This window comes from Streptomyces sp. NPDC018947, from assembly GCF_044390505.1.
Classification (GTDB): domain Bacteria; phylum Actinomycetota; class Actinomycetes; order Streptomycetales; family Streptomycetaceae; genus Streptomyces.
Genome location: NZ_JBIRZD010000017.1, coordinates 110133 through 166374, shown reverse-complemented (window position 1 = coordinate 166374; position 56242 = coordinate 110133). Strand labels below are relative to the sequence as shown.

Sequence of the window (56242 nt, the reverse complement as noted above, 5' to 3'; positions counted from 1 at the left end):
CCTGCTCACCGGCGGCCGGGCCAAGATCGGCATGTACATCGCGCTCAGGCTGCTGCGCGACGGCGCCCACACGACGATCACGACCCGCTTCCCCAAGGACGCCATCCGCCGCTTCAAGGCGATGGACGACTCCGCCGACTGGATCCACCGCCTGGAGGTCGTCGGCATCGACCTGCGCGACCCGGCCCAGGCCGTCGCCCTGGCGGAGCAGGTCACCGAGCGGGGCCCGCTCGACATCCTGATCAACAACGCCACCCAGACCGTACGCCGCCTGCCCTCCGCCTACGCCGCGCTCGTCGAGGGCGAGAGCGCCCCGCTGCCGGCCGGTGAGCTGCCCGCCCACCACGTCATCGGCGCCTTCAACTCCGGTGCGGTGGACGGCCTGGCCGCGCTGCCCGTCGGTGCCTCGGGGCTCGACGCGCAGCAGGTGGCCGACCTCGCCCTGGTCGCCGGCAACGCCAGCGTCGTCCGGCACCGGGAGGGCACCGCCATCGACGCGGGCGGCCTGGTCCCCGACGTCGTCGACACCAACACCTGGGTCCAGACCATCGAGCAGATCTCCCCGGTGGAACTGCTGGAGACCCAACTCTGCAACTACACCTCGCCGTTCATCCTCATCAGCAAGCTGCGGCCGGCGATGGCCGAGGCCGCGCGCAGGGCGTCCACGGGGCGGGCCTACGTCGTCAACGTCTCCGCGATGGAGGGCGTGTTCGCCCGCGGTTACAAGGGCGCGGGCCACCCCAACACCAACGCCGCCAAGGCCGCGATGAACATGGTGACGCGGACCAGCGCCCAGGAGATGTTCGACACCGACGGCATCCTGATGACCTCGGTCGACACCGGCTGGATCACCGACGAGCGTCCGCACTTCGACAAGCTGCGCCTGGCCGAGGCCGGTTTCCACGCCCCGCTCGACCTGGTCGACGGCGCCGCCCGCGTCTACGACCCGATCGTGCGCGGCGAGGCGGGCGAGGACCTGTACGGCGTCTTCCTGAAGGACTACGCGCCCGGCAAGTGGTGAGTGCCCGGGCGGGCCGACGGCGTCAAATCCGCTGGCCCGTCCGGAGGGTGCCGCCCTATCGTGGGGTGTGCGCCGGCGTGCCCGGTGCGCCGGTTGCGCGTTCTTCGTGGTTCGACCCCATGCAGGCCCGCCCCTGGGCCTGTCGCCCCGTCGGGGGGCACCGCGCGGCCCCTTCCGATCTCGGGCACGCCTCGCGCGCCCGCGGCGGGTGCGGTCAGTCGACCGCGCCGAGCCGCGAGTTGCGCGCCGCCACCAGCTCGAGCACCGTGCGCCAGTCCTCCAGGACTCCGGCGTCGAAGTCCGCGGTGCGGGCCTCCTCGTGCGCCTGGCGCAGGCTGAGCAGATCGTCGTCGCCCGCCCCGGCGTCCGGGCGGACGTGCCCCGCCAGCAGGTGCGCGACACGCGGGCCGAGCAGGGGCCGTACCGCGTCCGCCGTCCGTCCGGCCGGTCCGCCCGGCCACAGCAGCCGGCCCACCGGCGACACCAGCCCGGTCACCTGCAGCTCCTTGTCCGCGGGGCGCCGCCGGCGCAGCAGCGCGGCCGTCCTGAGCGCGTGCCCGTGCGGGTCCGCGGGCCCGCCGCCGCGACCGGCGTACGGCCGTGCGCCCCGACAGGCGTACAGCAGGTCCATCAGCTCCTCGACACTGCGCAGTTCCATGCCCCGGTCCTCCCCGCGAGACAGCCGTTGCCCGGCCGACAGACCACCATGGCGAGCTTGCGGCGCGGCCAACGGCGACTGAACTGCGCGACGCCTCGGCGCCGCGATGCGAAGGCACGGTCGATGACATAGGCCGAACGGGTGAGCCGTACGGCCGGGCAAATATGAACGTACCGGGGCGAGCCGGACCAACTGTGCGCGGAGCGGCGGGCAATGGTTACCCCAAGTCGTGGGGCCCCATAGAGCGCACCCCCGCTCATTTGGTTAGTCTGGAGCGGATGGACAGCAGTAACCGGGGTCCAACCCATACCCACCGGTCCGTCATGGGACAAGCCGGTCCACAACGGCCTGCTCCCGCACGAGTTGCCGGCGCCACCGCGTCCGAACTGCATTCGACCGAGACCCGAGCGGGCGCCAAGTGCCGGACGTAAGACTGGCGGGGCCCGAGGGTGACCCGACACATAAGGAGTGCGCGGTGACACCGGAGACCACGACGAACCCCGAGCAACGCCCCAGGGAACGCGCCGAGCGCGCGGGCCGCCGGCCAGGAGAGATCGGCAGCCTCGACGTGTGGGCGCGGTCCGCCCCCATCCGCCTCGCCGGGTACGAGGAAGACCTCGCCGAGCCCCACATCCTGCCCAGCGTGGACTGAGGCGCCGCCGAACGCGTGGGCGTGCGAGACTCACGCCCATGCTGATCAGGGAAGCCACCGCCGACGACTGGCCGCGCATCTGGCCCTTCTGGCACCGCATCGTCGCGGCGGGTGAGACCTACGCCTGGGACCCGGACACCCCCGAGGACGTGGCCCGGGCCCTGTGGATGAACCCCGCCAAGCGGGTCTTCGTCGTCGAGGACGACACGGGCACCGTCGTGGCCTCCGCCTACGTCACCCCCAACTACGGCGGTCCCGCCGCCCGCATCGCCAACGCGGGCTTCATGGTCGACCCGGACCGGGCGGGCCGGGGCGCCGGACGCGCCCTCGCCGAGCACGTCCTGGCCGCCGCCAGGGCCGACGGGTACCGGGGCATGGTCTTCAACGCCGTCGTCGAGACCAATCCCGCCGTCAGGCTCTGGACCTCCCTCGGCTTCACGGTCCTCGGTACCGTGCCGGAGGCCTTCGACCACCCGCGGCACGGCCCGGTCGGCCTGCACATCATGTACCGCGCGCTGTAGGGCCGTTCAGTCCAGGGGAGCCGTCCGCCGCCAGGGGCGCAGCGCCTCGATCCGCCCGGCCAGCTCCAGCAGCACCGCCTCCGACCCCGGGCGCCCCACCAACTGCACGGCGGCGGGGGCGCCCGAGGGCAGCGTGCCGAAGGGCACCGACATGGCGGGCCAGCCGGTCAGGTTCCACGGCGGCGTGAACGGCGAGTACGCGGAGTCGGCCGCCACGTTCCGCAGCCAGCCCCGCTCGTGCCAGGGCGCCGCCTTGGGGGAGCGGCGGGCCAGCGCCGGGGTGAGCAGCACGTCGTACGCGTCGAAGAACGGCGTCAGGCGCTCGCGCAGCCGCTCCCGGGCCGCGCCCGTGGACACCGCGCGGACGAAGCGCCGCCCGATGCCCGCGTGCACCCGGGTGCGCCGGGCCAGCAGCCGCGGGTCCAGGCCCCGCGCGTCCACCGAGGTGCCCGCCGTCCAGTGGGTCAGGGCGGTGACGCCCAGCGACGGCGGGTAGGGCGGGTCGTCCCGGCGCACCTGGTGCCCCGCCCTCATCAGCACCCCGGCCGCCTCCCGGACGGCGTCCGCGCAGGGGCGGGAGACGGTGACGCCGGCGAGCGGGCTGCGCAGGGAGGCGGCGATCCGGAGGCTGCCGAGGTCCGGGCGGCGAAACGCCGGGCCGTCGGCGGGGACGTCCGCGAGCACCGACAGCATCAGGCGGGCGTCCTCCACCGTCGTGGCCAGCGGCCCGTTCTCCGACATGCCGAACCAGTCGCCGTCGCCGATGCCGGCCGGGACGGTGCCGTGGCCCGGCTTCAGCGTGACCAGGCCGCAGTTGGCCGCCGGAATGCGCAGTGAGCCCATGCCGTCGTTGCCCAGCGCGAGCGGCACCAGCCCGGCGGCCACCGCGGCGGCGCTGCCTCCCGACGAACCGCCCGCCGTGCGCGCCGGGTCCCACGGGTTGCGGGTGGTGCCGTACACGCCCTCGGTGGTGCCGAAGACGCACAGCTCGGGCACGTTCGTCAGCCCCACGACCACCGCGCCCGCCGCCCGCAGCCGGGCCACGGTGACGTGGTCGGCCCCGGCGGGGCGGTCCGGCGTCGCGGCGGACCCCACGCGGACGGACTCGCCGCGCACCGCGAGGTTGTCCTTGACGGCCACCGGCACGCCCGCCAGCGGCAGTTCGGCCAGATCCCCCCGGGCCGCGACCTCTTCCGCCTCGGCGAGCGCCGCCTCGGAGCGCACCGCGCGGAAGGCGCCGACGCGGCCGTCGAGCCGCTCGATCCGTTCGAGATGCGAGGCCACCACCTCCCGCGGCGCGGCCCGCTTCTCGCGTACGGCGGCGGCGATCTCGGCGGCGGTCCTGCCGGGCCAGTCGGTCACGGAGGCTCCTCGGGGATGCGATCGGTCTTACCGGCGAGTACGTAGGAGCACTCTGCCCGCCGCGGGCCGTCCGCGTCGAGAGCCGGACCGGGGACCGCGCCGGCCCGGCGGTCGCACGGTCCGGCGTCGCGGGCGCCCCGGCCGCCGGGGTCCGGTCACGCACGGTCACGCGGGCCGTGCCGGTCCCGTGCTGTCCCGTTCGATGAGCCGGGGCACCGGCACCCGTACCGTGCGCGCCGGGCCGCCGTCCAGGAGGGCGGTCAGTTCCGTCGCCGCCGTGCGGCCGAACTCCACGCTGTCCCGCGACAGCGCGGACAGCCAGGGCCTGACCATGCGGCACAGGGCGGAGTCCTCCCAGGCCACCACGGACACGTCCGCCGGTACCGAGAACCCGAGTCCGGCCGCGGCGGCGACCCCGGCGACGGCCATCACGTCGTTGTCGTAGATGAGCGCGGTCGGGGGATCGGGTGCCTCCAGCACCCGGCGGGTGACGGCGGCGCCCTCGGCGTCGGAGTAGTCGGTGGTCACCGACCGCACCTCGCCGAGGCCCCGGCGTTCGGCCTCGGCGCGCAGGGCCCGGATGCGGCGCTCGGTGTGGGCGAGCTCCGGCAGCCCGGCGATGTGCGCGATCCGCCGGTGTCCGAGCGCGTGCAGCCCGTCCACCAGCGCGGCCATCGCCCCGGCGTCGTCCGCCCACACCGTCGACAGCCCCGGGTGCCGTTCGTCCGGCGCCCCGCCGATCACCACGGCGGGCAGGCCGAGTTCGTCGAGCAGGTCCGGGCGCGGGTCGTCGGTGCGCGGGTCGACCACCAGTACGCCGTCCACGCGGTGTTCGGCCCACCAGCGCCGGTAGACCGCGCACTCCTCCTCGACGTCCCGCGCGACCTGGAAGAGCAGGCCGAGGTGACGCCGGGCCAGCACCTCCTGGATGCCGGAGACCAGTTGCAGGAAGAAGGAGTCCACGCCGAGGGTGTGCGCGGGCCGGGCCAGCACGAAGCCGACCGTCGCCGAGCCCTCGCCGGACAGGGCGCGGGCCGCCGTGCTGGGCCGCCAGCCCAACTGCTCGGCGACCCGGCGCACCCGGTCGCGGGTGACCTCGGAGACCCCGGGCCGGTCGTTCAGCGCGAAGGAGACCGCGCTCTCGGACACCCCGGCCCGGCGCGCGATGTCCTTCATCGTCGGCCGACGCGCGGCGGGCCGCTTGGCGGGCATGTGCGCTCCCTTCTTAGGTGCGTTCGCTAAAGCGCTTGAGTGGAAAGATCCTAAAGCGCATTAGTCCACTGCGGCAACTGTCCCTCAATGCCCGCCTGACCTGGACTAATGCCGTCCGTATTTCTTTAGTTGGCGCGAATGCATTGACTTCCCGGACCGTCGCCGTGCATGGTCGCTGGCATCCCACCGCCCGACGTCCTCAGGGAGACGTGCCACCGTGCCCACCTCGCGCAGAACCTTCGCCGTCGCCGCCGTAGCCGCCCTCGTCCTGCCGCTCAGCGCCTGCGGCTCCGGGGGCGGCGGCGGAGGCTCGTCCGACGCCTCGGGCAAGGTCGAGGGCGACATCACCTTCCAGACCTGGAACCTGCGGGCCAACTTCAAGCCCTACTTCGAGGACCTGATCGCCGAGTTCGAGAAGAAGCACCCCGGCACCCACGTCAAGTGGGTCGACCAGCCCGCGGAGGGCTACGCCGACAAGATCAGCGCCGACGCCGCCGGCGGCACCCTGCCCGACGTCGTCAACGTCTCCCCGGACCTCGTCGCCCCGCTCGCCAAGGCCGGCCTCGCACTCGACCTGGACAAGGCCGCCGGCCAGTACGAGAAGGAGTACCTGGCGGGCGCCTGGGCCGGTCACCGGATACCGGGCATGGAGGGCACGTACGCCTTCCCCTGGTACCTCAACACCGGCCCGCTGTTCTACAACAAGAGCCTGTTCCGCAAGGCCGGGCTCGACGCCGAGCGGCCGCCGAAGACGTACGACGAACTCTTCGACGCCGGCCTGAGGATCGCGGAGAAGACCGGCGGCGAGGTCGCCACCCTCGCCAACGTGCCCGCCATCGAGGACTTCGGCCGCTACGGCGTACCGCTGATGAACGAGGAGGGCACCGCCTTCGCGTTCAACGACGCCAAGGGTGTCGAACTGCTCACCCGCTACAAGGAGCTGTACGACGCCAAGGCGCTGGACCGGCAGGCGCTGACCGCCACGCCCGAGTCCGCCGGGAAGAAGTTCCTCACCGGGGCCGTCGCCATGAACCCCGGCAGCGCCCTGGACCTCGCCAACTTCAAGAAGCAGGCGCCGTCCCTGTACCGCGACATCGGCATCACCGACCAGATCACCAGCACCGGCCACGTCAACATGTACGTGATGGGCGTGATGGTGAACGCGCAGAGCCCGCGCAAGCCCGCCGCGGTGGCCTTCGCGCACTTCGTCACCGACGCGGCGCACCAGATGTCGTTCGCCAAGCAGGTCGCCGTCTTCCCGAGCACCGCCGGTTCGCTGGACGACCCGTACTTCACCGAGGAGGACGGGACCGACGAGACCCGGGTGCGCGTCGCCGCCGCCAAGTCGCTGAAGACCGCCGTCAATTACACGCCGGTGCTGTTCAGCGAGCAGATGAAGACCGAGCTGCGCAACGAGGTGGCCAAGGCGCTCCAGGGCAAGCAGAGCCCGAAGGAAGCCCTCGACAACGCTGTCAAGGCGTGCGACCGGCTCCTTCGGCAGCAGGGCTGAGGCGTCATGGCGAGTCCCGCCCTCACCGGCCCCCGGCCCTCCCCCGAGAAAGCGGCCCGGCGCGTGCGACGCCAACTGCCCACCAGTCCCTGGCTGTTCGCCGCGCCCGGCCTGCTGATCACCGGCGCGTTCATCCTGTACCCGTTCGTCTCCACGCTCGTCAACGCCTTCACCGACCGCCGCACCCTGGTCCCGGGCGAGTTCGTGGGCCTCGCCAACTTCCGTGAGCTGCTCCAGGACGACATGTTCTGGATCGGCCTGCGCAACAGCACCCTGTACGTCCTCGGGGTCGTCCCCGCGCTCGTCCTGCTGCCGCTGCTGCTCGCCCTGCTGGTGCGGAAGAACATCCCCGGCATCACGTTCTTCCGCTCCGCCTTCTACACCCCGGTCGTGGCCTCGATCGTCGTCGTCGGTCTCATCTGGGTCTGGCTGCTGGACGAGCGCGGCCTGGTCAACTCCCTGCTCGAGACGGTCGGCGTCGGCCGGATCGGCTTCCTGAGCGACCAGTGGCTCATCCTGCTCAGCGCGATGGCGGTCACGGTCTGGAAGGGCCTCGGCTACTACATGATCATCTACTTGGCCGCGCTCGCCAACGTGCCGCGCGAACTGCACGAGGCCGCCGCCGTGGACGGCGCGGGCGCGATCCGCCGCTTCTTCAGCGTCACCGTGCCCGCCGTCCGCTCCACCATGGTCCTGGTCGGCGCGCTCTCCTCGGTCGCCGCCTTCAAGGTGTTCTCCGAGGTGTACCTGATGGCGGGCCCCACCGGCGGTCCGGCCGGAGAGGACACCACCCTGGTGATGCTCGTCCAGCGCACCGGCACCGGCCTGACCGGCCGGGTCGGCTACGCCTCCGCCCTCTCCGTCGTCGTCTTCGCCGTCACCGTCGCCCTGATGCTGCTCGTCCTGCGCGCCGACCGGAAGGAGGAGGCGTGAGCGTCGTGGAGAGGACCCGGCCCGCCGGAGAGCCCCCCGCCACCGGCCGGGGGAAGAAACCCCGCGTCACCGACGAGCACGGCCGCCGCGTCCGGGTCTGGGAACTGGCCCTGCGCTACCTGCTCCTGCTCGGCGTCCTCGCCCTGACCGTCGGCCCCTTCCTGTGGCAGCTCTCGACCTCGCTCAAGGGCCCCACCGAGGACATCTTCAGCTCCCCGCCGACGTTCCTGCCCGCGGACCCCACCCTGCACAACTACGAGCGGGTCGCCGAGACCATCCCCGTGTGGGACTACGCCCTGAACTCGCTGAAGGTCGCCGCCGCCAACGTCGTCACCAACTGCGTCGGCGCGGCCCTCGCCGGGTACGCCCTGGCCCGGCTGCGCTACCGCGGCCGGCGCGCCGCCGCCCTCGTCTTCATCCTGGCGATGCTCGTGCCGGTGGAGGGCATCATCATCGCCCAGTTCACCACCATGCGGGAGCTGGGACTCAACAACACCCTGGTCGGGGTCGTGCTCCCCGGCTGCGTCAGCGCCCTGAACGTCCTGCTGATGCGCAACGCCTTCCTCAACCTGCCCTACGAGATCGAGGAAGCGGCCTACGTCGACGGCGCCAACGTGTGGCAGAGGTTCTGGCGCATCGCGCTGCCGTCGGTCAGGGGCACCCTCGCCGTCGTCGCGATCTTCGCCTTCATGGGCGCCTGGGACGACTTCCTGTGGCCGCTGATCGTGCTGAGCGACCCGTCGAAGTTCACCCTGACCATCGGCCTCAACTACCTGCACGGCACCTTCGCCAACGACGAGCGCCTCGTCGCCGCCGGCACGATCATCGCCGTGGTGCCGCTGATCGCCCTCTTCGCCTGCCTCCAGCGGTACTTCTTCCGCGGCGTCGGCGAGGGCGCCGTCAAGGGCTGACCGCCGTCGGCGACGTCCGCCGTCACAGGCCGACCCCCGTACTTCCCGCGTAGCAAGGACACCCATGCCTCCTGCCGTGCGCTTCGGCGTCAACTACACCCCGAGCGAGGGGTGGTTCCACCACTGGCTCGACTTCGACCTCGACTCCGTACGCGCCGATCTCGACTCCGTCGCCGCGCTGGACGTGGACCACATCCGCGTCTTCCCGCTGTGGCCCTACTTCCAGCCCAACCGCACCCTGATCCGAGCGCGCGCGGTCGAGGACCTGGTGGCCCTCGTCGACGCGGCGGGCGAACGCGGCCTCGACGTCAACGTGGACGGGCTGCAAGGGCACTTGAGCAGTTTCGACTTCCTGCCCGCCTGGACCCGTACCTGGCACCGGCGCAACCTCTTCACCGACCCCGAGGTCGTGGACGGCCAGGCCGCCTATCTGCGTACCCTCGCCCAGGCCCTGGCCGGGCGGCCCAACTTCCTCGGCATGACCCTCGGCAACGAGATCAACCAGTTCTCGGCCGGACCCCACCCCGACCCGGACCGGGCCACCGGCGACCAGATCGACGCCTGGCTGGAGCGGATGCTCGCCGCCTGCGAGGAGGGCGCGCCCGGCCGGATGCACCTGCACGCCGAGTACGACGCGACCTGGTACCAGGACGACCAGCCCTTCACCCCGGCCCAGGCCGCCCGGCGGGGCGCGGTGACGGCCGTGCACTCCTGGGTCTTCAACGGCACCGCCCAGCGCCACGGCCGCGCCTCCGTACCCAGCGAGCACCACGCGGCCTATCTGATCGAGCTGAGCAAGGCGTGGGCCGGCGCACCGCACCGGCCCGTGTGGCTCCAGGAGGTCGGCGCCCCCGCGCCCTTCGTCCCCGCCGAGCACGCCGCCGAGTTCACCGAGGCGACCGTCGCCAACGCCCTGGACTGCCCGGACCTGTGGGGCATCACCTGGTGGTGCTCCCACGACGTGTCCCGGGCGCTGGCCGACTTCCCCGAGCTGGAGTACGGGCTGGGCCTGCTGACCAACGACCGCCGGCCCAAGCACACGGCCCGCGCCCTGGCCCGCGCGGCCCGCTCGGTGCGCGAGGGGAGCCGTCCCGCCCCGGCCCCGCGCACCACCGCGCTGACCGTCCCGGCCGACCCCGCCCGGCGCTCGGCCTGCGCGCCCGGGGGCGCGGTCTTCGAGGCGTTCTTCCGGCTGGTCGCCGACGGCGCCCGCCCGGCCACCGTGCTCGACACCCGCGCCGCCGACCCGGGGCACCTCGCGGCCCGCGGCATCACCGAGGTCGTCACCCCCGGCGACGTGCTCGCCGCCCCGCACGGTTCGGACGGCACGCGGCGGGGGAGCTGTACTCCAGGCCGTCCCCCGGCACCCTGACCCGGGCCGCGCCGGACCAAGGCCGCGGCCCGCCCGAAACGCCCACCCCGCCGACCACCCGCCCCCAACCACGGAGCATCCCGCATGCATGACGACCGCGACCTGGTCGAAGCCCGCCTCAAGCGCGTCCTCGACGAACGCGTCCGCCCCGCCGTGTACCCCGAGTCCGTGCCGCTGGACGTGGCCGTGTGGCACGCGCCCGGTGAACCCGTCCCGGTCGCCGAGGGGCTCGCGGCACAGCCCGCACCCATCGAGGTGGGCGCCCGCTGGGGCGCCCCCTGGGGCACGAGCTGGTTCCGTGTCACGGGCACCGTCCCCGAGCGGTGGGCGGGCCGGACCGTCGAGGCGGTCCTCGACCTCGGCTTCGACGAGAACATGCCCGGCTTCCAGTGCGAGGGGCTGGTCTACCGGCCCGACGGCACGCCCGTGAAGGGCCTCAACCCCCGCAACCAGTGGGTGCGGATCGGCGCCCCCGTCGAGGGCGGAGAGGAGGTGCGCCTGCACATCGAGGCCGCCTCCAACCCCGTCATCCTCGACTACCACCCCTTCGTGCCCACCCGGCTGGGCGACAAGGACACCGCGGGCAGCGAGCCGCAGTACACCCTCGCCCGCATGGACCTCGCCGTCCTGGACGAGACGGTGTGGAACCTCGTGCTCGACCTGGAGGTCCTCGGGGAGCTGATGGCCGAGCTGCCCGTCGACTCGCCGCGCCGCTCGGAGATCCTGCGCGCGGTCGGCCGGGCCCTGGACGCCATCGACCTCCAGGACGTCAACGGCACGGCCGCGGAAGCGCGTTCGCGCCTCACCGGGGTGCTGTCCGCGCCCGCCGTCCCCTCCGCGCACCGCATCAGCGCGGTGGGCCACGCGCACATCGACTCGGCGTGGCTGTGGCCGCTGCGCGAGACCGTGCGCAAGGTCGCCCGCACCACCTCCAACATGACCGCCCTGCTGGAGGACGAGCCGGACTTCGTGTTCGCCATGTCGCAGGCCCAGCAGTGGGCGTGGGTGCGCGACCACCGGCCCGAGGTGTGGGCGCGGGTGAAGAAGGCCGTGGCGGACGGGCGGTTCGTGCCGGCCGGCGGCATGTGGGTGGAGTCCGACACCAACATGCCCGGGTCGGAGGCCATGGCCCGGCAGTTCGTGCACGGCAAGCGGTTCTTCCTCGACGAGTTCGGCGTGGAGAACGACGAGGCGTGGCTGCCCGACACCTTCGGCTTCGCGGCCGGACTGCCCCAGATCATCAAGGCGGCCGGCGCCAAGTACCTGCTGACGCAGAAGATCTCCTGGTCGCAGACGAACACGTTCCCGCACCACACCTTCCGCTGGGAGGGCATCGACGGCACCCGGATCTTCACGCACTTCCCGCCCGTCGACACCTACAACTGCTCGATGAAGGGCGCCGAGATCGCGCACGCCGCCCGCAACTTCAAGGACAAGGGCGTCGCCCGGCACTCCCTCGCCCCGACCGGCTGGGGCGACGGTGGCGGCGGCACCACCCGCGAGATGGTCGCCAAGGCGGCCCGCCTGCGCGACCTCGAAGGCTCCGCGACGGTCACCTGGGAGACCCCGAAGGCCTTCTTCGAGAAGGCCGAGGCGGAGAACCCGCGGCCGCCCGTGTGGGTCGGTGAGCTCTACCTCGAACTGCACCGCGCCACCCTCACCAGCCAGGCCAAGACCAAGCAGGGCAACCGGCGCAGCGAGCACCTCCTGCGGGAGGCCGAGCTGTGGGCGGCCACGGCCGCCGTGCGCACCGGGTTCCCCTACCCGTACGAGGACCTCGACCGCATCTGGAAGACGGTCCTGCTGCACCAGTTCCACGACATCCTGCCCGGCTCCTCCATCGCCTGGGTGCACCGGGAGGCGCGCGCCACCTACGACCGGGTCGCCGCCGAGCTGAACGGGATCATCGGCGCCGCCCAGCGCGCCCTGGCCGGCGAGGGCGACACCCCGCTCGTCTTCAACGCCGCCCCGCACGCCCGCGCCGGCGTCCCGGCCGGCGCCGCGGCCGCCCCCGCCACCGAGGGCCGCACCGACCTCACCCCCCGGCCCGGCGGCGGCCACGTCCTGGACAACGGCCTGCTGCGGGTCGAGATCGACGGCCGCGGACTGGTGGTGTCGGCGTACGACATCGCCGCCGACCGGGAGACGGTCGCGCCGGGCACGGCGGGCAACCTGCTCCAGCTCCACCCCGACTTCCCGAACATGTGGGACGCCTGGGACGTCGACGCCTTCTACCGCAACACGGTCACCGACCTCACCGACGCGGACGAGGTCGCCCCCGGCGACGACGGCGCCTCGGTGCGGATCGTCCGCTCCTTCGGCTCCTCCCGCGTCACCCAGGTGCTCACCCTCGAACCGGGGGAGCGGCGCCTGGACGTGGACACCGAGGTCGACTGGCACGAGACGGAGAAGTTCCTCAAGCTCGCCTTCCCCCTCGACGTGCACGCCGAGCGGTACGCGTCGGAGACCCAGTTCGGGCACTTCCACCGGCCCACCCACACCAACACGAGCTGGGAGGCCGCCAAGTTCGAGGCCTGCAACCACCGCTTCGTCCACCTGGAGGAGCCCGGCTGGGGCGTGGCCGTCGTCAACGACTCCACGTACGGCCACGACGTGACCCGTACCGTCCGCGCCGACGACGGCACGACCACCACCGTGCGCGTCTCCCTGCTGCGCGCCCCGCGCTTCCCCGACCCCGAGACCGACCAGGGCGTGCACCGCTTCCGGCACGCGCTGGTGCCCGGCGCGGGCATCGGCGACGCCGTGCGCGAGGGCTGGCGGATCAACCTGCCCGAGCGGCGCGCCACCGGCGCCGGCGAGGTCGCGCCGCTGGTGACGGCCGACCGGGACGCGGTCGTGATCACCGCCGTCAAGCTGGCCGACGACGGCAGCGGCGACGTGGTCGTCCGCTTCCACGAGGCCCACGGCGGCCGGGTCCGGGCCACGCTCACCACCGGTTTCGCGGCCACGGACGTGCAGGTGACGGACCTGCTGGAACGCCCGCTCGCGGACGCGGAGGCACCCCGGCCGGACGGCGACCGGATCGCCGTACGGCTGCGCCCCTTCCAGTTGATGACCCTCCGCTTCCGGCGCGCCTGACCCGCGGGCCCGGTCCACCCCGAGGGCCGGGCCCGCGTCCGTCCCGCACTGGCCGCCCGCGCCTACGACCTCTGCCGCGCCGCACCCACCAGCCGTGTCGGCGGCAGGTACTCGCGCACATACGTCCGCTCCCAGCACGCTCCGGTCGCGCGCAGCTCGCGCCAGGTCGTGTACCGGTAGCGGAACAGCCGGGCGCGGACGAAGCGCGGGGGCGCGTCGGGCGGGAACGGGGAGCGGCGCAGCAGCTTCAGCGTGGCCGGGTCGTTCTCCAGCAGTCGCTCCACCAGCACGCCGAACCACGACCCCGCGTACGACGGGGACAGCGCGGCGAACCACATCAGCCAGTCCAGCCGCAGGTGGTACGGGGCGAACTGGCGGGGCCAGTGCCGCGGATCCCCGGGCTTGCCCCTGAACTCGTACTCCCGCCAGTCCCCGTCCCCCCGGGCCACCTCGTCGGCGGTGCCCTCGATCACCACTTCGTAGCGGACCCGGCTGACGCTGCCGAAGGCGCCGTAGGTGTTGACCAGGTGCAGCGGGTCGAAGGAGCGGTTCATCACCTGGCGGCGCGAGACCATGTTGAGCACCGGCCGGTGGCTGAGGAAGACCAGCAGCGCGGCCACCGCGAGGACCACGACGACGTACCACAGCGGCGCGTCGGGCACGGACGGCGCGCCGCCCGGGAAGCGGACGGCCGACAGGGCCAGCACGATGGTGATCCAGTTCAGCCAGGAGAAGTTGCCCGACAGCACCAGCCACAACTGGGTGGCGATCATCAGCGCCGCGGCGGCGGTGGCGACGGGCTGGGGCGTGAACAGCAGGAACGGCACCAGGAGCTGCGTGACGTGGTTCGCGGCCACCTCCACACGGTGCAGCGGCCGGGGCAGGTGGTGGAAGAACCAGCTCAGCGGGCCGGGCATCGGCTGGGTCTCGTGGTGGTGGTCGAGACAGGTCAGCCTGCGCCAGCACTCGTCGCCCCGCATCTTGATCAGACCCGCCCCGAACTCCACGCGGAACAGCAGCCAGCGCAGCAGGAACAGCACGACGACGGGCGGCGCCACCTCGTCGTTGCCGAGGAAGACCGCGAGGAACCCGGTCTCCAGCAGCAGGGACTCCCAGCCGAACGCGTACCAGGTCTGCCCGACGTTGACCACCGACAGGTACAGCGCCCACGGCACGAGCCACAGCAGCATCGCCCCCCACAGAGGCAGCAGCGAGTCCAGCCCCGCCACCAGTGCCGCCGACACCGCGCAGCCCGCCCAGGCGCAGCCCGCGAAGAAGCGGTCCGAGTAGCGGAGGTGGAACAGGCTCGGCGCCCGCTTGAACGGCACCCGCTCCACGAACCGGGGCACCGGCAGCATCCCGCGCTCACCGATCAGCGCCCGGAACTGGAGGAGGGCCGTCAGGAAGGCGACCAGGTACACGACGGCCAGGGCCCGCTGGAAGACCAGCCGGCTCAGCCAGTAGCCGGGGTCGGTGAACCACTCCACGGCTCGCACTCCTCTCCTGGCCCGCCGCCCCCGGGTACCCCGGCGGTCCGGCGTCCCTCACGGTCTCCGGGCGGCCCATCCGAAGTCGAATAATCGGGCAGATCCTGGCAAGGTGGGGCGCATGGTTGATCGGGGAGCGAGCGCCCTGTCACCCCCGGACGACTGGCCCGCCCACCCGGACCCGGTCCTGGCGCTCAACCGCATGGGGAGCTTCGACTGGGACCTGGACTCCGGAACGCTCCACATGGACGCCCAGGCGCACGAGGTGTTCGACGTGCGCCCGGAGGACTTCGACGGCCGCCCCGAGTCCCTGTCGGTCCGCGTCCCCTCGGCCGACGGCCACCGTCTCGACACCCTGGTCGCCCGGGCGATCAAGGACGGCAGCGAGAACTACGGCACCTACTTCCGCGTGCGCCGCCGGGACGGCACCCTGCGCTGGACCCACACCCAGGGCTACATCCGCCGCGACGGGACCGGCCGAGCCCGCCGCGTCATCGGCATCGTCCGCGACGCCACCCAGGAACTCGGCGACATCGAGGCCCGCCGCGAGCGGGCCTTCCAGGACGAGGCCCTGCGCCGGCAGACGGACATCGTGCAGCTCACCACGGCGGCCCTCGCCCACGCGCGCACCGTGGACGACGTCGTGGACGTGCTCCAGGACGCCCAGGGGCTGCCGCACCTGGGCGCGGATGGCTTCGTCATGAGCCTGGTGGAGGGCAACCGCGTCCTGATGGTCGCCGAGCGGCCCGAGGGCAGCTTCGTCCACGGCACCCGTGTCAGCGGGGTCGACGACGACTACCCGATGAGCGAGGTCGTCCGCACGCTCAGCCCCTGCTTCATCGAGTCGCCGCAGGACTTCGCCGAGCGCTATCCCTCCCTGTGGCAGCGCCTCGGCGACCTGACCGTCAAGGCCGCCGCCTATCTGCCGCTGATCGCCCAGGGCCGGCCGATCGGCGCCATCGGACTGTTCTACAGCGACCGGCACGGATTCTCGCCCGACGCCCGCAACGTCCTCCTCGCCCTCGGCAGCAGCCTCGCCCAGAGCCTCCAGCGGGCCATGCTCTACGAGCAGGAGATGGACCTCGCCGAGAGCCTGCAGCAGGCCATGCTGCCGCGCACCATCCCCAGCGTCCCCGGCTGCGACGTCGCCGTCCGCTACCGCGCCGCGCCGCTGGGCGGCTCCCTCGGCCGGGACATCGGCGGCGACTGGTACGACCTGATCCCGCTGCCCGGCGGACGCGTCGGAGCCGTCATCGGCGACGTCCAGGGCCATGACACGCACGCCGCCGCCGTCATGGGCCAGTTGCGCATCGTGCTGCGCGCCTACGCCGCCGAGGGGCACCCCCCGGCCACGGTGATGGCCCGCGCCTCGGTCTTCCTCCACGAACTCGACACCGACCGCTTCGCGACCTGCCTGTACGCGGAGGCCGACGTGACCACGGGAGTGGTCCAGGTGGTCCGCGCCGGGCACCTCGACCCGCTGCTGCGGCTCGGCGACGGCACCTGCCGCCACGTCCCGGTGGAGGGCGGGCTGCCGCTCGGCCTGTCCGCCGAGTTCGGGAGCCTCGCCTACCCGGTCGGCACCCTCGAACTGGACCCCGGCAGCATGCTGGTGCTGTGCACCGACGGCCTGGTCGAGGAGCCCGGCGCCGACCTCGACGACGGGATGCGCGCCCTCGCCGACCTGGTCGCCTCCGGCCCGCGGGACGTACGGGACCTCGCCGACCGGCTGATCGAGGTGGCCGACGAGCGCCGCGGCGACGACGACGTTGCCCTGCTCGTCCTGAGCCGCCGCGCCCTGGACACGCCCCGGGTCGGGGGCCGCGTCCGCCGGCACGTCGCACCGGGCGACTCGCGGGCCCTCGCCGAGACCCGGCGCATGATCCGCGCCGCGGTCCGCGCCTGGGGCGACGAGGACCACGCCGACGCCGTCGAACTGGTCGCCGACGAGCTGGTGACCAACGCCCTCATGCACACCGAGGGCTCCGCCGTCGTCACCCTGCGGTTCCTCAGCGGCACCGACCGCCGGCTGCGCGTGGAGGCCGAGGACACCTCCAGCGCCCTGCCGCGCCGCCGCGACGCGGGGGACTCCGGGGTTTCCGGGCGGGGCCTGTGCCTGGTCGACACGCTCGCCGACGCGTGGGGCGTCGAGGCGCGCGGCGGCGGCAAGTGCGTGTGGGCGGAGTTCGTGATGCCGCACGACTAGGACGACTCCCCGGCTGGGCGCGCACGGTGCCGCCTCTCCCGGGTGGCACTCTGGACACATGCCAGAACTGCCCGAGGTCGAGGCGCTCAGGGACTTCCTGACCGAGCACCTCGACGGCCGCGAGATCGTCCGTGTGCTGCCCGTGGCGATCAGCGTCCTGAAGACGTACGACCCTCCGCTCTCCGCCCTGGAGGGCCGCACGGTGTCGGCCGTGCACCGGTACGGCAAGTTCCTCGACGTGGAGACCGCCGGCGGCCCGCATCTGGTGACCCATCTGGCCCGCGCGGGCTGGCTGCACTGGAGGGACGGCCTCCCCGACGGGATGCCGCGCCCCGGCAAGGGGCCGCTCGCCCTGCGCGTGGCCCTGGACACCGGCGCGGGCTTCGACCTGACCGAGGCCGGCACGCAGAAGCGCCTCGCGGTGTACGTGGTGTCCGACCCGGCCGAGGTGCCTGGCGTGGCCCGGCTCGGCCCGGACCCGCTCGCCGACGACTTCGACGAGGCGCGCTTCGCGGCACTCCTCGACGGTGAGCGGCGACAGCTCAAGGGCGCCCTGCGCGACCAGAGCCTGATCGCGGGCGTGGGCAACGCGTACAGCGACGAGATCCTGCACGCCGCGAAGATGTCCCCGTTCAAACTGGCCGCGTCCCTCACCGGGGACGAGACCGCGCGGCTGTACGCGGCCCTGCGCACCACGCTGACCGAGGCGGTCGAACGCTCCCGGGGGCTGGCGGCCGGCCGGCTGAAGGCGGAGAAGAAGAGCGGGCTGCGCGTCCACGGGCGGACCGGTGAGCCCTGCCCGGTGTGCGGCGACACCATCCGCGAGGTCTCCTTCAGCGACTCGTCGCTCCAGTACTGCCCCACCTGCCAGACCGGTGGCAAGCCCCTGGCCGACCGCAGGATGTCCCGGCTGCTGAGGTAGCCGCCCGGCGGTGAGCGCCCGGGCGCCCCCACGGCGTGCGCGCCCGTCCGACGGGGAGCGTCACGAGGCGCTCCCCGCCCGCGGTCCGCACCTCGTGGCGGACGGTCCGGCCGGGGCGGGGTTCCGCCCGGGACGGCGACCGGAGGCGGGCTAGAAGAGGTGGATGGCGAGGTGCCCGAGCGGCAGCCCCAGTTGCCAGGCCGGGGTCCACACCTTCGGCCCCTCGTCCTCCCCGGCGCCCGGGACGCCGCCGGGGACCGCGTTCAGGTCCGGCGCGAGCAGTTCGGTCTCCCGCAGCCAGCGCCAGGCCGCGTGGGCCAGCTCCAGGTCGGGGGAGTGCCGGCCGGCGGCGGCCGTCTCGGCGGTGACCTCGTCCAGGCGCTCGCGCACCCACTCGTGCCACGGCTGGTCGTAGGCCGTCAGGGACAGCCACGTCTCCAGGTGGGTGACGACCCGGACGCCGCCCAGCTCGCCGTCGGTGTCGGACAGGAAGACGGTCAGCGCCAGCGCGTCCCGTCCCGCGCGGAACTCGAAGGACGACGGCGGCATCAGATCACCGGTCCGCAGCAGCTCGTCGGCGATGTACTCGGCGTACAACCACGCCATGGGGACGGTCAGTTCGCCTCCGCCGGTGCCGTCCGTGCTCTCTTGACCTCTGTGCAGCATCCCTTCCTGCCTTCCTCCGGTGCGTGCGCGTCGCCCGACCCGGGTCGTGGGCCCCCGTCCGGAACACGGATGAGGACAGCCGATTACCCGACGGGGCCCCACGGCAAGGCGCTTTACGGAGGCTTGACCATACGGCCGGTTTCACCGCAGGTCGGCGGAGTATCCCGGCAGGACCCGGCGCAGGGCGCGCAGCGCGTAGTACGCGCGGGACTTCACGGTACCGGGCGGGATGCCGAGGGCCGCCGCCGCTTCCGCCACACTCGCCCCCTGGAAGTACACGAGCACCAGGACTTCACGGTGCTCCGGCGTGAGTGTCTTCACAGCCTCACGCACATCGAGGGCGGCGGCCGCCCGTTCGGCGTGGTCGGCGCAGACGGGCGCGTGCTCCAGCACCGCGTCGCCGACCTCCGCCGGCCGCGCCTGCCGGGCCCGGCGCGCGTCGATGGCGAGCCGCCGGGCCACGGTGAGCAGCCAGGGCCGTACGGAGTCGAAGTCGTCGGCGCGCAGCGCCTCGGGGTGCTGCCAGGCGCGCACGAGGGTCTCCTGCACGAGATCCTCGGCGCGCTGGCGGTCTCCGTCGCTGAGCCGCAGCAGCAGCGAGAAGAGCGGCCGGCCGTGCTCGCGCTGCAGCGCGGCGAGCTCGTGCTCGGCGGTCGTCGCGTCGGGGAGGGTGATTCCGGCCGTCATGGCCGTATGGCACCGCAGGGCACCGCACGGGGACAGGGCGCGCGCACGGGTCTGCGACGGACGGTCGATCGCGTCGGTGAACGGTCGGACGAACGGTCGGCGCGCCCCTCTCGCGCACGCCGGACGGGCTAATGAGCGTGTCGGAGCCGCCCGGGACGTCCGCGAACTCCTTTCCTGTTCGTGTGTAAATGTGACTTTCTTCGTGCACGCGACCCCAGCGGAGTGAACGGATGATCACACGCAGTCGGCAGGTGGCCCTGGCCCTGACCGCCCTCCTCACCGCGGGCGCGGCCTGTCAGGCCCGCGACCACGAGCCGCCGGTACGGCCGGCCCCCGCCCCGTCCGCCGCGCGGACCGGGGAGTTCACGCTGGTCGCCTCCGGCGACGTCCTGCCGCACGACTCGATCATCGAACGGGCACGCTTCGACGCGGGCGGCGACGGCTACGACTTCCGCCCCATGCTCGCCGGTGCGAAACCGGTCGTCGCGCGCGCCGACCTCGCCCTGTGCCACATGGAGACGATCTACGGCGCGGACGGCGACTACAGCGGCTACCCGCTCTTCAGATCCCCGCCCGAGGTGGCCGGAGCCCTGGCCGCCACCGGCTACGACGGCTGCTCCACCGCCTCCAACCACACCTTCGACGACGGCGCGGACGGCATCCGCCGCACCCTGGACGCCCTCGACCGCGCCGGCGTGCGGCACGCCGGGTCCGCCCGCACGGAGGAGGAGACGCGGACCACGACGATCCTGCGCGCGGGCGCGGCCAGGGTCGCCCACCTCGCCCACACCCTCCACACCAACGGCCGCCCGGCGCCCGAGGACCAGGAATGGGCCGTCAAGCTCATCGACGAGGAGCAGATCGTCGAGGACGCGCGGGCCGCCCGCCGGGCGGGCGCCGACGTCGTCGTCCTGTCCCTGCACTGGGGCACCGAGTGGCAGGACGAGCCCGACGAGGACCAGGTGGCCCTGGCCCGGAGCCTGACCGCCGCCCGCACCGGCGACCGCCCCGACATCGACCTGATCATCGGCACCCACGCCCATGTCCCGCAGGCGTACGAGAAGGTCAACGGCACCTGGGTGGTCTACGGCATGGGCGACCAGATCGCCGGCGAGATGGTCAACGACGACGGCGACCGCGACCCGCGCGGCAACCAGTCGAGCATCGGCCGCTTCACCTTCGCCCCGCCCGCCCGGCCCGGCGAGCGCTGGCGGGTGACCAAGGCCGAGTTCGTCCCGCAGCTCTTCGACGTCGACGCCGGCCGGGTGGTGAACCTCAACCGGGCCCTGCGCCAGGGCGCCGAGGTGCGCGCCGTGCGCGACCGCATCCGCGACATGGTGCTCAGCCGGGGCGCGGGCGACGACGGTCTGGTGATGGGGGAGTAGTCCCCCCGGGGCCGGGTCAGTCGACGTCGACGTGGTCGAGGGCGTGCAGCATCCGGCCGAGCACGCGCAGGCAGGCCGTCACGTCGTCCTCGGTCAGCGCACCGCCGACCGTGCGCAGCACGGCGTGCTCGCGGCCGAGGATTCCGGCGATCACGCGCCGCCCCTCCTCGGTGAGCCGGATCAGCGACGACCGCCGGTGGGCGGGGTTCGGGACGCTCTCCACCAGGCCGCGGGCCGCCGCGTCGTTCACCATGCGCTGCACGAACTGCCGGCTGATCGTCTGCGCCCTGCCCATCTGCGGCACGGTCATCGGCCCGCCCCGGTGCAGCAGGGTCAGCACGGCGCGGACACCGACGGACACGCCGTCGGGTGCCAGGCCCTGCTCGACGCTGCGCTGGGCGCGCCGGTAGAGGGGGCCGACCAGGTCGTACACCTCGGTCAGGCGGTGGCCCAGTTCGTCCGGGGGCAGGGGAGCGGCGGTGTCGTCCATGCGCTCATCATGACACCCAGGTTGCCAAACTGTCCCCGAGAATGACACCTTGGTTGTCATGACTGTTGCTTCGGATCTCAGCTTCTTCCCCTCAGCCGACGGCGACCTCGCCTACCTCGACATCGGGACCGGCGACCCGGTGGTCCTGCTCCACTCCGGGTTCGCCGACCACCGGGTCTTCGCCGCCCAGATACCGGCCCTGGCCGCCGGTCACCGCGTCATCGCCCCCGACGTCCGGGGCCACGGCGCCTCCGCCAACGCCACCCGGCCGTTCCGCTGGGCCGACGACCTCGCCGCCCTGCTGCGCCACCTCGACACCGGCCCCGCGGTGCTCGTCGGGGTCTCGATGGGCGGCGCCATCGCCACCGACACGGTGCTGGAGTACCCGGAGCTGGTCCGCGCGGTCGTCACGTGCGGCGCGGCCACGAGCGAGTTCACGTACACCGACCCCTGGGTCAGGAGCGTGCAGGCCGAGCAGGACAGGGCCCTGGCCGCCGGTGACGTCGAGGGCTGGCTCGCGGCGTTCCTGCGCTTCGTGCCCGGCGAGCACCGCGCGGCCGAGGACGTCGACCCGGACATCCTCCGCCGGCTGCGCGAGATGACCCTCGCCACCCTCGCCAAGCACACGCCGGACGAGGAGAACCGGCACGTGCCCCTGACGGACACCTGGGAGCGCGTCCCGAAGATCGACGTCCCGGTCCTCACCGTCAACGGCGCCCTCGACGCGCCCGACCTGATCGCTGAGGCGGAGCGGCTCGCCCGTACGGTCCGGGACGGCCGCAGCACGACCGTCGAGGGCACCGCGCACTACCCGAACATGGAGCGGCCCGAGGAGTTCAACCGGATCCTGCTCGACTTCCTCGGCGGACTCTAACGGCCCGCCAGCAGCGACCTCCGGTAGGAGTACCCGAAGTAGATCACCAGGCCGACCACGAACCAGACGGCGAAGCGCACCCATGTCTGCCACTGCAGGAACGTGATCAGCCAGATCGAGAAGACGATCCCCAGCGCCGGCACGAACGGCATCCACGGCGTGCGGAAGGTGCGCGGCAGGTCCGGCTGCCGGTAGCGCAGCACGATCACCGCCGCGCACACCACCACGAACGCCAGCAGGATGCCGATGTTGGTCAGCTCGGCCGCCTCGCCGATCGGCAGGAATCCGGCGATCAGGGCCGACGCGACCCCGACGATCCAGGTGACCCGCGTCGGCACGTGCCGCGTCGGGTGCGTCTTGGCGAACCACTTGGGCAGCAGCCCGTCCCGGCTCATGCTGAACCACACGCGCGTGACGCCCAGCATGAACGTGAACATCACGGTGAGGATGCCGATGATGGCGCCCACCGCGATGACGTCGGCCAGACCGCTCAGCCCCACCGCCTTGAACGCCGTCGAGAAGCCGCTCTCGGGGTCGATGTCCTTGTAGTTCTGCATACCGGTCAGCACCAGGCAGGCCGCCACGTACAGCACCATCGAGATGATCAGCGAGTAGATGATCGCCTTCGGCATGTGGCGCTGGGCGTCCTTCGACTCCTCGGCCGCCGTCGACATGGCGTCGTAGCCGAACACCGCGAAGAACACCGTCGCCGCACCGGTGAACGCCCCGCCCACCCCGAACGGGAAGAACGGTTGGTAGTTCGCGGTGGTGATGTGGAAGACGCCCACCCCGATCACCAGCAGCACCACCAGCACCTTCAGCACGACCACGACCATCTCGAAGCGGGCCGCGTTCTTGATGCCGAGCGTCAGCAGATAGGCGATCAGCAGGCACAGCACCGCGGCGAACAGGTCGACCCGGTGGCCGTCACCGGTACCGGGCGCGCCCAGCATCCAGTTCGGCAGCTCCGCGCCCATCTCGCCGATCAGGAAGCTGAAGTAGCCGGAGATGCCGATGGCGACCACGGCCACGATCGCCGTGTACTCCAGCAGCAGGTCCCAGCCGATGAACCACCCCACCAGCTCACCCAGCACCGCGTAACCGTAGGTGTAGGCGGAGCCCGCCTTCGGGATCAGCCCGGCGAACTCGGCGTACGACAGCGCCGCCGCCGCGCTCGCCACGCCCGCGATGAGGAAGGAGATCAGCACGGCGGGACCCGCGGTGCCGTTGGCCACCGTGCCGGCCAGGGTGAAGATGCCGGCCCCGATGATGCCGCCCACGCCGATCGCCGTGAGCTGCCACAGCCCCAGCGACCGCTCCAGGCCGGCGCCCTGTCCGGCCTCCGTCTCCTCGATGTGCTCGATGGGTTTGCGGCGGAGAACGCCCTCGCCCGCACGGAACACGGCCATGCGCCTCACCTCTTTGTGAACGGCAAACGGCTGACGGTGGATCATGATGACTCACTCGTGCCCCCGACGGAAGGCACGACGCACAGCGGGGGCCGGGGTATCACGGTCCCCACACGTGACAGCACCACACGTCCGTCATCCGCGCACGACGGCACCCGTCACGGCACCACGGTCACCGGCCAGCGCCCCGCCTTCACCAGCCGCACGGCGACCGAGCCGACGATCCGGTGCCCGGCCTGCTCCGACGCCCCCACGACCACGGCGTCCGCCTTCAGCTCGTCGGCCGCCTTCACCAGGCCGTTGTAGGGGTCGCCGCGGAAGGTGTGGAACTCCCAGCGCACGTCGAATATCCCCCGGGTCCGCTCGGTCGCCGCCCGGATGTGCGCCACCAGGTCCTCGGCGATCTCGTCGGTCGTCTCCGCCACCGGCGCCCCGAGCGCCACCCCCGCCGTCAGCACCGGCTGCACGTACACCACGGCGAGCAGTGCGCGCTGGCGCCGGGCCAGACCGCCGGCGTAGGCCGCCGCGCGCAACGAGGAGTCGGACCCGTCCACGCCGACCACGATGACCTTCGGCCCGTCCGTGCCCCGCTCGAACCGGTGGGAGTGCTGTTGCGTCACGCCGCGAGGCTACCGGAACCCCTTGATCCGCCCGGTCCCGGCCGTGCCCGGCCCGTGCGCCGGGTGCCGCCCGCTCTGTAGGGGACCGGACTGCGCCGCTCGGGTGGTTCCGTACGGCCGCCCCGGTGTCGTTCAGGGGCGTCGGGCCGCGGCCGGGCGACTGATGAGTCATGAAGAAGGATCAGTTGCTCACGCGGCGCCGCGCCCTGATCGCCGGCGTCGCGGCGGCCGGGGCGGCAGGCACCGCGGGCGTCCTCGCGGTGGGCCGGGACCACGGAGCGGCCGGACCCGCCGCCCCCGCCCCGGCCGCCCCCGCCCCGGGCGCCCAGGTGAACCGCCCGCTCAAGCCCTCCGCCTACCGCCTGAGGCCCATGGCCGGTTACGACGCGCCGAGCGCCGCACCCCGCAGGCCCCCGGTGCGCAGCGAGCCGTTCCTGCGCATGACCGGGCGGGGCCGCCTCATGATGCTCACCTTCGACGACGGACCCGACCCCCGTTACACCCCCGACATCCTGGACACGCTGGCGAAGTACGACGTGCGCGCGACGTTCTTCGTGTGCGGGGAGATGGCGGACTACAACAGGGGCCTGCTGGCCCGCATGGCCGACGAGGGACACGTGGTCGGCAACCACACCTGGTCCCACCCCCTGCTGACCAAGCTCACCCGGCGCCGCATCCGCACCGAGATGGAACGCACCAGCGAGATCATCGAGAAGACCTACGGCGAGCCGCCCCGCTGGTTCCGCGCGCCCTACGGGGCGTGGAACCGCGCCGCCTTCCAGCTCGGCGCCGAGCTGGGCATGGAACCCCTCGCCTGGACCGTCGACACCCTGGACTGGACCACCCCCGGCACCGCCACCATCGTCGGCCGGGTGGAGGACGGCGCCGCTCCCGGCGTCGTGGTGCTCTCGCACGACGCCGGGGGCGACCGCTCGCAGAGCGTCCGCGCCCTGCGTTCCTATCTGCCGCAGCTCCTGGACTCCGGGTACCACCTCACCGTCCCCCGGCGGCAGTTGCTGTGACACACGCTTCGCCCGCCCGGCCGGGAACCGTTCAGCGGACCTCGACCAGGCGGGCGAACGCGACGACGTTCCCGTCGTACCCGTTCTGCTTGGAGAAACCGCCGCCGCAGGTGATGACCCGCAATTCCGGGCCGCCCTTGGAGCCGTACACCCGGTCGCCGGGAAAATTGTCCTTCTCGAACACCTCGACGCCGTAGATCTCGAACACCGCGGTCTTTCCGTCCTGCCGCGAGACCTCGACCTTGTTCCCCTTCTTCAGGGCGCCGAGACCGTAGAAGACGGCCGGGCCCTGCTGGTTGTCCACATGGCCGACCACCACCGCGGTGCCCTTCTCCCCGGGAGCGACCGCGCCGGTGAACCAGCCCGCCAGATTCGGGTCCTCCGGCGGCGGCGCGCCGACCCAGCCGTCCGCGTCCAGACCGACCGGCATGATCGGCGCGTCGACCTGGATGGCGGGGATCCGGACCCGGTCGGGCACCGCGTACGGCAGCGGGGCGGGTCCCGCGACGGCGTTCCGGTCCCCGGCGACGCGGGTGTCCGAGGCGGCCGCCGAGGCCGGCTGCGGAGGGCCCGCGTCGAATTCCCCCGAACCGTTGCGGATGAGCGCGAGCCCGGTCAGCAGAACCAGTGCTATCACGCCCCAGGGAGCGCGTTTCCCGCGCCGCTCCTCCTCTTCGGCGCGTTCCTCCGACCCGTACATTCGCCATCCCCTCTCGACACGGCCGTCGCCATGTCGTTCGCGCATACGAGAACGCTAAGCGCGGCCCATCCGAGCGGCGACGGGGCACATGCGAACGGGTGGCGCGCGCCCTTGCGGTGAGCCATCCGGGACACGCCGGGCGGAATGTCCCGACGGTCAGTGACCTGCGGTGATAACGACTCGCCCGGTTCCGGCCCGGAAACCCCCTCACCAGGACGGACCATTCCCGACATGCGGCCCGGGTCGGGGCAACTGAGGGTCTTTCTGGGAGGCGCTTTCTCGCCGATCGACCGGGGACGGGTCCCGGGGCGTCTTCCGCGGAGGATGACATGCACAACTCTCGTGCCCTGGCGGCCGCGGGCGCCGCCGTCGCTGTTCTCGCACTGGCCGCCCCCGCGGCCACCGCGGGCGGGGACCACGGCACCCCGAGCAACATCGTCGCCCTGCCCAGCGTCATCGCCCGCGGCGGACAGATGACCGTCACGGTCGACGGCTGCCCGCAGGGCGGCACGATGACCTCCGAGGCGTTCGGCAGGGCCCACCTGACGCCGGTCAGGGGAGCCAACGAGACCTCCCGGGGCACCGCCACCATCAGGGAGAACGCCCGGCCCGGGTCCTACGACATCACGGTCAACTGCTCGGGCAGGACGCTGACCCGCCCGGCCGCCTTCACCGTCATCGGCGGTGTCCGGGGTGGTCTCGGCGGCAGCAGCACCAGCGGTGCCACGCCGACCGACATCGCCATCGGCGGCGGGCTCGTGACCGCGGCCGTCGCGGGCGGTGGCCTGTTCTGGATGCGCCGCCGGGCCGAGCGCCGGATCTGACCCGCCTCCGCCGAGACCGTACGGGCTCCGCCTTCGGGGGGCGGACCCACCGGTCACCTCCTCGGCCGACGGGCCGGCACCGCCCGGCGCAGGCCCCCCGCGTCACCTTCCGCGTGCAGCGCGCGCAGGGCTCACCGTCCCCACGACCGACGCGCACAGGGCTTCGCCCCGGAACCCCGCAGCGGGTCCCGGGGCGAAGCCCTGTGCGCGTCAGCCCCGTCAGGCGGCGTCCTCGCCGGAGCGGCGGCGCGAGAAGTGGTACGCCGCGCCCACCGAGCCGGCCACCAGCGCGAGGCCGAGCCCGATCTCCTTGACGTCCAGACCGGCGAAGCTGCCGCCCTCGCCGGCGTGCACGCCCTTCGGCGGTACCGTTCCGGGGTGGTGCCCGTGGCCTGTCGCGATGGTCAGCCTGGTGGTCCCGGTCCTCCCGTCGCAGGTGAACGCCACCCGGTAGACCGCGCCCGGCCTCGCGTCCCGGCCGACCCGCGCCTGGGCCGACGCCTGCCCGCGCGGGATGGCGACCGTGTCGAACACCGGCGACGAGACCGTCACCCGGCCCCGGCAGGCGCCGTCGTGGCGGTCCACCCGCAGGGTGACCTCGCCGCCCGGCGCGACGGTGGCGGGATGGACGCTGAAACCGAACGGAGCGGTGCCGCCGGCCGCACCGGCCGGCACGCAGGCGGAGAGGGCGGCGACGCCGATCAGTGCGGTCGAGGCGACGGGTATCGCGCGCATGGTGATCCTCCGGGTCCCGAGGAGCAGCGGCGGACCTGTTCCGCTCGCGCCAGGAATGCACCTCGATGCCCGAAACGCTAGGAAGCCCCGTCCGCGGACGCGATCGCAGTCGCGCGAACGGGGCAACCGTGTGGGCCGCACAGGGGACCACGGACCCGCGGCCGGGGGACGGTGACGGCGTGTCGGCGCGCCCGCCGGCCGGTCCCGTGCGAGTGCGGCGGGAGCGGCAGCGGCCGTCAGCCCCCGACGCCCGGGAACAGGTTCAGGAACGGCTCCGTGGACGCCGATACCCCCCGGCTGTAGGGCGCGTCGAAGTCCCAGATCAGGAAGAGCAGGAAGGCGATCAGCGCGGAGAACAGCCCGGCCAGGACCAGCTCGCGCGTCGTGCGCCGGATCTGCAGGGCGAAGACCATGCCGATGGTGACGACGGCCCCCGTGATCAGCCCGAACCACACCACGCCCGGCATCGTCGCCCCGGTCGACTCCGCACGGGCGGCGCGGGCCTGGTCCGCCGCGGCCACCTGGTCGAGGAGCGGCTGGTAGGCCTGGGCCTCGAAGTCCGACCGGGGCTCGTAGTCCGTGACGTCCGCGCGGACCCGGTCCAGGAGTTCGCCGCCGCGCTCGGTGACCTCGCCCTCGTCGGTCATCGCCTTCCACTCGGTCGTCACGACGTGTCCGACATAGGCGTTGACATCCTCCCGGATGCGGTCACGGACGTCGGGCGGATAGACCCGGACGCGCTCCGAGATCTCGTGCAGCGCGACGGCCTCCGCCTGCACGTGGTCCTCGGCCGCGCTGCGCGCCTCCCAGACACCGGCGATGGCCAGACCCAGGACGATGGCGTACACGACCCCGATCCACATCGTCATGTACTCGATGACGTCCGGGGTCTCGGTGATGTCCTCGTCGTCGGACGCCGTGCGGTGCCGTACGAAGGTGATGACGATGACGACGACGCAGGCGGCCACCATCGCGAGGACGAGAACAAGCCATTCCGGCAACGGAACCCTCCAGGGATCAGCGCGCGCGCAGCGCGGCGACGGCGACCACCGCGGGCACCGTGATGAGCAGGACGAAGACGAGGGGGGAGGTGGCCCCGCGCGAAGACCGCTGCTGCACCCGGGCCGTGCGGTACCGCGGGTAGCGCACCGGGGACACCGAGGGGCGCGGTGCCGGGGTGGCCGACGGGGCGGGCGCGGGCGCGGGTGCGGCGGGCCGGACCGGTACCGCACGGGGACTCGGTGGCGGAGGTTCCGGCGCGGGGGGCGGGGCCGGTGCGGGTGCCGGGGGTTCTGGTGCGGGGCGCGCGGGTGGCTCAGGCGGCGGCTCCGGTTCGGGGGCGGGCGGTGACGGGGGCTTCGGCGAGGGCGATGGCGGGGGAGTGGGCTCGGGCGGCTCGGGCGTCGGGGTGGGGCTGGGCGGAGGAGTCGGCGTGGGCGGCGGACACGGCGGGAAGCCGTACCCGAAGTCGCTTCCGGCGACCGCCACCGCCTCGGTGCCGCCCGGGCCGGTCGAGGCCCATGCGCAGGCGTCCGCCCGCGCCGTGCCGGCCGGTGTGCCGGCGAGCGTGAGCGTCAGCGCCACCAGGGCCAACACCCGTCCCGGGCAAGGGGATCGGGTCGGTTCGGGTCCATGCACGTCGTGATCATCCGGCCTCGCGCGCGCGGCCACGCGGGAGAACCGGGCGATTGCCCCGATCGAGGGAAACGATGCGGTCGGCGGTTTGACCGGCGCGGGCCCCTCCCTGCCAGGACGGGCACGCGCGTACGAGGCCGACGGGCCCGGCGGGGAATTCCGCGGCCGGCTGAAGACCACCGGCGCGCCCGTGCGTACCCACTGCGGTGCGGTGCGCTTGCGCATCCGCCTGTGCCGTGCGGCGGCCGGCAGGGCTCCGCGACACCGGCGACGACCGGGGAAAAGACGATGAAGACCCTCCTGGACGGAGCGCCTCATTCGCGGCGGGCGCGGCGGCGGTACTGGCGCTGACGGCGAACTCGGCGAGCTGGTGACCGACGGCGCACCCTCCACCGCTTGACGGCGACAGCCCCCGGCCGCCGAGGCCGGCCCGCGAGGGCGACTGCGCCGGGACCTGGCCCCGGTGGCCGCCGACGACGCCGTCGCCGAGGAGGGCGTCGACGAGTCGCCGCTCGGCGAGGTCACCCGCGCCGACGGCACCCGGCGGCTCACCGTCGGCGGCCGGCCTGCCGGGACTCTCCACCCGCGAGGCCCCCGAACTCGGCGAGATCGTCATCGACCGGAACGGCATGACGGTCTACCGCTTCCAGGAGGACGAGGCGTGGCCCGAGCCGGTGCCGGCGTGCACCGGGGCCTGCCTCGAGAAGTGGCCGGTCGTCGCTCCCGTGGCGGCCGACGACACCCGGGGCGTCGTCCGCAAGGGCCTGATGAGCTTCACCCGGCCCGACGGAACGGGACAACGGACGGTCGGCTGCCGGCGGGTCTGCACCTTCGCGGGCGACAAGACGGCCGGGGGCAGCAACGGCCAGGGTGCCGACGGGACCTGGTACACCGTCGCCCCGGACGGGAAACCGGTCGGCACGCCGAAGAGGTAGCGGCTCTCCCAACTCCCCGCGAGAGCCGTCTCCTTCCGTCTCCGGGCGGAACGGGCGGCCCCGTTTCGCGCGTTTTGGCGTGCCTTGGCACCCGGCACGTGCCGCGGGCAGTGACCGGGAACGGTTGGTCGAAGTCCCTTCGGGCTCGCCCCTTCGGCGGGCGATCAGTAGCCTCAGCTCGAACACCGGATCGCCCGAGCCTTGGAGAGAAGATGGAGCGCCCTGCATGGGCCCCACGGAGCATCGACATCTCGGTGCCGAGTGTGGCCCGCATCTACGACTTCTATCTGGGCGGCTCGCACAACTTCGAGGCCGACCGCGAAGCGGCCCGCAGGGCGATGGAGTTCATGCCGGGACTCCCCAAGATCATGCAGGCGAACCGGGCGTTCATGCGCCGTGCCGTGCGCTTCGCGGCCGAGGAGGGCATCGACCAGTTCCTGGACATCGGCTCGGGCATCCCCACCTTCGGCAACGTCCACGAGGTGGCGCGCGCCGCGCGGCCCGGCTCGCGCGTGGTGTACGTCGACCACGATCCGGTGGCGGTCGCGCACGGCCAGGCGGTGCTGGAGGGCGACGAGGACGCGGACGTCGTCGCCGCGGACCTGCTCAAGCCGCGGGAGATCCTCGACAGCCCCCAGGTGGAGCGGCTGATCGACCTGAACAGGCCGGTCGCCCTTCTCCTCGTCGCCGTACTGCACTTCGTGGAGGACGCGGACGACCCGCACGCGGCGCTGGCCGAGCTGAGGGACGCGCTCGCGCCCGGCAGCCTGCTCGTCCTCACCCACGCCTCCTACGAGGGCGTCCCGCTGCCCGCCGAGCGGGCCCGGGGGGCGGTCGACGTGTACCGGGACATCCGCAATCCGCTGATCATGCGTTCGCGCGAGGAGATCGCGCGGTTCTTCGAGGGGTACGACATGGTGGAGCCCGGACTGGTCCCGATGCCGCGCTGGCGGCCCGAGACGGCGCCGGAGGACGAGGACCCGTACGCCTTCTCGGGCTTCGCGGGCGTGGGGCGTACGGCGTGATCGCGGAGCCGGACGGGCACGAGGACAGACTCCGCCGGTTCGCCACCATATGGAGCCGCGCGGTGTTCCCCGTGACGTCGACGTCCTCCACACGGGCCGAGTTCGAGGAAGAACTGGTGCCGCTGGCCCGCAGGATGAGCGAGCTGCTGCGGGCCCGCAGCCTCGACGCGGCGGCGGCCAAGGCGGTCGGTGCCGCGCTGGTCGACGTCCACTGCACCGACCCCGACGCCCTCGCCCGCACCCTGGACTGCGTCGACGCCTACCTGGTGCTGTACTGCGGCGAGGACGGCGACCCCGAGGACCTGAGGGCGCGCTCGGCACGGCTCCAGCACGCCATGGCCGCCGGGTTCGCCGGGGCGCTGCGCCGCCGGACGCTGGCCGAGCAGGAGGCCGTCGCGCAGGCCGCGCTGAGGGCGCAGGGCGTGGTGGCCGAGGCCCTGCACGCCAGCGAGGCCCGCTTCCGCGCGGTCTTCGAGGGCGCGGCGATAGGCATCGGCATCGCCGACCTGGACGGCAACGTGCTGCAGGTCAACGGCGCGCTGACACGCATGTTCGGACTGACCGACCAGATGCTGCGCGGCCGCAACTGCAGGGAGTGGACCCACCCCGACGACGCTCCGCAGACCTGGCGGCTCTACGAGGAGCTGGTGCGCGGCGAGCGGGAGGCCTACCACTGCGAGAAGGCCTTCTACCGGCCCGACGGCACCGTCCTGTGGACCAATCTGACCGTGTCCCTGCTGCGCGACGCCGACGGCAGCCCGCAGTACCAGCTCGCGCTGATGGAGGACACCACCGAGCGCCGGCTGCTCAATCTGCGGCTGCGCTACGAGGCCACCCACGACGCGCTCACCGGCCTGCCCAACCGCAGCTTCTTCTTCGAACGCCTGGAGAAGGCCCTCGGCGCGGGCCCCGGGCAGCGCTTCGGCCTGTGCTACCTGGACCTCGACGGCTTCAAGACCGTCAACGACAGCCTCGGCCACGCGGCGGGCGACCGGCTGCTCGTGGAGGTCGCCGACCGGCTCCAGGCCTGTGCCACCGCGCCCGGCGAGATGGTCGCCCGGCTCGGCGGCGACGAGTTCGTGGCGCTGACCACCGGACCGGACACCCGGCACGAGGTGGACGAGCTCGCCGGACGCATCATGAACGCGCTGCTCGCGCCCATCGGCGTCGACGGCCGTGAACTCACCGTGCGCGGCAGCATCGGCATCGTCGAGGGCCCGGCCGGCGAGCGCAGCCCGGCGGAAGTGCTGCGCAGCGCCGACATCACGATGTACCGGGCCAAGTCGGCGGGCGGCAACCGCTTCGAGTTCGCCGACCCGGAGGCGGACGCCCGCGTCATCACCCGGCACGGCCTGACCACCGCGCTGCCGGCGGCCCTGGAGCGGCGCGAGTTCTTCATCGAGTACCAGCCGCTGGTGCACCTCGGCGACAGCAGCGTGCGCGGCGCCGAGGCGCTGGTGCGCTGGCTGCACCCGCAGCACGGGGTGCTCGGCCCGGACCGGTTCATCCCGCTCGCCGAGCACACGGGGCTGATCGTCCCGCTGGGCCGCTGGGTGCTGGAGGAGTCCGTGCGGCAGGCCCGCGAGTGGCGGGAGCGGCAGGGCGGGACGGCCGCCGCGGGTCCGCTGCGCATCAACGTCAATCTCTCGCCCTGCCAGCTCACCCACCCCGGACTCGTCCAGGACACCATCGAGATCCTGGAGCGCACCGGCGTCGCGCCGGACGCCCTGTGCCTGGAGGTGACGGAGTCCGCGCTGATCGGCGCGGACGACGACCTGCTGAAGCCGCTGCGCAGGCTGGCCGAGATGGGCGTCGACATCGCCCTGGACGACTTCGGCACCGGCTACTCCAACCTCGCCAACCTGCGCCGGCTGCCGGTGAGCGTCCTCAAGCTGGACCGTTCCTTCACCCAGAGCATGCAGCGCTTCCCGGCGGACCCGGTCGACCTCAAGATCGTCGAGGGGATCGTCGCCCTGGCCCACAGCCTGGACCTCACGGTCACCGTCGAGGGCGTGGAGACCGCCGCCCAGGCCGAGCAGTTGCGCGTCCTCGGCTGTGACACGGCGCAGGGCTGGTACTACGCCCGTCCGGGCCCGCCGGAGCGCCTGCACGAACTGGCGCTGGTCGACTCCACGGCCTAGTCCCCGCGCCCCCCTGCCGACGGCCCGGGGAACACCGCCGGCAGGGGCGCCGCGGCTCCGGGGCGCGGGCGCGTGACCGGACGGCGGACCCGCGGTCCGGGACGGCGCCGGACCGCCCCGGCGCCCCACGGGTACCGTCACCTCTCCAGCAGCATCCGCTGCAACTCCCGCGCCGCCCGCGGTGGAGCCACGTCGCTGCGGTGGGCCAGCGCGATCGTGCGGTACAGCCCCGGCCGCTCCAGCGGCGTGACCCTGAGGCCCTGCCCGGACCGCGCGGCCACCATGCGGGGCACGACCGCCACCCCCAGCCCCGCCCGGGCGAACCCCAGCACCGCGTCCATCTCGCCGCCCTCCACGGCGAACTCCGGCTCGAACCCGGCGGAGCGGCACGCGGCCACGGTCAGCTCGCGCAGGTCGTAGCCGTGCCGGAACATCACCAGCCGCTCGCCCTCCAGATCGGCGACGCGCACGGCCCGCCGCCCGCCGCCCGGCCGGGGCGCCTCGGGCGACGACACCACGACCAGGTCCTCGCGCAGCAGTTCCACCGTGGTCAGCGCCGGGGACGCGGTCGGCAGCGGGAGCACCACGAGCGCCAGGTCGAGCGCGCCGCGCGCCAGCTCCCGCACCAGGTCGTGGGAACCGCCCTCCTCGATCAGCAGCCGGATGCCGGGGTAGCGGTCGTGGAAGGCGCGCAGCACGTCGGGGAGCAGGCCCGTGCACAGACTCGGGGTGGCGCCCAGCCGGACCCGTCCGCCGCGCAACTGCACCAGCTCCTGCACCTCGTGCCGGGCGGTGTCCGCGTCGGCCAGGATGCGCCGGGCCAGCGGCAGCAGCGCCTCGCCGGCGTCCGTGAGCGTGATGTTGCCGCGCGCCCGCAGGAACAGGTCGGCACCCAGTTCCCGCTCCAGTGCCTTGATCTGTTGCGACAGCGAGGGCTGCGCCACGTGCACCGACTCGGCGGCGCGGGTGAAGTGGCGGGTCTCGGCGACCGCCACGAAGTACTGGAGCTGCTGGAACTGCATACCGTCGAGCATACGGCGCCGATAGGAAACCTCTATGGAAACGAGGTGGGCCATGTCTTGGACCGATCGGCCCTTGTGCCCGTAGCGTCTTGTGCCATGGCTCTGGCAACGCGGACGGACCGACGGCCGTCCATGGCGCGCACCGTGTGGGACTCGACCGTCGGCAAGAAGACAGTGATGGCGATCAGCGGCCTCGTCATGCTCCTCTACCTGGTCGCCCACATGATCGGGAACCTGAAGATCTTCTTCGGGACGAGCGAGTTCAACCACTACGCCCACTGGCTGCGCACGGTCGGCGAGCCGTTCATGCACTACGAGTGGACGCTGTGGCTGATCCGCGTCGTGCTGGTCGTCGCCGTCGTCGCCCACGCCACGTCCGCGTACCAGCTCAGCCGCCGCGACATCAAGGCGCGGCCCGACAAGTACGTCCACAGGAAGCCGCGGACGAGCTACGCGACCCGCACGATGCGCTGGGGCGGGATCATCCTCGGCCTGTTCATCGTCTGGCACATCCTGGACCTGACCACCGGCACCGTCCACACGGGCGGCTTCGAGTCGGGCAAGCCCTACCAGAACGTCGTGGACACCTTCTCCACCTGGTACGGCAACGTCGTCTACATCGTCGCGGTGCTCGCCCTCGGCCTGCACATCCGGCACGGCTTCTGGTCCGCCGCCCAGACCCTCGGCGCCGGCAGCCGCACCCGCGACCGCGCCCTGAAGACCGTCGCGAACGTCCTCGCGCTGCTGCTCACGATCGGCTTCGTCGCCGTACCCGTGGGCGTCATGACCGGAGTGGTGAGCTGACCATGACTTCCTACGCCGACTACACGACCGGTGAGCCGGTCGCCGACACCAAGGCCCCCGCCGGACCGATCGCCGAGCGCTGGGACAGGCGCCGCTTCGAGGCGAAGCTCGTCAACCCCGCCAACCGGCGCAAGCAGACCGTCATCGTCGTCGGCACCGGCCTCGCGGGCGGTTCGGCGGGCGCCACGCTCGCCGAGCAGGGCTACCGCGTCGTCCAGTTCTGCTACCAGGACTCACCGCGCCGCGCCCACTCCATCGCCGCGCAGGGCGGCATCAACGCCGCGAAGAACTACCGCAACGACGGCGACTCCGTCCACCGCCTGTTCTACGACACCGTCAAGGGCGGCGACTTCCGCTCCCGCGAGTCCAACGTGCACCGGCTCGCCCAGATCTCCGTCGAGATCATCGACCAGTGCGTGGCCCAGGGCGTGCCCTTCGCCCGCGAGTACGGCGGTCTGCTCGACACCCGCTCCTTCGGCGGCGTCCAGGTCTCCCGTACGTTCTACGCCCGCGGCCAGACGGGCCAGCAGCTGCTGCTCGGCGCCTACCAGGCGCTCAGCCGGCAGATCGCGGCCGGCAACGTCGAGATGCATCCGCGCACCGAGATGCTGGACCTGATCGTCGTGGACGGACGGGCGCGCGGCATCGTCGCCCGGGACCTGATCACCGGCAGGATCGACACGTACTTCGCGGACGCCGTGGTCCTGGCCAGCGGCGGCTACGGCAACGTCTTCTACCTGTCGACGAACGCCATGAACTCCAACGCCACCGCCGTGTGGCGGGCGCACCGGCGCGGCGCGTACTTCGCCAACCCCTGCTTCACGCAGATCCACCCGACCTGCATCCCGCGCACCGGCGACCACCAGTCCAAGCTGACGCTGATGAGCGAGTCGCTGCGCAACGACGGGCGGATCTGGGTGCCCAGGGCCAAGGGCGACGACCGGCCGCCGAACAGGATCCCCGAGGACGAGCGCGACTACTACCTGGAGCGCATCTACCCGTCCTTCGGCAACCTGGTGCCCCGCGACATCGCCTCGCGCGCCGCGAAGAACGTCTGCGACGAGGGCCGCGGTGTCGGCCCCGGCGGACAGGGCGTGTACCTGGACTTCGCCGACGCCATCCGGCGCATGGGCCGCAAGGCGGTCGAGGCCAAGTACGGCAATCTCTTCGACATGTACCAGCGGATCACCGACGAGGATCCGTACCAGGTGCCCATGCGGATCTACCCGGCCGTGCACTACACGATGGGTGGCCTGTGGGTCGACTACGACCTCCAGACCACCGTCCCCGGCCTGTTCGCCATCGGCGAGGCCAACTTCTCCGACCACGGCGCCAACCGGCTCGGCGCCTCCGCGCTGATGCAGGGCCTGGCTGACGGCTACTTCGTCCTCCCGGCCACCATCAACGACTACCTCGCCCGCAACCCGCACAAGGAAGAGGTCGACGCCGGCCACCCGGTGGTGCAGGAGGTGCTGGCCGAGACCGAGGACCGGCTGAACCTGCTCCTGTCCGTGGACGGCGACCGCACCCCCGACTCCTTCCACCGCGAACTCGGCGAACTGATGTGGGAGTTCTGCGGCATGGCCCGCACGGACACCGGCCTGCGCAAGGCGCTGGAGCGCATCCCGCGGATCCGCGAGGAGTTCTGGCGCCGCATCAAGGTCCCGGGCACCGGCGAGGAGCTCAACCAGTCGCTGGAGAAGGCCAACCGCATCGTCGACTACCTGGAGCTCGCCGAGCTGATGTGCCTCGACGCGCTGCACCGCACGGAGTCCTGCGGCGGCCACTTCCGCGAGGAGTCCCAGACCCCGGACGGGGAGGCCGCCCGCAAGGACGACGAGTTCTCCTACGCCGCCGCCTGGGAGTTCACCGGCACGGGCGAGGCCCCGGCCCTGCACAAGGAAGACCTGGTCTTCGAGTACGTCCACCCCACCCAGCGGAGCTACGCATGAAGCTCACCCTGCGCGTCTGGCGCCAGAAGAACGCCGACGCCGAAGGCGCCATGTCCACGTACGAGGTGGACGGGATCTCGCAGGACATGTCGTTCCTGGAGATGCTCGACACCCTCAACGAGGAACTCATCCTCAAGGGCGAGGACCCGGTCGCCTTCGACCACGACTGCCGCGAGGGCATCTGCGGCGCCTGCTCGCTGGTCATCAACGGCGACGCCCACGGCCCCGAGCGCACCACGACCTGTCAGCTCCACATGCGGTCCTTCCAGGACGGCGACACCATCGACGTAGAGCCGTGGCGGGCCGCCGCCTTCCCGGTCGTGAAGGACCTGGTCGTCGACCGTTCGGCCTTCGACCGCATCATCCAGGCCGGCGGTTACATCACCGCCCCCACCGGCGCCGCGCCGGAGGCGCACGCCACACCGGTGCCGAAGCCGGACGCCGACTTCGCCTTCGAGCACGCCGAGTGCATCGGCTGCGGCGCCTGCGTCGCCGCGTGCCCGAACGGCGCGGCGATGCTGTTCACCTCCGCCAAGATCAACCACCTCAACGTCCTGCCGCAGGGCGCGCCCGAGCGGGAGACGCGGGTGCTGGACATGGTGGCGCAGATGGACGAGGAGGGCTTCGGCGGCTGCACGCTCGCCGGCGAGTGCGCGACGGCCTGCCCGAAGGGCATCCCCCTGTTCTCCATCACCAGCATGAACAAGGAGTGGCTGCGGGCGACGCGGAAGGTGTCGAAGCGGTAGAACTCCGCCGGGTCCCCGTGGGCCCGGCTCAACAGGGAACGTTCGCCGGAGGGTGCGGACGGGCGGGGCCGGGGACGGTGCTCATCCCGGCCCCGTCTCGCTTTGCGTCCCGGGCGCCCGCCGGGTGAGGGCCGGCCCGCACGGTCACCCGGGGAAAGCACCATCGAAAAGTATGTTGCTTTTGTGGCGTATGTGTCGTTTTCAGGCGGCTGTGGCGGACAGTCGGACAGCACGCACTCCGGAAGGAGGGGTGATGCCCGATGATCACCCGTGAAGAGATCGCCGACCTCCTCGACCATCCGGTCTACGACGGGGAAGGCAACAAGATCGGCGACGCCAAGCACGTCTTCTTCGACGACGCGACCGGGCGGCCCGAGTGGGTGAGCGTCAGGACGGGCCTCTTCGGCTCCACCGAGTCGTTCGTGCCCATCCGGGACGCCTCGGTGGTGCGCGACCACATCGAGGTCCCGTACCGCAAGGACCAGGTCAAGGGCGCGCCCAATGTCGACGTCGACGCGGGCGGCCATCTGTCGGAGACCGAGGAACACCGGCTCTACGACTACTACGGCATCAACTGGGACAGCGTGCTGTCCGAGGCCGAGCGGGCCGGAGACGACCGCGGGCCGCAGGGCCCGGGCACGGCGGACGCCGCCGGTGCCGCGGGGGCCGCCGGGACGGTGGGCCGCTCCGACGCGGCGGGAGCGGCGGGCACCAGGAGCCGGGCCGGCGCGGCGGGCGCCGCGGGCGGGACCGGCGAGGCGGGGACGGCGGGCACCGCCGGTACCCCCGGCCGCACGGGCGCCCCGGACCGCCGCGGCATGCGCGCCGACGACGCCATGACCCGCTCCGAGGAGCGCATGCGCGTCGGCGTCGAGCGGCACGAGGTCGGCCGGGCCAGGCTGCGCAAGTACGTGGTCACCGAGGAGGTCGAGCAGACCGTCCCGGTGCGCCACGAGGAGGTGCGCGTGGAGCGCGAGCCGATCACGGACGCCAACCGCGACCAGGCGCTCTCCGGACCCGAGATCAGCGAGGCCGAGCACGAGGTCACCCTGCACGAGGAACGCGCCGTGGTGGAGACCGAGACGGTGCCGGTCGAACGCGTCAGGCTGACCACGGAGGAGCACATCGAGAACGAGACCGTGCGCGGCCGGGTGCGCAAGGAGCGCATCGAGGCCGAGACGGAGAGCGCAGCCGACGACGACACGCGGCGGGGGCGGCGCGGACGCCAGTGACCGCGAGCCGCTGCCGGGGCGGGGGCACGCGCCGGTGAACCGCCGTCACCGGCGCGTCCCGCCCTCCAGCGCCTCGGCCAGATACGGCGCCGTGGCGCTGCCCGCCGCCCGCGCCACCTCGGCCGGAGGGCCCGCCGCGACGATCCGCCCGCCCGCGTCGCCGCCGCCCGGCCCCAGGTCGATCACCCAGTCTGCGCCCGCCACCACGGCCATGTCGTGCTCCACGACGACCACCGTGTGCCCGGCGTCGACCAGGCCGTGCAGCTGCCGCATCAGCACCTCCACATCGGCCGGGTGCAGACCGGTCGTCGGTTCGTCCAGGAGGTACAGGGTGTGGCCGCGGCGGCCCCGCTGCAGTTCGCTCGCCAGCTTGATCCGCTGGGCCTCACCGCCGGACAGCTCCGTCGCCGGCTGGCCGAGCCGCAGGTAGCCGAGCCCCACGTCCAGCAGCGCGGCCAGGCTGCGCGCCACGGCCGGAGTGTCCGTGAAGAACTCCGCCGCGTCCTCCACCGTCAGGCCCAGCACCTCGGCGATGTTCCGCCCCCGGTGGGCGACTTCGAGCGTCTCGGGGTTGTAGCGCGCGCCGCCGCAGTCGGGGCAGGGCGCGTAGGTGCTCGGCAGGAACAGCAGCTCGACGCTGACGAACCCCTCGCCCTGGCAGGTCTCGCAGCGCCCGCCGGCCACGTTGAAGGAGAACCGGCCGACGCCGTACCCCCGTTCGCGTGCCGCGTCGGTGTCCGCGAACACCTTCCGCACGACGTCGAACAGGCCGGTGTACGTGGCCAGGTTGGACCGCGGGGTGCGGCCGATGGGCTTCTGGTCGACCGAGACGAGGCGGCCCACACCCGGCAGCTCGTCGGTGATCTCGCCGATGAGCGTGGACTTCCCGGACCCCGACACGCCCGTCACCGCCGTGAGCACGCCCAGCGGGAACGCGGCACTCACCCCGCGCAGGTTGTGCCGGGTGACCGGACCGACCGTCAGGGTGCCCCGGGGCTTGCGCGCCTCGCGGGCCGGGGCGGGGGAGCGGTCGAAGAGGTACCGGGCCGTCGCCGACTCCTCGACCCCGGCCAGTTCGGCCACCGGGCCGCTGTAGAGCACGCGCCCGCCGTGCTCGCCCGCCCGCGGGCCGACGTCCACGATCCAGTCGGCGCCGCGCATCACGCCCAGGTGGTGCTCGACGACGAACACCGAGTTGCCCGCCGACTTCAGCCGCTCCAGTACCGTCAGCAGGGCCTCGGTGTCCGCCGGGTGCAGTCCCGCGGACGGCTCGTCGAGGACGTGGACGACCCCGAACAGCCCGGAGCGGAGCTGCGTGGCCAGGCGCAGCCGCTGCAGCTCGCCCGCCGACAGGGAGGGCGCCGGGCGGTCGAGGCTCAGATAGCCGAGGCCCAGCTCGATCACGGGCGCGATGCGCGAGGTCAGGTCGGCGGTGAGCACCCGGGCCGTCTCGTCGCCGTCGGGCAGCCGCGAGACCAGTTCGCTCAGGGGCAGCGCCGTCGTCCGCGCGATGTTCAGGCCGCCCACGGTCACCGCCAGCGCCTCGGGCCGCAGCCGGCCGCCGCCGCACACGGGACAGGGCGCGCTGGTGAGGAAGCGTTCCGCCTTGGCCCGAAGCGTCGCGCTCTTCGACTCCGAGAACGTCTTCATCACATATCGCCGGGCGCTCATGTACGTGCCCTGGTAGGGCCGCTGGATCCGTCCGGCCTCGCGCACGGGGTGCACGGTGACCACCGGCTGCTCTTCCGTGAACAGGATCCACTCGCGCTGCTCGGCGGGCAGTTCGCGCCACGGCCGGTCCACGTCGTACCCGAGCGCGTCCAGGACGTCCCGCAGGTTCTTGCCCTGCCAGGCCCCGGGCCACGCCGCGACGGCGCCCTCGCGGACCGACAGCGATGGGTCGGGGACGAGCAGTTCCTCGGTCGTACGGTGCACCCGGCCCAGCCCGTGGCACTCGGGGCACGCCCCGGCCGCCGTGTTGGGCGAGAAGGCGTCCGAGTCGAGCCGCGCGGCGCCCGGCGGGTAGTCGCCCGCGCGGGAGAACAGCATCCGCAGGGAGTTGGAGAGGTTGGTGACCGTGCCCACCGACGAACGCGACGTCGGCGCCGCCCGGCGCTGCTGGAGCGACACGGCCGGCGGCAGCCCGGTGATCTCGCCGACCTTCGGGGCGCCGACCTGCTGGATCAGCCGGCGGGCGTAGGGCGCGACCGACTCGAAGTACCGGCGCTGTGCCTCCGCGTAGACGGTCCCGAAGGCGAGCGACGACTTGCCGGAGCCCGAGACGCCGGTGAACACGGCCACCACGTCCCGAGGGACGTCGACGTCCACGCCCTTGAGGTTGTGCTCACGTGCGCCGCGGACACGGACGTACGGGTCGTGGGGGCTGTGCATCGCGGGGAACTCCGTACGTCTTCGGGCGGGCTCGGCCGGACGGACCGACGGCCCGGCCCGGCGGGACAAACCCTGCGATTCTACGCCGCGACGCCCGACGTCCCCCGGCCGGTGACGCGGGCGAGCCGCCGGTAGGAGTCCAGCAGGGCCTCGCGGTCGTACGTGCTGGTGGTCACGAGCACCTCCTGGGCGCCCGTCTCCTCGAGGAGCGACTCCAGTTCGCCGGCGACCTGTTCCCCGGTGCCCGCGATGTGGCCGGTCAGTCCCGCCTCGTACAGCTCGCGCTCCTTGGCGGTCATCGTGCGGGCCTCGACGTCCTCGGCCGGCGGCAGAGGGGGGAAGGAGCCGCGGGTGCGGGCCCGGGCCATGGACCAGGCCTCGGGGAGCAGGATGCGCCGGGCCGCTTCCGGGGTGGCGGCCACGGCGACGGTGCCCGAGACGACGACGTACGGCTCCCGGGCCCACTCGGAGGGGCGGAAGTCGGTGCGGTAGCGGTCGACGGCCCGGCGCATCCGGTCGCGGTCCCGCAGGTCGCCGATGACCAGCGGCAGGCCCGCCCGGGCGGCGACGGCCGCTCCCTCGCCCATGGCCAGCACGAACGGAGGGACGGTCAGCCCCTCGGCGGGCCGGGCGTGGACGCCGGTGGGGGAGGTGCCCCGGAACCAGCCGAGCAGTTCCGCCAGTTGCGCGTCGAAGTCCTCGGCGTCGTCCTTGTCCCGGCCGAGCGCCCTGCGCACGCCGTCGGTGAACCCCACCGACCGGCCGAGCCCCATGTCGATCCGGCCCGGGAAGAGCGACTCCAGCACGCCGAACTGCTCGGCGACGACCAGGGGGCGGTGGTTGGGCAGCATCACGCCCCCGGTGCCGACCCGGATGCGGCGGGTGGCCCCCGCCACGGCGGCGGCCAGCACGGTCGGCGCGGAGCCGGCCACGCCGGGCACCCCGTGGTGCTCGGCCACCCAGAACCGGTGGTAGCCGAGCCGTTCCGCCTCCCGGGCCAGGGCCACGGTGTCGCGCAGCGCCTCGGCGCCGGTGCGGCCCTCGCGGATGCGGGAGCGGTCGAGCACGGAGAAGCGGGTCGTCGCGATCAGGGAGCTCACACGGGGTTCAACACCTGTGCGGCGTGAGGATTCCCGGAACCGGGAGGGCCGGTCAGCCCCCGGGGCGCAGCAGCCCGCGCTCGTAGGCCCGCACCAGGTGCTGGGGTACGAGATGCCGGACGCCGTCGACGGTGACCGGCACGAGGACCGGCGTCGCCGCCTTCCAGTGGGCGCGGCGGTGGCGGGTGTTGCTGCGGGACATCTTCCGCTTCGGAACGGCCATGGGCTTCCCCTTCGGTCGGTGACCGTGGGGACGCTACATGAAAATGGATCCCATTAACAATTGAGGCCGGGGGGCGTGCCCGGGCCCGTGCCGCGACCGCGCGGACGGGCTCTAGGGTGGGGGCGTGACCGACAGCAGCAGGCCCCCGCTGGCCGTGTTCGATCTGGACAACACCCTCGCAGGGACCGCGCACCGGCAGCACTTCCTGGAGCGCCGGCCGCGCGACTGGGACGGCTTCTTCGCCGCCGCGCCCGACGATCCGCCGCTGCCGCGGGGCGTGGAGCTGGTGCGCGAGAGCGCCGGGGAGTGCGAGATCGTCTATCTGACCGGACGGCCCGAGCGCTGCCGCCGCGACACCCTCGACTGGCTGGCCGCGCAACGGCTCCCCGAGGGGCGCCTGTACATGCGGGGCAACGGTGACCGCCGTCCCGCCCGGCGCACCAAGCTGGAGATCCTGGGCCGGCTCGCCCGTACCCGGGACGTGCGCTTCCTCGTGGACGACGACGCGCTGGTGTGCGACGACGCCGAGCGGGCCGGGTTCACCGTCGTCCGCGCGGACTGGGCCGCGGCGTCGGCCGAACTCGAGGACGCCCAGGAGCGGGAGGGGCGTACCTGAGGAGACCCTCAGCGGCGTCGCGGGCGTCTCGGGGGTTCCGGTGCCTCCCGGGGCCGGTGCGTCAGTCGGAGCCCTCCAGCCGGAAGCCGACCTTCAGGCCGACCTGCCAGTGCGCCACCCGGCCCTCCTCGATCTGGCCGCGCACCTGGGTGACCTCGAACCAGTCGAGGTTGCGCAGCGTCTGCGAGGCGCGCTCGATGCCGTTGCGGACGGCCTGGTCGACGCCGTCGGGCGAGGTGCCGACGATCTCGGTGACCCGGTAGGTGTGGTTCGACATGCGGGTGCTCCCTTCCGCGGGGTGACGGTGGTGTCGCGTGTGCCGCGCGTCACTCCACCGTGCCCCACGCGGCGGCGGAGCGCGAGGCGTCGGCCCCCGCGCCGGGGTGTCCGCCTCTCCGTCGGTCAGGGACGCGGATCAACCCCTTGACCTTCGTATTGGTCCATACCAAAATGCCCTACACCCGTACGAGCCCTCCGCTCGTCCCCCCACGCCGGGTTCCCCTTCAGGTGCGCAGGACCCCCCGGGTCCCCGCCGACTGCTGCTCGATCAGAAGGACCCCCTCGTGAGACGTCGCCTCCTCGCCCTTGTCTGTGTCTCCGCATCCCTGCTCAGCGGCTGCGGCCTGGTGTCCTCGGACGCCGGGGGCGGACGACGCACCGTCACCGTGTGGCTGATGAAGGGCAGCGCCTCCGACGACTTCCTCCAGCGATTCACCGAGGACTTCGAGCGCGAGCACCCCGACCTGGACCTCGACATCCGCATCCAGGAGTGGACCGGCATCGGGGAGAAGGTGCAGACCGCGCTGAAGTCCGAGGGCGGCGGGGAGCAGCCCGACGTCATCGAGGTCGGCAACACCCAGGTCCCGCAGTACGCCGAGGGCGGCCGGCTGGAGGACCTGACCCTGGAGGCGATGCGGGACTGGGGCATCCGCGACTGGCTCCCCGGCCTCGCCGAACCCGGGGAGTACCTGTCCCAGCAGTTCGGCATCCCCTGGTACGCCGCCAACCGCGTCGTCATCTACCGCAAGGACCTGTTCGAGCAGGCCGGCGTCACCGAGCCGCCGCGGACCCGCGAGGAGTGGCTCACCGCCACCGAGAAGCTCGACCGGGGCTCCGCGCAGGGCATCTACCTGGCCGGGCAGGACTGGTACACGCTCTCCGGGTTCATCTGGGACGAGGGCGGCGAGCTGGCCAAGGAGAACGGCGCCTGGAAGGGCACGCTGGACAGCGCGGCCGCCCTGCGCGGCATGGACTTCTACCGCGAACTCCAGGCCCTGGGCGAGGGCCCGGTCGACGCGGACGAGGAACACCCGCCGCAGGCCGGTGTGTTCGCCAAGGGCGAGGTCGCGCAGATCATCGCGGTGCCGGGGCTCGCCCAGACCATCCTGCGCGAGAACCCCGCCCTCAAGGACAAGCTGGGCTTCTTCCCCGTCCCCGGCAAGAGCGCCGACAAGCCGGGCGCGGTGTTCACCGGCGGCTCCGACCTCGTCGTCCCGCAGAACACCGACGACCGCGACGGCGCCGTCGCGGTCGTCGAGGCCCTCACGGGCGCCAAGTGGAACACCGACCTGGCCCGCACCATGAACTACGTCCCCAACAAGAAGTCGCTGGCCGCGGACGTCGCCGGCGGGGAAGGAGTCGAGGCGATGGCCGCCGGTGCCGCCCAGGGCCGGGCGACCCCGGGAACGCCCCGCTGGGGCGCCGTCGAGGCGGACAACCCGATCAAGGCGTACATGACGGCCGTCCTCAAGGGTGCCGAGGCGCGGCCGGAGGCCCGCCGGGCCTCCGACCGCATCACCGAACTCCTGGACCCCGACGCCCGCTGACACCCGGGCGGTGGACCGGGGCCCGGGGCGTCAGCGCACCACGCTCAGCGACAGCGCGAAACGCCCCTCGGCGTCGGTCCACCAGTGGGTCAGTTCCAGGCCGGCCGCGGACAGTTCGGTCCGTACGCCCTCCTCGCGGAACTTCGCGGACACCTCGGTGCGCAGCTCCTCCCCGGCGGCGAAGTGCACGGCGAGGTCGAGCGCCTGGATCTTCACCGTCTGCGCCGTGCGCGAACGCAGCCGCATCTCGATCCACTCGCGCTCCGCGTCCCACACGGCGACGTGGTCGAAGGCCGCGGGCACGAAGTCGGCGCCCAGTTCCCGGTTGACGACGGACAGGACGTTCTTGTCGAACGCGGCCGTCACCCCCGCCGCGTCGTCGTACGCCCGCACCAGCACCTCCTCGTCCTTGACCAGGTCGGTGCCCAGCAGGAGCGCGTCGCCGGGGGAGAGCAGCGCGCGGACGGAGGCGAGGAAAGCGGCGCGTTCGGCGGGGAGCAGGTTGCCGATCGTGCCGCCGAGGAACGCCACCAGCCGGGGTCCTGGTGTGCCGGGGAGGACGAGCCCGGAGGTGAAGTCGGCGATCAGCGCGTGCACCCGCAGCCCAGGCCGCTCGGCGGTGATCGCCCGCCCGGCCTGCGTGAGCGCGCTCTCGCTGACGTCGACCGGCACGTACGCGTCCAGCCCGGTCAGCTCGTCGAGCAGGTGCCGGGTCTTCTCCGAGGAGCCCGAGCCCAGTTCGACCAGGGTCCGGGCGCCGGTCGCGGCGGCGATCTCGCCGGCCCGGCCGAGGAGGATCTCGCGCTCCGCCCGGGTGGGGTAGTACTCGGGCAGGGCGGTGATCTCCTCGAACAGCTCGCTGCCCCGCGCGTCGTAGAACCACTTGGGCGGCAGCGTCTTGGGCGTGCTCGTCAGGCCCGTCAGGACGTCGGCGCGCAGGGCGGCGCCCGTCGCGTCCTCGGGCAGCGTGCGGGTGAGGTGGAACGGGCTCACGTGCGGGGCTCCTTCGGCGATGCGGAAGCGGCCGCGGCCGCGGGTACCAGGGCGTTCTCGCGCGGGTCCGCGAGCGGGGTGAGCAGCACGTCCGTGCCGCTCGCCGCCAGCAGGGTGCGGTCGGGCACCTCCTGCCAGCCCGGGTCGTCGTCGTACGGCTCGGAGGCGACGACCGTGCCGCCGCCCGGGCGGGTCAGGTACCACAGGGTGTCGCCCCAGGCGGTGGCGGCGACGGCGGCGCCGTCCGTGAGCAGCAGGTTGAGGCGGGAGCCGGGGGAGGCGGCGGCGACCTCCAGCACCGTGCCGGCCAAGGCCCGCGCGCCGGCGCCCGGCACGTCCGTGGCCCCGGCGCGCAGCCGGTGCAGGACCAGCGCCCACACGAGCGCCGAGTCGTTGCGCGCCTCCAGCGACAGCAGCTCCCCGGCCGGAAGGCCCGCGGCCACCCGGGCCAGCGAGCCGGGCCAGTCCCGTACGGCGCCGTTGTGGCTGAACAGCCAGGGACCCGACGCGAACGGCGCCGCCGCGGCCTCCGCGTCGGCGCCCGCCAGGGTCGCGTCCCGTACGGCGGCCAGCAGCGCCCGGGTGCGCACCACGCGGGCCAGGTCGGCGAAGGACTGGTCCGCCCAGATCGGCCCGGCCCGGCGGTAGCGCGCCGGGACCGGGTCGCCCTCGGCGTACCAGCCGACGCCGAACCCGTCGGCGTTGACCGTGCCGTACCGCTGACGCCGTGGCGCCCAGGACTGGCGGTACAGGGCGTGCGGCGGCTCCACCAGCAGCCGGCCGAGCGGTTCGGGGGGCCCCACGTAGGCCAGGTGGCGGCACATCAGGCACCCTCCGCCGAGCGGGCGGTGCGGAAGCCGGAGAAGATCTGCCGCCGGACGGGATAGTCCCAGTTGCGGAACGTGCCCCGGCAGGCCACCGGGGCCACGGCGAACGAACCGCCGCGCAGCACCTTGTGGTCGGGCCCGAAGAACACCTCCGAGTACTCCCGGTACGGGAACGCCCGGAAACCGGGGTACGGGGCGAAGTCGCTGGACGTCCACTCCCAGACGTCGCCGATCAACTGCCGTACCCCGAGCGGCGACTCGCCGGCCGGATAGCTGCCCGCGGGCGCCGGGCGCAGGTGCCGCTGGCCCAGGTTGGCGTGCTCCGGGCCGGGGTCGGCGTCGCCCCACGGATAGCGCATGGAGCGGTCGCCGGCCGGGTCGTACCGGGCCGCCTTCTCCCATTCGGCCTCGGTGGGCAGCCGCCGGCCGGCCCAGCGGGCCCACGCGTCGGCCTCGTACCAGCACACGTGCACCACCGGCTCGTCGGGCGGCACCACCTCGGTGACGCCGAAGCGGCGCCGCAGCCACTGCCCGCCGTCCCGGCGCCAGAACAGCGGGGCGGTGATCGCGTGGCGGCGGACGTACTCCCAGCCCTCGGGGGCCCACCAGCGGGGGTCGTCGTAGCCGCCGTCCTCGATGAACGCCTGGTAGGCGCCGTTGGTGACCGGCGTGGTGTCGATGTGGAAGGCGGCCACCTCCCGCCGGTGCGCGGGCCGTTCGTTGTCCAGGGCCCACGGCTCGGCCGAGGTGCCCATCGTGAACGGACCGCCGGGCACCAGGACCTCGGCCGGCCCGGTGAACAGGGGCACCGGGTCGGGGTCCGGGGCCGTCAGAACCCGCGGGCCCCTGCGGAGCTGGTGGGTGATGAGCATGGTCTCGTCGTGCTGCTGCTCGTGCTGGGCGATCATCCCGAAGGCGAAGCCCGCCTCCGTCAGCCGCGTCCCGTGGAAGGCGGCGCTCTCCAGCACGTCCAGGGCGCGGCCGCGCACGTCGGCCGCGTACCGGCGGGCCTCGTCGGGCGGCAGCAGCGGCAGGCTCGGGCGTTCGGCGCGCGGATGCTCGAAGGCGTCGTAGAGGCTGTCGATCTCGGGCCGTATCGCCTCCTGCCCGGCGACGGCCCGCAGCAGCCACTGCTCCTCCTGGTTGCCGATGTGCGCGAGGTCCCACACCAGCGGGGACATCAGCGGGGAGTGCTGCGCGGTCAGGTCGGGCCCTTCCACGCAGCTCGTCAGCAGCGTGGTGCGCTCGCGGGCCGTGACGAGCGTGGTCATCGCTCGCTCGCGCAGCGCCTCCGCGTCGGCGAAGGGCTCGCCGGCCGGGCCGGGCGCCCGGCCGCCGGCGGGGTCCGTGGCGGAGTCGGTCATGGGCGGAACTCCCTCCCGTGCGGGCCGCGGCCCGCGCCGTCGTGCGCGTCCAGCAGGTCGTCGGCCGGGCAGCGGCCCCGGGCGACATGGCGGTCCAGGTACGCCGCGACGGCGTCCGTCACCTCGGTGGAGGCGCCGATGCGGGGCAGCGCGCCGAGCGCCGCCGTGAAGCAGGCGACGGCCGCCTCGCGCAGCTCCGGATCGGTGAGGGCGTCGCGGGCCGCGTCGCGGTAGAGCGGATTGTGGGGTGCCGGCAGGCCGAGGGTGCGCTCCGCGAGGGGCTTCACGGCCCGGTAGGCGGTCTCGGAGGCCTCGGGGTCGTCGAACAGCGCCGCCGTCACGGCCAGCGGCACGATCCAGCCGTCGTCCCCCGGCTGCGCGTCGATCATGCGCAGTTCCAGGTGGCCGCGCGGCCTGACCGGCGGGAACAGCGTGGTGAGGTGGTAGTCGAGGTCCTCCCTCGTCGGCGCCCTCGGCGCGCGGGTGCGGGCCCACTCCCGGAACGTCAGGCCGTCCGGCACGTCCCAGGGGCCGCCGTCCCGGCGTACGCACATCACCGGTGCGTCCAGCACGTGCCGGGCCCAGGCGCGGCGCGGTTCGGCGTCCAGCGGGGGGCCGCCCGCCCGTCCGGCGCCGATCTGCGTCCACCGGAGCTGCCGGGTGGACCGCCAGCCGGTGGGCCGGCCGCCGGCCAGCGGCGAGTTGGCGAACGCGGCCAGCAGGACCGCGCCGAGCTGGTGGGCCAGCCACCAGCGGCGCACATGGCCGAGCGGGCCGGGCTCCTCGTGCCCGGCGTCCACGCACACCTGTACGGAGGCGGACGCGCACATCATGAAGCGGCCCGCGGGACCGGTGCGGTCCAGGCACGCCTCCATGGCGTCGTAACGGGGCTGGCGCAGGAAGCGGTGCGGGGACCTCCACGGGTCGTGGCCGAGGCCGACGAGGGCGAGGCCGGCCTCGCGCAGGACGGCGCGGACGGCGTCCAGATCGGTGCCCACGGCGTCGACGCACTCCATCAGGGAGGCGGCGGGGAGCGAACTCAGTTCGAGCTGGCCGCCGGGTTCGACGGTCAGCGCGGAGTGCAGGGGAACGGTCCGCAGCGTGGCGTAGACCGCTTCGAGTCTGTCGGACGTCACCGGGAGCCGCGGCTCGCGCAGCTCGTGGATCAGCCACTCCACCTCGACGCCGAGGCGGACCGGCGGACCGGTCTTGAAGCAGATGCCGTGGACCAGCGCCTCGACCTCGGCCTCCGTGACGGTGGTGCGTGGCCGTATGCAGCCACCTACCGCATCGGACATGTCGGGATCCTCCTGAGATTCCACCATGTCGCCGGCCTCGTTCGTGGTGGTCCGGGCCGGCACACTCGTCCCACCCAAGACCCTCGCACGGCTCGGCACAAGGGCGCATCTCGGGACATAACGGCGCGGAAATGCGCACGGTCCGACCGTTTCCCGGGGTTTTTCCCGTCGTTTCCCGGGCCGGGAAATCCCGTTGCGCCGCCTCGGCGGCATGATCCAGGATTCTGGCATGAGCACGACGGGGGAGGCCGCCCGGCGCGCGGTCACGGCGTCCACGGGGGTGGCGCCGTGAGCGCGCGCCTGCGGGCCGTCGCACGGCGCACCGAGCAGATCGTCGAGGCGGGGGCCTACCGCACGCCCGGCGGACGCGAGGTGCCGCTGGCGGCGGCGGTGGAGGCGGCCCGCGAGGGCACGCGCGTGTACGGACCGGAGCCGGTCGAGGTGCGACGGGCGCCCCCGGCGGCCACGGTCGTCGAGGTCACCGGCGAGAGCAGCCTGGAGGCCGCGCGCCGCCTCGGTGGCGAGGTCGCCGTGCTGAACTTCGCCTCCGCCCGCAACCCCGGCGGCGGGTACCTGAACGGCGCACAGGCCCAGGAGGAGGCCCTGTGCCGGGCTTCCGCCCTGTACACCTGCCTGCTGCGGGCCCGTGCCTTCTACGACCACCACCGGGCCCACCGCGACCCGTTCTACACGGACCGCGTCATCCACTCACCCGCCGTGCCGGTCTTCCGCGACGACCGCGGGGTGCTGCTGGAGCGGCCGTACACGGCCGGGTTCCTCACCGCGGCCGCGCCGAACGCGGGCGTGGTGGCGCGCACCGCACCACAGCGCACGGGCGAGCTGGGCGCCGCGCTCGCCGTGCGCGCCGAACGGGTGCTGGAGACGGCCGCGGCCCACGGCTACCGGCGCCTGGTGCTCGGCGCCTGGGGCTGCGGAGTGTTCCGCAACGACCCGGCCCAGGTCGCGGGCGCCTTCCGGGCACTGCTCGGACCCGGCGGACGGTTCGCCCCGGCGTTCGAACGGGTGACGTTCGGCATCCTGGACCGCACCCCGGGCGGCACGGTCAGGCCGGCCTTCGAGCGGGCCTTCCCGGACGCCGTCGGCAGCGGACCTCAGCTCCAGCCGTAGCGCTCCCGCAGCCGGTGCCGTACGAGGCCGAACCGCATCCGGTCCAGGGCGCACGCCTCGCGCCGCATCCCGGCCTCGTGCAGCCGCAGCACCCGGTCCACGTCCACCCAGGAGTCCCGGCCCGACCGGTCCCACGGCCCGCTGCCGATGGGCACCCAGTCCCTGTCGCCCCGGTGCGGCTTGCTGGAGAGCCGCACGGCCAGCAGCGTGCCCGCCGCCTCCCGGGCGACGACGAGCACGGGCCGGTCCTTGCCGCGCCCGTCGTTCTCCTCGTACGGCACCCACGTCCAGACGATCTCGCCCGGATCGGGGTCCCCGTCGCAGGCCGGGGAGTACTCGGTGCGCACCCGGCCCACGTTCCGCGGGTCCGCCTCCGTGGTCGCGAAGGGGCCCCGGCTGCCGGGCAGGTGCGCGTCGTCTTCGGTGCTTCGGGTAAAGGCGTTCACGGCCGTACCGTACGGGACGCGTCCGCGGGGCCGGTCGGCGCGGATCCCGGCCGGGTGGCAGGCTGATGATCCACACCCCGCCCGACCACGAGAACAGGAAGCCGCCGTCATGACCGACCAGCTCACCGTGAGCGTCCTGGGCACCGGCATCATGGGCGCCGCGATGGCCCGCAACCTCGCCCGCGCCGGACTCACCGTCCACGCCTGGAACCGCAGCCGGGACAAGGCCGAGCCGCTGGCCGCCGACGGCGTCCGGATCGCCGACAGCCCCGAGGAGGCGGTGCGGGACGCCGACGTTGTGCTCACCATGCTGTACGACGGCCCGGCCGCCCTGGACGTCATGCGCCGCGCCGCCCCCGGCCTGCGCGCCGGCGCCGCCTGGGTGCAGTCGACCACCGCCGGACTCGACGGCGTCGCCGACCTCGCCGCCTTCGCCCACGAGCACGGCCTCGTCTTCTTCGACGCCCCGGTCCTCGGCACCCGGCAGCCCGCGGAGGCGGGCCGGTTGCTCGTGCTCGCCGCCGGCCCGGCCGACGCGCGGGACGCCGTGCGGCCGGTGTTCGACGCGATCGGCTCCCGCACGGTGTGGACCGGCGAGGACGGCGCCGCCGCGAGCGCCACCCGGCTCAAGCTCGTGGCCAACAGTTGGGTCATCGCCGCCACCAACGCGGCCGGCGAGGTCCTGGCGCTCGCCGGGGCGCTCGGCGTGGACCCCGACCACTTCTTCGACGCCATCGCCGGCGGCCCCCTCGACATGGGGTACCTGCGCGCCAAGTCCGCGATGATCCGCGAAGGCGACCTGACGCCGCCCCAGTTCGCCGTGACCACCGCAGCGAAGGACGCCCGCCTGATCGTCGAGGCCGGCGAGCGCGGCGGCGTCCGCCTCGACGTCGCCGCCGCGAGCGCCCGGCGCCTGGAGCGCGCCGCCGCACAGGGGCACGGCGACGAGGACATGGCCGCCGCCTACTTCGCCAGCTTCGACGAGAAGCCGTCCGACTGAGCGGAGCCGGGGTACTGGAAGAACGCGGGCGGCCGCGAGCCGCCACAGCCCCGAAGGATCCCCGAGCGAAGGAGCCACCGTGTCCAAGCCCCCGCTGCCGCCCGAGGCCGTCGACCTGCTGCGTCGGCCCAACCCGTGCGTGATGGCCACCCTGCGTCGGGACGGCGCACCCGTCTCCACGCCCACCTGGTACCTGTGGGAGGACGACGGCCGTGTCCTGATCAGCCTCGACGAGGGCCGCGTACGCCTCAGGCACCTGCGCCGCGACCCCCGAGTGACCCTCACCGTCCTCGACGGCGACGACTGGTACACCCACGTCACCCTCATCGGCCGGGTCACCGAGACCCGCGACGACGAGGGCCTGGCCGACATCGACCGGCTCTCGGCGCAGTACACCGGCAAGCCCTACCCGGACCGGGTCCGGGCCCGGGTCAGCGCGTGGATCGAGGTCGAGCGCTGGCACGGCTGGGGCGCGATGAAGGACAGCGACCAGGCAGGGGGCTGAGGGCCCGGCCGCGGACCCGCCCGGCCGGGGCTCGGCTCGCCCGGCCGGAGCGGGACGTCCTCGCCCGAATCCGTACCACTCGTGGACGAACTCCCCGATGCCCGGGGGAGCCGCGTCCTCGATCCGCCCGGCGACCTCCACGGTGGCTGCCGCCCAGGGCGGTGCCCGCGCCGCCGCGCACCGGGCCCCTGCGGGCCCACGGGGTGGAGCGGATCTCCCACCCGTTGCGGCGCGGGGCCTCGGCGCTCAGCTCGCCGCGGCGAGCAGCGGGACGGGCCCGAGAGCCGCCGAGAACTGGTCGACGACGTGGGCGAGGGCCTCCGCGGCGGCCGGGGCGACGGTGAGGGAGCCGTCCGGGCGCCGGGTGATGTCCTTGTCGAGGGTGAACCAGCCCTGCACGACGTGCCGGGCGCCCATGGCGGTGAGCACCGGCCGCAGCGCGTAGTCGATGGCCAGCACATGGGCGACGCTGCCGCCGGTGGCGAGCGGCAGCACGGCCTTGCCGGTGAGCGCGTACTGGGGGAGCAGGTCGAGCAGGGCCTTCAGCACGCCGGAGTAGGCGGCCTTGTAGACGGGGGTGCCGACGATCACGCCGTCCGCGGCCGCGAACAGTTCGGTGGCCTCGACGATCGCCGGGTGCGTGAAGTCGGCGCCCAGCAGCGCCTCGGCGGGGACGGCGCGGACGTCGAGCGGGACCACCCGGTGCCCCTGGGCGGTGAGCCGCTCGTCGAGGTGGCGCAGCAGGAGGCTGGTGCGGGACGTGGCGGAGGGGCTGCCGGAGACGGACAGGACGGTGGCCATGAGGGACCTCTTCCGAGGAGGGTGCGGAACGCCCCGCCCCCGGGGAGACGTTCGGGTCGGGCGGGGTGGTACGGGTGGGGGCGACGGGGACCCGGTCGCCGCGTCGGTGCGTGCCGACGCCGGGCCGGCCGCACCCGTGCGGGCGTGAGGGCCGGGACCCGTCACGCGTCCCGGGACGGAGCGGAGCGGAGCGGACGACGCGGCAGCGCGGCGGGCAGGCGCGGGGACGGGCGGACGCGCCGTGGGCGGCAGTGGCCGCGGTGCGTGGCGCCGTTGCCGAGAGAGGAGCCCCGAGGGAGCGTCAGGAAACGCGGGGACAGAAGGCGCTGGAGACACGCGCGAGATCGACGTGGCGTCGTCGCGTGAGGTCCGGTCGCTTCTTCATACCGCCGATCGTGGCAGCACGCGTTCGAACCCGTCAAGGAACGGCCGGTCGTTCCGGCATTCCGGAATCACGGAGTTCACAAAGCGCGCCCGGCCCTCGTGCTCCGTCCGTCAGCGGGGCACCGGGCCGCGCCCCGCGCTCCACGGCTTGCGCCCGGTGGCCGGCGGGCGGGAACGGACGGCACGGCGGGCCCCGCCGCCCGACCGCCCCCGGCGCGGCATCGCGTGCAGGTCACGGCAGGAGCGTTGACGCCCTCCTGGGGCACCACCCCGTCGTCGCCCTTGACCGGTGTCACGCAGGACGCCTCAGCGGCGCGCCGGCCGGCTCGGCCGCCTCCGCGCGGGGCAGCAGCAGCGGCGTCGCCAGCAGCAGTACGCCGGCCAGCGCGATCGCCGTACGCAGCCCGACCAGGCCGGCCAGCAGACCCCACAGCCCGGTCAGCGCCGCGGTCGTCAGCTTGCCGCTGACCGACCACGCCGACAGCGTGCGGGCCACCCGGTCGGACGGCGTCCTGTCGAGCCGCCGGGTGACGTACACCGGGTTGAACACGCCGGCACAGGTGATCAGCCCGAACTCGACGGCCATCACCAGCACCAGACCGGCGGGGCCCGGAGCGACGAAGGCCAGCCCGGCCGACCAGCACGCCCGGAGCGTCCCGGCGGTGACCAGCACCCGCTGCTGCCCGTAGCGGGCCACCAGCCGCCGGGCCAGCCGGGAGCCGATCAGCCCGCCCAGGCACGGCACCGCGAACGCGAGCCCGTACTCCCAGGGCGCGAACCCGAGACGGCCCAGCATGAGGACGGCGAGCAGCGGGGAGACCGCCATGATCAGGCCGTTGACGAGCACCGTGTTGAGGAACAGCAGGCGCAGATCGGGGACGGCCAGGATGAACCGCCACCCGTCCCACAGGTCGCCCGCCCGTGCCCGCGGCGCCGGGTCCGGGCGCACGGGCCGCGGTTCCCGGCCGCCGATCGCGCGGATCCCCAGCGCCGACAGCAGATAGCTCACCGCGTCGGCGGTCACCGTGGCCACCGGGCCGAGGAGCCCCACCGCCGCCCCGCCGACCGGGGGCCCGGCCATGGTCGCCGTCCACCGCGTCGCCTCGAAGCGGCCGTTGGCGGTCAGCAGGTCCTCGGCAGGCACCAGCGTCTTCAGATACGCGCCGGCGGCGGCGTTGAAGGTGATGTCGGCCGCCCCCACGAGGACCGACACCACCAGGAGTTGTGCGAAGTCCAGCACGCCGAGCGCGTACGCGGCGGGCACGCTCAGCAGCGCCGCGCACCGGAGCAGGTCCGTCGCGACCATCACCGGCCTCTTGCGCCGGAACTCCACCCACGGCCCCAGCGGCACCGCCACCGCCGCGCCGACCGCGAGCCCCGCCGCGGAGAGCGCCGCCACCTGCGCCGGTCCCGCGTCCAGCACGATCACCGCGATCAGCGGGAACGCGTCGAAGGCGAGGAACGTGCCGAACGCGCTGACCGTGTACGCCGACCACAACCACCGAAACGGTCGCCCCAGCGACCTGCCGCCTGCCACGCCGGACATCCAACCGAGCGCCGGGCCCGCCGATCAAACAACCGCCCGGCGCCCGGGTACAACCATCCGTTGTGTCGTGTTCCTACCGTGTCAGCAGCTCCCGCAGGGCCCCGGCGACCTCCCCGGGCGCCTCCTCCGCCATGAAGTGGCCGCACCCCACGGTGACGTGCCGCAGCTCGGGGGCCCAGGCCCGCCACAGCGCCTGCGCGTCGTACCCGAGGGCCGCCCCCCAGTCCTGCTGGAGCACCATGACCGGCATCCGCAGCCGGTTGCCGCGCTCCCGGTCGGCCCGGTCGTGCTCGACGTCGATGCCGGCCGAGGCCCGGTAGTCCGCCACGATGGACGGCACCGCCTCGCGCGACGCCTTCAGATACGCGGCGCGGACCTCGGGGGGAAGGGCGCCGGGGTCCCGCGTCCAGATGTCGAGGAAGTGGCCGAAGAACACGTCCGGCGCGGCGCCGATCAGCGTCTCCGGCAGCCCCGGCGGCTGCGCCATCAGATACAGGTGGAACCCCACGGCGGCCGTCGTGCCGTGCAGCACGTCCCACATGTCCGGGGTCGGCAGCACGTCCAGCGCGGCCAGGTGCGTCACCGCCTCCGGGTGGTCGAGCCCGGCGCGGACCGCGACCAGGGCACCCCGGTCGTGCCCGGCCAGCGCGAACCGCTCGTGCCCGAGGGCACGGGCCAGCGCGACGACGTCGGCGGCCATCGTGCGCTTGGCGTACGCGGTGCCGTCCGGGTCGGCGGGTTTGTCGCTGGCGCCGTAGCCGCGCAGGTCGGGGCAGACGACCGTGTGTTCGGCGGCGAGGTCGGCGGCGACGTGCCGCCACATCAGATGGGTCTGCGGGAATCCGTGCAGCAGCACGAGCGGGCTGCCGGAGCCGCCGACGGCCACGTGCAGCGCGACGCCGTCGGCGACGGGGACGCGTTCGTGACGGAAGCCGGGAATCGTGGGGGTGATCGGTGCCATGACTGGTCGGTGCCTTCCAGGTGCGGGTGTTCTTCCGGCGCCCCGCGGCCGCGGGACCCGGAC

Annotated in this window: 52 protein-coding genes and 1 pseudogene (1 of these 53 running past the window's edge); 26 read left to right on the top strand and 27 right to left on the bottom strand. The window is 73.5% G+C overall.

What is annotated here, in order from left to right; genetic code table 11:
• Window positions 1-1021, top strand: the 3' portion of a protein-coding gene (locus tag ACH499_RS28790; protein WP_356203979.1) for an SDR family NAD(P)-dependent oxidoreductase. 473 nt of this gene lie to the left of the window's left edge; 1021 of the gene's 1494 nt are visible here — the last part of the coding sequence; its start codon lies beyond the left edge, outside the window; its stop codon occupies window positions 1019-1021.
• A gap of 214 nt (window positions 1022-1235) precedes the next feature.
• Here ACH499_RS28790 and ACH499_RS28785 read toward each other — a convergent pair whose 3' ends face one another.
• Window positions 1236-1679, bottom strand: coding sequence for a hypothetical protein (locus ACH499_RS28785; RefSeq protein WP_399019370.1), 444 nt, complete (start codon window positions 1677-1679; stop codon window positions 1236-1238).
• A 475-nt stretch (window positions 1680-2154) separates the two neighbouring features.
• Here ACH499_RS28785 and ACH499_RS28780 point away from each other — a divergent pair, with 475 nt between their 5' ends.
• Window positions 2155-2331, top strand: a complete 177-nt coding sequence (locus ACH499_RS28780) for a hypothetical protein (protein ID WP_356203975.1) — start codon at window positions 2155-2157, stop codon at window positions 2329-2331.
• Between the two features lie 38 nt (window positions 2332-2369).
• Window positions 2370-2852, top strand: coding sequence for a GNAT family N-acetyltransferase (locus ACH499_RS28775; protein WP_399019368.1), 483 nt, complete (start codon window positions 2370-2372; stop codon window positions 2850-2852).
• Window positions 2853-2858: 6 nt separating this feature from the next.
• Here ACH499_RS28775 and ACH499_RS28770 read toward each other — a convergent pair whose 3' ends face one another.
• Window positions 2859-4214 carry an amidase gene (locus ACH499_RS28770; protein ID WP_399019366.1) on the bottom strand — a complete coding sequence of 452 codons (1356 nt, stop codon included), beginning with the start codon at window positions 4212-4214 and terminating at the stop codon, window positions 2859-2861.
• Between the two features lie 165 nt (window positions 4215-4379).
• Window positions 4380-5426 carry a LacI family DNA-binding transcriptional regulator gene (locus ACH499_RS28765; protein ID WP_356203969.1) on the bottom strand — a complete coding sequence of 349 codons (1047 nt, stop codon included), beginning with the start codon at window positions 5424-5426 and terminating at the stop codon, window positions 4380-4382.
• 217 nt (window positions 5427-5643) lie between these two features.
• On the opposite strand from ACH499_RS28765, the gene ACH499_RS28760 reads away from it, so the two are divergent.
• The 5 genes from ACH499_RS28760 to ACH499_RS28740 all read left to right on the top strand — a co-directional run bounded on the left by ACH499_RS28760 (window position 5644) and on the right by ACH499_RS28740 (window position 13251).
• Complete coding sequence (locus ACH499_RS28760) at window positions 5644-6936, top strand: ABC transporter substrate-binding protein (protein ID WP_399019363.1); 1293 nt, start codon at window positions 5644-5646, stop codon at window positions 6934-6936.
• A 6-nt stretch (window positions 6937-6942) separates the two neighbouring features.
• Entirely contained in the window at window positions 6943-7869 is a 927-nt protein-coding gene (locus tag ACH499_RS28755; RefSeq protein WP_356203964.1) for a sugar ABC transporter permease, read from the top strand.
• A complete protein-coding gene (locus tag ACH499_RS28750) occupies window positions 7866-8780 on the top strand; it encodes a carbohydrate ABC transporter permease (protein WP_399019361.1) in 915 nt (304 codons plus the stop codon). Before ACH499_RS28755 ends, ACH499_RS28750 begins: the two co-directional genes overlap by 4 nt.
• A 64-nt stretch (window positions 8781-8844) precedes the next feature.
• A complete protein-coding gene (locus ACH499_RS28745) occupies window positions 8845-10152 on the top strand; it encodes a glycosyl hydrolase (protein WP_399019359.1) in 1308 nt (435 codons plus the stop codon).
• Window positions 10153-10236: 84 nt separating this feature from the next.
• Window positions 10237-13251 (top strand): alpha-mannosidase, encoded by a 3015-nt coding sequence (locus tag ACH499_RS28740; protein WP_399019357.1) that lies wholly within the window; start codon window positions 10237-10239, stop codon window positions 13249-13251.
• Between the two features lie 62 nt (window positions 13252-13313).
• Here the strand turns inward: ACH499_RS28740 and ACH499_RS28735 are convergent, their stop codons facing one another.
• A complete protein-coding gene (locus ACH499_RS28735) occupies window positions 13314-14738 on the bottom strand; it encodes a lipase maturation factor family protein (protein WP_399019355.1) in 1425 nt (474 codons plus the stop codon).
• Window positions 14739-14859: 121 nt separating this feature from the next.
• Between ACH499_RS28735 and ACH499_RS28730 the strand changes: the two genes are divergently transcribed.
• Together ACH499_RS28730 and ACH499_RS28725 are read left to right on the top strand one after the other, a co-directional pair.
• Complete coding sequence (locus tag ACH499_RS28730; RefSeq protein WP_399019353.1) at window positions 14860-16944, top strand: SpoIIE family protein phosphatase; 2085 nt, start codon at window positions 14860-14862, stop codon at window positions 16942-16944.
• 58 nt (window positions 16945-17002) lie between these two features.
• Entirely contained in the window at window positions 17003-17866 is an 864-nt protein-coding gene (locus ACH499_RS28725; RefSeq protein WP_399019351.1) for an Fpg/Nei family DNA glycosylase, read from the top strand.
• 150 nt (window positions 17867-18016) lie between these two features.
• On the opposite strand, the gene ACH499_RS28720 is transcribed toward ACH499_RS28725, so the two are convergent.
• Window positions 18017-18532, bottom strand: coding sequence for a hypothetical protein (locus ACH499_RS28720; protein ID WP_399019349.1), 516 nt, complete (start codon window positions 18530-18532; stop codon window positions 18017-18019).
• Between the two features lie 141 nt (window positions 18533-18673).
• Window positions 18674-19219, bottom strand: a complete 546-nt coding sequence (locus ACH499_RS28715) for a sigma-70 family RNA polymerase sigma factor (RefSeq protein ID WP_356203950.1) — start codon at window positions 19217-19219, stop codon at window positions 18674-18676.
• Window positions 19220-19449: 230 nt separating this feature from the next.
• Between ACH499_RS28715 and ACH499_RS28710 the strand changes: the two genes are divergently transcribed.
• Complete coding sequence (locus ACH499_RS28710; protein WP_399019347.1) at window positions 19450-20604, top strand: CapA family protein; 1155 nt, start codon at window positions 19450-19452, stop codon at window positions 20602-20604.
• Window positions 20605-20620: 16 nt separating this feature from the next.
• Here the strand turns inward: ACH499_RS28710 and ACH499_RS28705 are convergent, their stop codons facing one another.
• Window positions 20621-21094, bottom strand: coding sequence for a MarR family winged helix-turn-helix transcriptional regulator (locus ACH499_RS28705; protein ID WP_399019345.1), 474 nt, complete (start codon window positions 21092-21094; stop codon window positions 20621-20623).
• A 58-nt stretch (window positions 21095-21152) separates the two neighbouring features.
• Between ACH499_RS28705 and ACH499_RS28700 the strand changes: the two genes are divergently transcribed.
• Window positions 21153-21968, top strand: a complete 816-nt coding sequence (locus ACH499_RS28700; protein WP_399019342.1) for an alpha/beta fold hydrolase — start codon at window positions 21153-21155, stop codon at window positions 21966-21968.
• On the opposite strand, the gene ACH499_RS28695 is transcribed toward ACH499_RS28700, so the two are convergent.
• Window positions 21965-23377, bottom strand: coding sequence for an amino acid permease (locus ACH499_RS28695; protein ID WP_356203943.1), 1413 nt, complete (start codon window positions 23375-23377; stop codon window positions 21965-21967). The two genes, ACH499_RS28700 and ACH499_RS28695, sit on opposite strands and share 4 nt — an antisense overlap.
• A 158-nt stretch (window positions 23378-23535) precedes the next feature.
• Entirely contained in the window at window positions 23536-23997 is a 462-nt protein-coding gene (locus tag ACH499_RS28690) for a universal stress protein (protein ID WP_356203942.1), read from the bottom strand.
• 170 nt (window positions 23998-24167) lie between these two features.
• On the opposite strand from ACH499_RS28690, the gene ACH499_RS28685 reads away from it, so the two are divergent.
• On the top strand, window positions 24168-25019 hold the full coding sequence (locus ACH499_RS28685) for a polysaccharide deacetylase family protein (RefSeq protein WP_356203940.1): 852 nt from the start codon (window positions 24168-24170) through the stop codon (window positions 25017-25019).
• A gap of 31 nt (window positions 25020-25050) precedes the next feature.
• On the opposite strand, the gene ACH499_RS28680 is transcribed toward ACH499_RS28685, so the two are convergent.
• Window positions 25051-25719, bottom strand: a complete 669-nt coding sequence (locus tag ACH499_RS28680) for a class F sortase (protein ID WP_356204095.1) — start codon at window positions 25717-25719, stop codon at window positions 25051-25053.
• A 329-nt stretch (window positions 25720-26048) separates the two neighbouring features.
• Between ACH499_RS28680 and ACH499_RS28675 the strand changes: the two genes are divergently transcribed.
• On the top strand, window positions 26049-26543 hold the full coding sequence (locus tag ACH499_RS28675; protein ID WP_356203938.1) for a hypothetical protein: 495 nt from the start codon (window positions 26049-26051) through the stop codon (window positions 26541-26543).
• Window positions 26544-26762: 219 nt separating this feature from the next.
• Here the strand turns inward: ACH499_RS28675 and ACH499_RS28670 are convergent, their stop codons facing one another.
• From ACH499_RS28670 to ACH499_RS28660, 3 genes are all read right to left on the bottom strand, one after another.
• The gene (locus tag ACH499_RS28670; protein WP_399019339.1) at window positions 26763-27278 is read right to left on the bottom strand and encodes a hypothetical protein; all 516 of its coding nucleotides are present in this window, start codon (window positions 27276-27278) and stop codon (window positions 26763-26765) included.
• 236 nt (window positions 27279-27514) lie between these two features.
• Window positions 27515-28279 carry a hypothetical protein gene (locus tag ACH499_RS28665; protein ID WP_399019337.1) on the bottom strand — a complete coding sequence of 255 codons (765 nt, stop codon included), beginning with the start codon at window positions 28277-28279 and terminating at the stop codon, window positions 27515-27517.
• A gap of 16 nt (window positions 28280-28295) precedes the next feature.
• Window positions 28296-28427, bottom strand: coding sequence for a hypothetical protein (locus tag ACH499_RS28660; protein WP_356205844.1), 132 nt, complete (start codon window positions 28425-28427; stop codon window positions 28296-28298).
• 835 nt (window positions 28428-29262) lie between these two features.
• Between ACH499_RS28660 and ACH499_RS28655 the strand changes: the two are divergent.
• The 3 genes and pseudogenes from ACH499_RS28655 to ACH499_RS28645 form a co-directional block, all read left to right on the top strand.
• Window positions 29263-29848, top strand: a pseudogene (locus tag ACH499_RS28655) (hypothetical protein); the annotation flags it as partial.
• A 212-nt stretch (window positions 29849-30060) separates the two neighbouring features.
• Complete coding sequence (locus ACH499_RS28650) at window positions 30061-30873, top strand: SAM-dependent methyltransferase (protein ID WP_399019334.1); 813 nt, start codon at window positions 30061-30063, stop codon at window positions 30871-30873.
• Window positions 30870-33014 carry a putative bifunctional diguanylate cyclase/phosphodiesterase gene (locus ACH499_RS28645; protein ID WP_399019332.1) on the top strand — a complete coding sequence of 715 codons (2145 nt, stop codon included), beginning with the start codon at window positions 30870-30872 and terminating at the stop codon, window positions 33012-33014. The genes ACH499_RS28650 and ACH499_RS28645 overlap by 4 nt, the downstream gene beginning before the upstream one ends.
• 137 nt (window positions 33015-33151) lie before the next feature.
• Here ACH499_RS28645 and ACH499_RS28640 read toward each other — a convergent pair whose 3' ends face one another.
• Window positions 33152-34036: a LysR substrate-binding domain-containing protein gene (locus ACH499_RS28640; RefSeq protein WP_356205841.1), complete on the bottom strand. Its 885-nt coding sequence runs from the start codon at window positions 34034-34036 to the stop codon at window positions 33152-33154.
• A 132-nt stretch (window positions 34037-34168) separates the two neighbouring features.
• Here ACH499_RS28640 and ACH499_RS28635 point away from each other — a divergent pair, with 132 nt between their 5' ends.
• The 4 genes from ACH499_RS28635 (at window position 34169) to ACH499_RS28620 (ending at window position 38770) form a co-directional block, all read left to right on the top strand.
• Window positions 34169-34840 (top strand): succinate dehydrogenase, encoded by a 672-nt coding sequence (locus ACH499_RS28635; protein ID WP_356205852.1) that lies wholly within the window; start codon window positions 34169-34171, stop codon window positions 34838-34840.
• A gap of 2 nt (window positions 34841-34842) precedes the next feature.
• The gene (locus ACH499_RS28630; protein WP_356205840.1) at window positions 34843-36792 is read left to right on the top strand and encodes a fumarate reductase/succinate dehydrogenase flavoprotein subunit; all 1950 of its coding nucleotides are present in this window, start codon (window positions 34843-34845) and stop codon (window positions 36790-36792) included.
• Complete coding sequence (locus ACH499_RS28625) at window positions 36789-37538, top strand: succinate dehydrogenase/fumarate reductase iron-sulfur subunit (protein ID WP_356205839.1); 750 nt, start codon at window positions 36789-36791, stop codon at window positions 37536-37538. The genes ACH499_RS28630 and ACH499_RS28625 overlap by 4 nt, the downstream gene beginning before the upstream one ends.
• A gap of 260 nt (window positions 37539-37798) precedes the next feature.
• The gene (locus tag ACH499_RS28620) at window positions 37799-38770 is read left to right on the top strand and encodes a DUF2382 domain-containing protein (RefSeq protein ID WP_399019329.1); all 972 of its coding nucleotides are present in this window, start codon (window positions 37799-37801) and stop codon (window positions 38768-38770) included.
• 45 nt (window positions 38771-38815) lie between these two features.
• Here the strand turns inward: ACH499_RS28620 and ACH499_RS28615 are convergent, their stop codons facing one another.
• From ACH499_RS28615 to rpmF, 3 genes are all read right to left on the bottom strand, one after another.
• Window positions 38816-41161: an ATP-binding cassette domain-containing protein gene (locus tag ACH499_RS28615; RefSeq protein WP_399019327.1), complete on the bottom strand. Its 2346-nt coding sequence runs from the start codon at window positions 41159-41161 to the stop codon at window positions 38816-38818.
• An 80-nt stretch (window positions 41162-41241) separates the two neighbouring features.
• On the bottom strand, window positions 41242-42261 hold the full coding sequence (locus tag ACH499_RS28610; protein ID WP_399019325.1) for an LLM class flavin-dependent oxidoreductase: 1020 nt from the start codon (window positions 42259-42261) through the stop codon (window positions 41242-41244).
• A 52-nt stretch (window positions 42262-42313) separates the two neighbouring features.
• Entirely contained in the window at window positions 42314-42484 is a 171-nt protein-coding gene (gene rpmF, locus ACH499_RS28605; RefSeq protein ID WP_356205835.1) for a 50S ribosomal protein L32, read from the bottom strand.
• A gap of 124 nt (window positions 42485-42608) precedes the next feature.
• Between rpmF and ACH499_RS28600 the strand changes: the two genes are divergently transcribed.
• Complete coding sequence (locus ACH499_RS28600) at window positions 42609-43100, top strand: hypothetical protein (RefSeq protein ID WP_356205834.1); 492 nt, start codon at window positions 42609-42611, stop codon at window positions 43098-43100.
• 61 nt (window positions 43101-43161) lie between these two features.
• Here ACH499_RS28600 and ACH499_RS28595 read toward each other — a convergent pair whose 3' ends face one another.
• Complete coding sequence (locus ACH499_RS28595) at window positions 43162-43377, bottom strand: dodecin (RefSeq protein ID WP_356205833.1); 216 nt, start codon at window positions 43375-43377, stop codon at window positions 43162-43164.
• A 286-nt stretch (window positions 43378-43663) separates the two neighbouring features.
• On the opposite strand from ACH499_RS28595, the gene ACH499_RS28590 reads away from it, so the two are divergent.
• On the top strand, window positions 43664-44926 hold the full coding sequence (locus ACH499_RS28590; RefSeq protein ID WP_399019322.1) for an extracellular solute-binding protein: 1263 nt from the start codon (window positions 43664-43666) through the stop codon (window positions 44924-44926).
• Between the two features lie 30 nt (window positions 44927-44956).
• Here ACH499_RS28590 and egtD read toward each other — a convergent pair whose 3' ends face one another.
• From egtD to egtA, 4 genes are all read right to left on the bottom strand, one after another.
• Window positions 44957-45919, bottom strand: coding sequence for an L-histidine N(alpha)-methyltransferase (gene egtD, locus ACH499_RS28585; RefSeq protein ID WP_356205831.1), 963 nt, complete (start codon window positions 45917-45919; stop codon window positions 44957-44959).
• Window positions 45916-46743, bottom strand: a complete 828-nt coding sequence (gene egtC, locus ACH499_RS28580) for an ergothioneine biosynthesis protein EgtC (protein WP_399019320.1) — start codon at window positions 46741-46743, stop codon at window positions 45916-45918. The genes egtD and egtC overlap by 4 nt, the downstream gene beginning before the upstream one ends.
• A complete protein-coding gene (egtB, locus tag ACH499_RS28575; RefSeq protein WP_399019407.1) occupies window positions 46743-48017 on the bottom strand; it encodes an ergothioneine biosynthesis protein EgtB in 1275 nt (424 codons plus the stop codon). Before egtB ends, egtC begins: the two co-directional genes overlap by 1 nt.
• 89 nt (window positions 48018-48106) lie before the next feature.
• Window positions 48107-49408, bottom strand: coding sequence for an ergothioneine biosynthesis glutamate--cysteine ligase EgtA (gene egtA / locus ACH499_RS28570; protein WP_399019318.1), 1302 nt, complete (start codon window positions 49406-49408; stop codon window positions 48107-48109).
• A 288-nt stretch (window positions 49409-49696) separates the two neighbouring features.
• On the opposite strand from egtA, the gene ACH499_RS28565 reads away from it, so the two are divergent.
• Window positions 49697-50536 carry a TIGR02452 family protein gene (locus ACH499_RS28565; protein WP_399019316.1) on the top strand — a complete coding sequence of 280 codons (840 nt, stop codon included), beginning with the start codon at window positions 49697-49699 and terminating at the stop codon, window positions 50534-50536.
• Here the strand turns inward: ACH499_RS28565 and ACH499_RS28560 are convergent.
• Complete coding sequence (locus ACH499_RS28560) at window positions 50521-50982, bottom strand: type II toxin-antitoxin system PemK/MazF family toxin (protein WP_399019314.1); 462 nt, start codon at window positions 50980-50982, stop codon at window positions 50521-50523. The two genes, ACH499_RS28565 and ACH499_RS28560, sit on opposite strands and share 16 nt — an antisense overlap.
• Window positions 50983-51091: 109 nt before the next feature.
• Here ACH499_RS28560 and ACH499_RS28555 point away from each other — a divergent pair, with 109 nt between their 5' ends.
• Together ACH499_RS28555 and ACH499_RS28550 are read left to right on the top strand one after the other, a co-directional pair.
• Window positions 51092-51982: an NAD(P)-dependent oxidoreductase gene (locus ACH499_RS28555; protein WP_356205827.1), complete on the top strand. Its 891-nt coding sequence runs from the start codon at window positions 51092-51094 to the stop codon at window positions 51980-51982.
• 79 nt (window positions 51983-52061) lie between these two features.
• Window positions 52062-52487, top strand: a complete 426-nt coding sequence (locus tag ACH499_RS28550; RefSeq protein WP_399019311.1) for a PPOX class F420-dependent oxidoreductase — start codon at window positions 52062-52064, stop codon at window positions 52485-52487.
• 246 nt (window positions 52488-52733) lie between these two features.
• Here ACH499_RS28550 and ssuE read toward each other — a convergent pair whose 3' ends face one another.
• From ssuE to ACH499_RS28530, 4 genes are all read right to left on the bottom strand, one after another.
• Entirely contained in the window at window positions 52734-53288 is a 555-nt protein-coding gene (gene ssuE, locus ACH499_RS28545) for an NADPH-dependent FMN reductase (RefSeq protein WP_399019309.1), read from the bottom strand.
• Window positions 53289-53589: 301 nt separating this feature from the next.
• Window positions 53590-53673, bottom strand: a complete 84-nt coding sequence (locus tag ACH499_RS28540; RefSeq protein ID WP_399019405.1) for a putative leader peptide — start codon at window positions 53671-53673, stop codon at window positions 53590-53592.
• Between the two features lie 291 nt (window positions 53674-53964).
• Entirely contained in the window at window positions 53965-55218 is a 1254-nt protein-coding gene (locus ACH499_RS28535) for an MFS transporter (protein ID WP_399019307.1), read from the bottom strand.
• Window positions 55219-55291: 73 nt separating this feature from the next.
• Window positions 55292-56170, bottom strand: a complete 879-nt coding sequence (locus tag ACH499_RS28530) for an alpha/beta fold hydrolase (RefSeq protein ID WP_399019403.1) — start codon at window positions 56168-56170, stop codon at window positions 55292-55294.
• Window positions 56171-56242: the final 72 nt, after the last annotated feature.

Coding starts and splice junctions, on each gene's coding strand:
- ACH499_RS28700 (WP_399019342.1), top strand. CDS start 21,153: ATGACTGTTGCTTCGGATCTCAGCTTCTTCCCCTCAGCCGACGGCGAC.
- egtB (WP_399019407.1), bottom strand. CDS start 48,017: ATGACCACGCTCGTCACGGCCCGCGAGCGCACCACGCTGCTGACGAGC.
- ACH499_RS28615 (WP_399019327.1), bottom strand. CDS start 41,161: ATGCACAGCCCCCACGACCCGTACGTCCGTGTCCGCGGCGCACGTGAG.
- ACH499_RS28540 (WP_399019405.1), bottom strand. CDS start 53,673: ATGAAGAAGCGACCGGACCTCACGCGACGACGCCACGTCGATCTCGCG.
- egtC (WP_399019320.1), bottom strand. CDS start 46,743: ATGTGCCGCCACCTGGCCTACGTGGGGCCCCCCGAACCGCTCGGCCGG.
- ssuE (WP_399019309.1), bottom strand. CDS start 53,288: ATGGCCACCGTCCTGTCCGTCTCCGGCAGCCCCTCCGCCACGTCCCGC.
- ACH499_RS28620 (WP_399019329.1), top strand. CDS start 37,799: ATGATCACCCGTGAAGAGATCGCCGACCTCCTCGACCATCCGGTCTAC.
- ACH499_RS28705 (WP_399019345.1), bottom strand. CDS start 21,094: ATGGACGACACCGCCGCTCCCCTGCCCCCGGACGAACTGGGCCACCGC.
- ACH499_RS28715 (WP_356203950.1), bottom strand. CDS start 19,219: ATGACGGCCGGAATCACCCTCCCCGACGCGACGACCGCCGAGCACGAG.
- ACH499_RS28670 (WP_399019339.1), bottom strand. CDS start 27,278: ATGCGCGCGATACCCGTCGCCTCGACCGCACTGATCGGCGTCGCCGCC.
- ACH499_RS28675 (WP_356203938.1), top strand. CDS start 26,049: ATGCACAACTCTCGTGCCCTGGCGGCCGCGGGCGCCGCCGTCGCTGTT.
- ACH499_RS28710 (WP_399019347.1), top strand. CDS start 19,450: ATGATCACACGCAGTCGGCAGGTGGCCCTGGCCCTGACCGCCCTCCTC.
- ACH499_RS28745 (WP_399019359.1), top strand. CDS start 8,845: ATGCCTCCTGCCGTGCGCTTCGGCGTCAACTACACCCCGAGCGAGGGG.
- ACH499_RS28625 (WP_356205839.1), top strand. CDS start 36,789: ATGAAGCTCACCCTGCGCGTCTGGCGCCAGAAGAACGCCGACGCCGAA.
- ACH499_RS28680 (WP_356204095.1), bottom strand. CDS start 25,719: ATGTACGGGTCGGAGGAACGCGCCGAAGAGGAGGAGCGGCGCGGGAAA.
- ACH499_RS28775 (WP_399019368.1), top strand. CDS start 2,370: ATGCTGATCAGGGAAGCCACCGCCGACGACTGGCCGCGCATCTGGCCC.
- ACH499_RS28595 (WP_356205833.1), bottom strand. CDS start 43,377: ATGTCGAACCACACCTACCGGGTCACCGAGATCGTCGGCACCTCGCCC.
- ACH499_RS28555 (WP_356205827.1), top strand. CDS start 51,092: ATGACCGACCAGCTCACCGTGAGCGTCCTGGGCACCGGCATCATGGGC.
- ACH499_RS28695 (WP_356203943.1), bottom strand. CDS start 23,377: ATGGCCGTGTTCCGTGCGGGCGAGGGCGTTCTCCGCCGCAAACCCATC.
- ACH499_RS28635 (WP_356205852.1), top strand. CDS start 34,169: ATGGCGCGCACCGTGTGGGACTCGACCGTCGGCAAGAAGACAGTGATG.
- ACH499_RS28755 (WP_356203964.1), top strand. CDS start 6,943: ATGGCGAGTCCCGCCCTCACCGGCCCCCGGCCCTCCCCCGAGAAAGCG.
- ACH499_RS28740 (WP_399019357.1), top strand. CDS start 10,237: ATGCATGACGACCGCGACCTGGTCGAAGCCCGCCTCAAGCGCGTCCTC.
- ACH499_RS28685 (WP_356203940.1), top strand. CDS start 24,168: ATGAAGAAGGATCAGTTGCTCACGCGGCGCCGCGCCCTGATCGCCGGC.
- ACH499_RS28650 (WP_399019334.1), top strand. CDS start 30,061: ATGGAGCGCCCTGCATGGGCCCCACGGAGCATCGACATCTCGGTGCCG.
- ACH499_RS28725 (WP_399019351.1), top strand. CDS start 17,003: ATGCCAGAACTGCCCGAGGTCGAGGCGCTCAGGGACTTCCTGACCGAG.
- ACH499_RS28720 (WP_399019349.1), bottom strand. CDS start 18,532: ATGCTGCACAGAGGTCAAGAGAGCACGGACGGCACCGGCGGAGGCGAA.
- ACH499_RS28630 (WP_356205840.1), top strand. CDS start 34,843: ATGACTTCCTACGCCGACTACACGACCGGTGAGCCGGTCGCCGACACC.
- ACH499_RS28785 (WP_399019370.1), bottom strand. CDS start 1,679: ATGGAACTGCGCAGTGTCGAGGAGCTGATGGACCTGCTGTACGCCTGT.
- ACH499_RS28730 (WP_399019353.1), top strand. CDS start 14,860: ATGGTTGATCGGGGAGCGAGCGCCCTGTCACCCCCGGACGACTGGCCC.
- ACH499_RS28535 (WP_399019307.1), bottom strand. CDS start 55,218: ATGTCCGGCGTGGCAGGCGGCAGGTCGCTGGGGCGACCGTTTCGGTGG.
- ACH499_RS28640 (WP_356205841.1), bottom strand. CDS start 34,036: ATGCAGTTCCAGCAGCTCCAGTACTTCGTGGCGGTCGCCGAGACCCGC.
- rpmF (WP_356205835.1), bottom strand. CDS start 42,484: ATGGCCGTTCCGAAGCGGAAGATGTCCCGCAGCAACACCCGCCACCGC.
- egtA (WP_399019318.1), bottom strand. CDS start 49,408: ATGTCCGATGCGGTAGGTGGCTGCATACGGCCACGCACCACCGTCACG.
- ACH499_RS28765 (WP_356203969.1), bottom strand. CDS start 5,426: ATGCCCGCCAAGCGGCCCGCCGCGCGTCGGCCGACGATGAAGGACATC.